Origin of the sequence: Streptomyces sp. SID13726 (assembly GCF_010548375.1) — a bacterium.
Classification (GTDB): domain Bacteria; phylum Actinomycetota; class Actinomycetes; order Streptomycetales; family Streptomycetaceae; genus Streptomyces.
Window position 1 is genome coordinate 798,577 of sequence record NZ_JAAGLY010000003.1, and the last position, 57,671, is coordinate 856,247.

The following is a 57,671-nucleotide window of genomic DNA, read 5'->3' on the forward strand; positions in this document are numbered from 1 at the left end:
CTTCGAGGCGCTCAAGCCCGAGGGGCCGTACGGCTATGTCCACGCGGGCAAGGTCGGCGCCGGGCACTTCTCCAAGATGGTCCACAACGGCATCGAGTACGCCATGATGCAGGCGTACGCCGAGGGCTGGGAGCTCCTGGAGAAGGTCGAGTCGGTGGACAGCGTCCGGGAGGTGTTCCGCTCCTGGCAGGAGGGGACCGTCATCCGCTCCTGGCTGCTCGACCTCGCGGTGAACGCCCTCGACGAGGACGAGCACCTGGACAAGCTGAAGGGCTTCGCGCAGGACTCCGGCGAGGGCCGCTGGACCGTCGAGGCGGCCGTGGACAACGCGGTGCCGCTGCCCACGATCACGGCCTCGCTGTTCGCGCGGTTCGCGTCCCGCCAGGACGACTCCCCGCAGATGAAGATGATCGCGGCGCTGCGCAACCAGTTCGGCGGGCACGCCGTCGAGTCGAAGTAGGCGCGTCGTGGGGGATCTTCTTCTGGTCCGCCACGGCGAGACGGAGTGGAGCGTGTCGGGACAGCACACCAGCTGGACCGACCTGCCCCTCACCCAGCACGGCGAGGAACAGGCCAAGTCACTCGCTCCGCTCCTCTCGGGCCGGACCTTCTCGCTCGCGCTGACCAGTCCGCTGGGCCGCGCGATACGCACCGCCGAACTGGCGGGCATCTCCGGGGCGTCGACCTGCCCCGACCTGCACGAGTGGGACTACGGCGGCTACGAGGGCGTCACCACCGTGGACATCCACCGCACCCGCCCCGACTGGTACCTGTGGACCGACGGCGTCCCGCCGGGCCCGGATGGCCACCCCGGCGAGTCGCCCGAGGAGGTCGGCCGCCGCGCCGACCGGGTCCTGGCCCGCGTGGACACCGCCCTCCCGGACGGCGACGTGGTCCTCGTGGCCCACGCCCACTTCCTGCGCGTCCTGACCGCCCGCCGCCTGGGGCTCGCCCCGGCTGAGGGCCGCCTGTTCCAGCTGGCGACCGGGACGGTGAGCCGGCTGTCCACGGAGCACGGCCGGCCGGTGATCGCGGAGTGGAACACGCGGGTCTAGCACGGCGGTTGTGAACGGCCCGGGAGCACAGGCTCCCGGGCCCTCGTCGTCCGCGGGGCCTGTTGACACCGTGCCGTGCGCGTTGGAGAGTCACGGCTGATGGAGATCAACAACCTGACACCGGCCGAACTGCGGGTGTGGCGGGCCTTCCCCCGGGGCGAGGCCGTGGACTTCCGTGCGGCGCCGGACGAGGACGTGACGGGCGGCGCCGAGTGGGGCGCCGAACGCACGCTCCGGGCAACCGTGTTGCGGGCGCTGCTGCTCAACGGGCCGCAGGAGGACGGGGAGATCGCCGCCCTGAGAGTGGCGGGGGCGCGGGTCACCGGGGTGCTCAATCTCCAGCACGCCGGCGTCGACCACGCGGTGCGGCTCGCGCACTGCCACTTCGAGGACGCGCCCGAGCTGTACGGCTCCCGGCTGCGGCAACTGCGGCTGAGCGGTTCGGCGCTGCCCGGGCTGAACGCCATCAGGGTGCAGACGGAGACGGTCCTGCGGCTGACGGAGTGCCGGATACACGGGCCGATCCGCCTCGGCGGGGCGCAGATCGCGGGCGGCCTCTTCATGGAGCGCGCCGAGATCACCGGTGGGGACTCCGGCGAGCCCGCGCTCGCCCTCAACCACGTGACGGTCGGCGCCGATCTGTGGGTGCCCGGGCTGCGGGCCGTGGGCGAGGTACGGCTCAACGGCGCCTCGGTCGCCGGATCGGTCAACTTCAACGACTCGCACCTGAGCAACCCCGGCGACCTGGTGCTGGACGCGCAGACGCTCAGCGTGGAGACCGACTTCCACATGCGCCGGCTGCGCACCGAGGGCTGGATCGGCCTGCGCGGCGCCCGCGTCGCCGGCCGCCTCGACCTGTCGTACGCCCATCTGTCGAACCCCGGCGACGCGGCGCTGCGCGCGAGCAGTTGCAGCATCGGCGAACTGTGGCTGCGCAAGGGCCCGCCCATGGAGGGCACCCTGACCCTGCGCCGCGCACAGATCGACGAGCTGTTCCTGGAGCCGGAGTCCGTGCCGGACGAGGTGCAGTTCAACGGGCTCGTCTACACCTCGCTCACCCCGCAGCAGCCGCCCGCGCGCCGGCTGCCGATGCTGGAGCGGGACCGGGAGGGCTATGTCCCGCAGGCCTACGAGCAGTTGACGGCCGCGTACCGCAGGATCGGCGACGACCACGCGGCCCGTCTCGTCCAGCTCGCCAAGCAGCGCCGCCGCCGGGCCACCCTGCCCTGGTACGGGCGCCTGTGGGGCCATGTCCAGGACGCCACCGTCGGCTACGGCTTCCACCCGCTGCGCGCCTGCGGCTGGCTGCTCTCCCTGCTGGCCGTCGGCACGATCGCCTACGGCCTCCACCACCCGCCGCCGCTGAAGGCCGACGAGGCGCCGCGCTTCAACGCGTTCTTCTACACCCTCGACCTGCTGCTGCCGGTGATCTCCTTCGGCCAGGAGAGCGCCTTCGCCCCGCGAGGCGGGTTCCAGTGGCTGTCGTACGCCCTGGTCATCGCGGGCTGGGTGCTGGCGACGACGGTCTTCGCGGGCGTCACGCGGACCGTCAACCGCCAGTGACGCAGGGCTGCTTGGGCCCGGGCCCACTTGGGGGCCGGGATTACTTGGAGGCCGGGATTACTTGGAGGTGGGGACTACTTGGACGTCGGGACCGCCCCGGCCAGCTCCGCGATGTCGGCCAGCATCCGCGCCGCGTCCGGCTCCCGGCCGGTGAACAGCCGGAACGCGTCCACGGCCTGGAAGACGGCCATGCCGCCACCGTCCAGCGTGGCGCAGCCCAACGCCCGTGCGGTGCGCAGCAGTTCCGTCTCCAGCGGGCGGTAGACCACCTCGGCGACCCACAACTCGGGCCGCAGCAGTCCGGCCCGGAAGGGCAGTCCGGGGTGCGCGGCCATGCCGGTGGGGGTGGCGTGCACGACGCCATCGGCGGCGGCGAGCAGCGGGGCGAGCCGGTCCGGGGTGGCCGCAGCCGCGCGTCCCGCGCCGAAGTGGCGGTTCAGTGAGGCGGCGAGATCCGCGGCCCGGTCGGCGAGCGCGTCGACGACGGTGACCCGCTCGGCGCCCAGGGTGAGGGTCGCGTGCGCGACGGCTGCCCCCGCTCCGCCCGCGCCCAGCTGTACGACCCGCTCCAGCGGCACGTCGGGCAGTCCGCGCGCGAAGGACGCGGCGAACCCGGTGACGTCGGTGTTGTGGCCGGTCGCGCGGCCGTCCTCGAAGACCACGGTGTTGACCGCGCCGAGCGCCTCGGCCTGCTGGGCGAGCGCGTCGAGGTGCTCGATGACCAGCTGCTTGCAGGGGTGGGTGATGTTCAGCCCGTCGAAGCCCAGGTCACGGGCGGCCCGCACCAGGTCCCCGACCGCCTCGGGACGCGCGCCGAGCACGTCCAGGTCGATGAGCCGGTACAGATAGCGCAGCCCCTGCCGGTCCGCCTCGCGCTCGTGCAGCGCCGGGCTGAGCGAAGGCCCGATGCCGGCGCCGATCAGTCCGACGAGAAACGAGTCCTTGGCCACGCGGACCTCCTGAGCCGATCACTAATGTACGAACTAGTACGTTAGCTATATCAGCCGTACCGCCGCCGGGGAAGAGCCCGGCCGCGCCTTCTAGAATCTGCGGCACCGGCCGCTCTCCCGAAGGAACCCGATGACCAGCGTCGACGAACCGGCACGACCCAACGGGCGGATCCGCGACGCCGCCCGCACCCAGGCCGAGATCCTCGACGTGGCGACCCAGGAGTTCGCGCGGGCCGGCTACGACGGCGCCCGGGTCGACGAGATCGCCGCCCGCACCCGCACCACCAAGCGGATGATCTATTACTACTTCGGCGGCAAGGAGCAGCTCTTCACAGCCGTCCTGGAGCGGGCGTACACCGTGATCCGCGAGGCCGAGCAGGAGCTGGACGTCGAGCACCTGGACCCGGTCGCGGCCATCCGGCGCCTGGCCGAACTGACCTTCGACCACCACGAGCAGCACCCCGACTTCATCCGCCTGGTCAGCATCGAGAACATCCACGGGGCCGAGCACATCGCCGCCTCCGAGAAGCTCGGCAGGATCGGCTCCCCCGCACTCGACGTGATCCGCCGCATCCTGGCCTCGGGACAGGAGTCCGGCCTGTTCACGGCGGACGTGGACGCGGTCGACCTGCACGCGATGATCAGCTCGTTCTGCTTCTTCCGGGTGGCCAACCGGCACACCTTCGGCGCGCTCTTCGGCCGCGACCTGGTCGCCCCCGAGCAGCGCGAGCACTACCGGGCCATGCTGGGAGACATGGTGATCGCGTATCTGACGGCGGAGCGCGCGTCGGACTGACCGCGCCCGGCACACCCCCTTGACACGCGGGACATGCGGGCGCAACATCCTCCGCAACCGCTACTAACTATCCAGTGGGTTAATTAACTGGATAGCTCCCGGAGTCCCCCCGAAGGAGCACCCCGTGTCCGTCCCCGCCGAAGCCGTCGGGCAACCGAAAAAGGCCGCCACCGCCGCCTGGATCGGCAGCGCCCTGGAGTACTACGACTTCTTCATCTACGGCAGCGCCGCAGCCCTGATCTTCCCGAAGGTGTTCTTCGACGAGTCCGACCCGGCCACCGCGACCCTGCTGTCGCTGGCCACCTTCGGTGTCGCCTACGCGGCCCGGCCGGTCGGCGCACTCTTCATGGGCCACATCGGCGACCGGGTCGGCCGTAAGAAGATCATGGTCTTCACGCTGATCCTGATGGGCGTGTCGACGTTCCTCATCGGCTGTCTGCCGACCCGCCACCAGGTCGGCACCCTCGCCCCGGTGCTCCTGGTGCTGTGCCGGGTGCTCCAGGGCATCTCGGCGGCCGGCGAGCAGGCCAGCGCGAACTCCATGTCACTGGAACACGCGCCGTCACACCGGCGCGGCTTCTTCACGAGCTTCACGCTCAGCGGCACACAGGGCGGACAACTGCTCGCCACCCTGGTCTTCCTGCCGGTCGCCGCGCTGCCCGAGGACCAACTGCTCTCCTGGGGCTGGCGGGTGCCGTTCTGGCTGAGCGTCGCGGTCGCCGTGGTCGGCTTCGTCATCCGGCGAAAGCTGGACGAGACACCGGCGTTCGAGCAGCAGGCGGCTTCCGGCGAGGTCGTGAAGCTGCCGCTGGCGGTGCTGATGCGAGAGCACTGGGCGGACGTGCTGCGGGTGATCGGCGGCGCCCTCATCGCCTCGGTCTCCACGATCTTCACGGTGTGGGCGCTGGCGTACGCGACCAGCGACGCGGTCGGGATGAGCCGGTCCTCGATGCTGTGGGTGGGCGCGCTGGCCAACCTGGTCGCGCTCGCCGCGATCCCCCTGTGGGCCACGCTCTCGGACCGCATCGGCCGACGCCCGGTCTTCCTGATCGGCGCGGTGGGCAGCGCGATCACGATGTTCCTGTACCTGTGGGCGATCTCCACGGGCAACTACCCGCTGACCCTGCTGCTCGGCATCGTGACCTTCGGCGTCGTCTACAGCGCGGCGAACGGTGTCTGGCCGTCCTTCTACGGCGAGATGTTCTCCACCCGGGTCCGGCTGTCCGGCATGGCCATCGGCACCCAGATCGGCTTCGCCGTGGCCGGTTTCGCGGTCACCTTCGCCGCGCAGATCGCGGGCCCCGACGGCACCGACTGGTCCTCGGTGGCGCTGTTCACGGCGGCCCTGTGCGTCCCGCCGGTGATCGCCGCCCTGACCGCCCGCGAGACCCACAAGGTCGCCACGGCGGACCTCGGCACACGGACTCCGCGCGAGACCGCCCGCCCGGAGACGGTCTCCGCCTGATTCCCCCCTCCCCGGCTTCGAGCCCCCGGACGCCCCTGCGGCTGCCGGGGGCTCGGGCAGGTCCGGGTCAGGCAGGGGCGGCGGCCACGCAGAACTCGTTGCCCTCGGGGTCGGCCATCACGACGTGATGCCCCTCGAACTCCGCCAGCACGCTCCCGCCCGCCTCCACCAGCCGCTCGGACTCGGCCCGGACGCGGGCCCATCTCTCGTCGGGACCGCCGTGCCCCGGCACCCGGACGTCGATGTGGAGCCGGTTCTTCGCGGTCTTGGGCTCGGGGACCCTCAGGACGGACAGCCGGGGCCCCACCCCCTCGGGATCGCACAGCCAGGCGCCGTCGTCCTCCGACTCGTCCTCCGGGAGGTCGAACTGCGCGAGCCACTCCGCGCGGGTGGTGAAGGGCGCGGGCGGCGGTTCGTCGACGTAGCCCAGCGCGGTCTTCCAGAACGCGGCGAGCAGCGGCGCGTCCGCGCAGTCCAGGGTGAGATCGAAAGTGGCGGCCATGTCAGGACCGTACTGCGTGCCACCGACAGTCGGCCTCAGGAGTTCGACCAGCCCCGCGCGCACAGCACCAGCCGGTACCCGTCCGGGTCCTCGACGGTGACGCCCCACTCGTTCCAGTACGGGTTGGGCGACAGCACCCGCTTGCCGCCGTGCGCCTCCAGGCGGGCGACGAGTTCCTCCGGCACCGGCTCGTCGACGTAGATCACCAGGAGGTCCTCCTCGGTGGGACGGGGTTCGACGGGCCTGCCCTGTTCGTGGACGAGTTCCAGATGCCACCCGGCGTCCGGCCAGCCGAGCATCAGCAGGTCGTGCTCGCCGGGTTCGGGGCCGCCCTCCGCCCGCCATACGACACCCAGCCCGAGCCCCTCGACCCAGAACCGTTCGGCGGCCGCCAGGTCCCGGGACGGGCGGGCGACACGGATGTGGCTGCGGCCGTTGACCGGCATGGTGACCTCTTCCCCTAGGTGTGCCGTCAGCCTAGGCAGCCCCCGTACACCGGCACATCGGCCATCCGCCCTGCTCCCGGGGTCGTAGGACCTCGCCCTGGAGGTGTTGCCAGGACCTGCGATCCGATCGACGTGACGCCCGCAGCGCGCCACGGGTTGACTATCGTTGCCGGATCGACGGGCGGTGGCGAGAGGTGGGCAAGCGAGTGGCGGGGGCCGGTTGGATACGGGTGCCGGTGGGTGACGACGCGGGGCGGTGGTCCACCCGGGGGCGCAGTCGCAAGGTACTGCTCGTCGTGCACAACGTGACCTCGGCGACTCGGCTGCTCGATGTCCTGCCGCTGTTCCACGACGACTTCCGCGTGCAGGCACTGGCGACCAGCACGGAGTCCTCGGCCTTCCGGGCGGGGCTCGCCGAGTTGCTGGCCGATGTCGGGGTGCCCGTACTGCCTTGGGAACAGGCGATCGCGACTCCGGTCTCGCTGGCCGTATCGGCTAGCTTCGGCGGTCAACTTCGGGAACTTTCCGGCATATTGGCCGTATTGTCACATGGTGTCGGATATACTAAGAAGCTAGCGACACCCGACACCCGACACCCGACACCCGACACCCGACACCCGACACCCGACACCCGACACCCGACGGCAGGTCGGTGGAAGGGGCGGAGGTTCCGGTCTTCGGGTTGTCGCCGGAGTGGCTGCTCGACGAATACGGAGAGCCGGTCGCGGACTCGCTCGTCCTCTCCCATCCCGAGCAGTACGAGCGGTTGCTCGGCATCTGTCCCGAGGCGGCTCCGACAGCCGTACTCGCCGGAGATCCCTGCTGGGACCGCATGCTGGCGGCCCGCCCGTACCGCGAGCGGTTCCGACGGGCGCTCGGCGTGGGCCGGGGCCGGCGCCTGATCGTCCTCAGCTCCACCTGGAATCCCGACTCGCTCTTCGGTGACGGCGGCGAGGACCTGCTGCCCTCCCTGCTGCCGCGACTCACCTCGGAGTTCCCGGCCGACGAGTACCGGCTCGCGGCCGTGCTGCACCCGAACATCTGGCACGGACACGGTCCGGGACAGATCCGCGCCTGGCTCGACCGCGCCCGGCGCGCCGGGCTCGCCCTGATCGACCCGCTGCACGGCTGGCGTCAGGCTCTGGTCGCCGCCGACGCGGTGATCGGCGACCACGGCTCGGTCACCTACTACGCAGCCGCGCTCGGCACCCCGGTCCTGCTCGGCGCCGCGCCCCTCGCCGGCCTCGCACCCGACGCCCCGGTCCACGACTTCGTCCGCACGGCGCCTCGACTGGATCCCGCGCTCCCGCTCCGGGCGCAGGTCGACTCCCTGCTGGCCGCGCACCAACCGCTGCCCGAACCGGCCGAGTTCACCAGCTCGATGCCCGGCGAGTCCGCGGCCAGGCTGCGCCGCCTCTTCTACGACGCCCTCGGCATTCCCGAACCCGAGGAACCGGCGCGTCTCGAACCGCTCCCGCTGCCGCCGTACGAACCGCCGCTGCCCACCGCACCGCTCCAGGTACTGACCCGGCTGCTCGGCTCCGGTGAGATCGCGCTCACCCGGTACGCGGGTCCGCACCAGGCGCCGTACGAGGAAGGCTGCGACGTACACATGGCAGTCCACGAGGACACCCGGGAGACGGATCAACTGGCTCTGGCCGACGTGGTGTTCCGGTACGCCGACGCAGACGACCCGAGGTTCGGAACACCCTCCGGCTGGACGGCGGAGATCCTCGACCGGCATCCGCACTGCGCGCTCGCCGCGTACGTCACCGGACCGACCTCGTGTCTGATCCGAACCCGGGCCGGTACTGAACTGCGCCTTACGGCAGGGCCGGACGCCGATCCCGCCGCCGACGCCTCGGCCGTGCACGCGTGGCTCGCGGCAGGCAAGTCGCCGCACGAACTGGTCGAGCTGGGCCTGATCGTGCACACGGGCGCGACCGCGCATTCGGTGACCGTCACTCCGGTGTGACGCAGCGCTCCCTGAGCGTGCGCAGGAGCGCCACCTGGTACTCGGCCTCTTCGCTCTCCAGCGCGGTGAGCGCCTCGTCGACGAGGGGCAGCGCCGTGCCGGTGTCGCTGGCGACGAGGTGGACCTCGGCGAGGTCGGTGAGGGCCCGAGCGGTGTTGTAGGGCTCGGGTGTGCTGTTCCCGGGGGTTCGGCCCCGGAAGAATTCCAGCGCTGTGGCGAGGTGCGCCACAGCCTCCTGCCGCCGGTCCAGCCGGCCGAGCGCACGTCCCTTGTGGCGCTCCAACAGGGCGCGGGCACGCGGGAGATCGGCGGCGCCCTCATCCTGCGGGCCGATCCCGTCGAGAATCGCGGACGCCTCCTCGAAGCAGTCGTACGCGTCCGGGAACCGCCACTGCCGCAGTCGCAGCAACCCCAGGAACTCCACGGCGGAGGCCTGCCCGCGGAGGTGTCCGGCCGCCCGTTCGTCGCGCGCGGCAGCGAGCGCTTCGCCCTCGGCCTCGTCCCAGTGGCGCAACTCAGTGAGGCTGTGGGCGAGTTGAGCGTGGAGCGCGCCGGAGGTGCGGGTCCCCGGGAAGTGTTCGTCGGCGACGCGTGCGCCGATGCGCAGGGCGGGCAGCAGGACGTCGTGCCGGCCGGCCTTGAGTTGCAGCGGCCACAGGGAACGGCACAGCAGGACGACGGTGTCCCGGTCCCCGAACTCCTCGGCCGCGCGCACCGCTTCGACAAAGGCCGGTGCCTCGGCGGCGAGCGCGGCGACGGCTGCTCCTTTGGTGGGGAAGGTGACCGCCGAGTGCTCGGTGGGCGTCCGCCAGCTCTCCGGCAGAGCGGCCCGCGCCGCGCCCACGGCGAGGTCGCGGTAGTGTCCGACGGCTCTGGCGACCGCGGCGGAGCAGGCGGCGATCCCGTCGACCGCGCCCGCCGTCCGCTCGGCATGGCCCCGTACCGAGGGACGTTGGCGGTAGCGGCCGGGGGCCGTCTGGTCGAGGAGCACCGCCTCGGCGAGCTGTTCCAGGAGCCGGGACGCCTCAGCTTCATGGGTCTCCACGATGCGCGCGGCCAAGGCGGCGTCCAGGGCGGGCCAGTTCCGCAGCCCGGCGAGACGGTGGAGGCGGGCCGCGCCGGGGGCGAGGAGGCGGTAGGAGTCCTCGATGGCTGCCTGGACGGGGGCGTCGGTGCGCTGTGTGCCGGAGGGCCGGGTCGCGAGACGGGGCGCCGCCGCGCGCAGGGCGTACGGCGAGCCGGCGCAACGGTCCAGGACCGCGGGCAGAGTGGCGCGAGCGACGGAGACCGCCGGTTCACCGACGAGCCGTTCCAGCATCCGCACCGAGTCCCGCCTGGCCAGCGGTCCGACCGGGATGCGCAACGCTCCGAGTCCGGCGAGCGGTTGCCCGGCGACGACGACGGTGAAGACTCCGGGCGCCGTGCTGAGCAAGGGCTCGACCTGGGCGTGGGAGCGGGCGTGGTCAAGGACCACGAGGAGTCGGCGGTCGGCCGCGCAGTCCCGGAAGAGGGCCTGGCGGTCCTGTGCGGAGTGGGGTATCTCCGCTTCTTCCAGACCGAGTTGGCGCAGCAGTTCGCCGAGGGCCGCCTCAGGTGTGAGAGCGCGCAGGTCCACATACGGCTGGCCGTCGGGGAAGCGGGCGAGCTGCCGCCAGCCCCAGTGGAAGGCGAGGGTGCTGGTGCCGATTCCCTCGGGGCCGTGGAGGAGGGCGACGCGCGGGCGTCCGTCGAAGGGGCGCGCCACCTCCTTGTCCAGCAGCTTGATCACCTTGTCGCGGTCGGTGAAGCAGCTCGGGGCCTCCGGCAGTCGGGCGCGCCGACGTGTTCCGAGTGCGGCCGTGGTGGGTACGTGGCGGGCGAACCGGAGCCAGGGCTCGGCCAGTCGCGGGTCGGCGCGGAGACGCTCGTGCATCAGCAGGGCGACATCCTCCAGCTGACCCGGTGTGTTGGGGGCGGGCACCTCTCGTCCGGCCACGCGCCGTACCACTCCGCCTGCGGATTCCCAGACCCATCTTCCGGCCTCGGTCGCCATGCCGCCGCCGATGGCGGTGAGCACGGCGCTGATCGCGCCCGCCGAAAGAAGATCCATCATGCCGCGTGTCCCCCCGCCTCGTACCACAGCCCGTAGTGGATCAACCCTAGCCGGAACGGCGGGAGATGACGGTTCCTCAAGAGGACGGCGCAAATCCTGGCCCAGCTCCGGAACGCCGGGGCGGGCAGGAACGGCGTGTCCGTGCTCGGTATCAGCCCCGGCCGGCGCCGCCGGGAATGCCGTACGCCCGCTCCACCCGCAGCCTCAGCACCAGTCGGCGGTCCCGGACCATCGCCGCGCGGAAGTCGTCCCAGTCGGGGTGTTCGCCCTGGACTGCGCGGTAGAGGCGGACGAGTTCCTCGACGGTCTCGTCGTAGGGGTCCTTCGCGACCGGTGTGAGGTCGGCCGTGCCCTCGGCGACCGTGTAGGCGCGCCGGTCCGGCGTGGTCACGTGGTAGGACGCGCGGGGGTCGCGGCGCAGGTTGCGGGTCTTGGCGCGGTCGTCCGTGAGGGAGACACGGATGGTCCGCTCGTCGGGGAAGTAGGCGTGGCTGACGTTCGACAGCTGGGGCCGGCCGTCGCGTTTGAGGGTGGTGAGCACTCCGCCGTGGCCCTCTGAGAGCAGCCCGAGCAGTGCGTCCTGCGTCGCGTCCTGAGTCATGTCACGATCAACCGGCCCTACCGCGCCCCGCATTCCCGCGACGGCTGTTACCGGCCAACCCGTCCACCACCACGGCATTCCTGAGCGACGATGATGTCTGAGGTGGTCAGGGCCGGGTATACCGGTCCGCACCTCGACGGACGCGAAAGAGGAGAGCGATGGCACAGCTTCGACAAGAGGTCGACCCCGCCGAGGTGGGGCTGGACGCGAAGGCGCTCGACCGCCTCGACCAGCACTTCGCCCACTACGTCGACGAGGGCCGGATCCCCGGCTTCCTGGTGTCCGTCTCCCGGGGCGGACGCGTCGCCCACCTCACCACGCAGGGCCACCGCGACCTCGCGGCCGGGCTCCCCGTCGAGACCGACACCCTGTGGCGGATCTACTCGATGACCAAACCGGTCACCGCGGTGGCCGCGTTGCTGCTGGTGGAGGAGGGGCGGCTGTCGCTGGACGACCCGATCGCCGACTACCTGCCGGAGTTCGCCGAGCCACGCGTGTACGTGGACGGCTCCGGCGACAGCCTGACGACCCGTCCGGCGCACGGTCCCATACTGGTCCGGCATCTGATGACCCACACCGCGGGTCTGACCTTCGCCTTCTACCACTCCCACCCGGTGGACGCCCTCTACCGCGAGGCGGGACTGGAGTCCTCGGTGCTGCCGGGCTCGGACCTCGCCGGGACGGTCGCCGTGTACGCGCGCCAGCCCCTCCAGTTCGAGCCGGGTACCCAGTGGAACTACTCGGTCGCCTCCAACGTGCTGGGCCGGGTCATCGAGATCGCGTCCGGCCAGACGCTGGACGTCTTCTTCGCCGAGCGCGTCTTCGGCCCCCTCGGGATGCCCGACGCCGGATTCTGGGTGACGGACCGCCAGGCCGAGCGGCTCTCGGAGCTGTACGGCGAGAAGGACGACGGCACGATCGAGCCGGTCCCGGGACTGCCGCTGCGCGGACGCCCCCGGCTGCTTTCCGGCAGCGGCGGCATGGCGGCCTCCGCCTACGACGTGCACCGCTTCACCGAACTGCTGCGCCGGCGCGGCGAACTGGACGGCACCCGGCTGCTGTCCGCCGAGACCGTCGACCTGATGACGTCCAACCACCTCCCGGGCGGCGCCGACCTGCGGGCCTTCGGCGCCAAGCCCGCCCACGACGAGCGCGGCAACGACGGCGTCGGCTTCGGCTTCGGCGTCTCGGTGGTGATCGACCCGTCCCGCACCCTGGCGCCCACGGGCCCCGGCGCGTACGGCTGGAGCGGCGCCGCCTCCACGACGTTCTGGGTCGACCCGAGCCGCGATCTGACCGTGCAGTTCTTCACCCAGGTGCGCCCGAAGACGCTGAAGCTCTTCCCCGACCTGAAGCGGCTGGTCCAGGAGTCGGTCGTCGACTAGGCGCCCCGGACCGGGAGTTGCGCCCGGCCCCTGCGGGGTGATCTCCGGGGCGTCTCAGGGTTGTCCCCGATCACCCGCGCTTTCCCGCGGTGCCAGTCTGGAAGGTGAACGCGGGCGACCACCCGCGGGGCGGGGGACGTCAGGGGGAGATCATGGGAAGCGGGGGACGACTCGTCGGGGCCACCGGGGCGGCCGGGCGGCTGCGGCTGTTCGCGCTGTCCGGCATCGTCACCGTCCTCGTCACCCGCGCGTTCCTCGCGCTGACGGGCTATCCCCGGCTGGGCGGCGCGGGCGGCCGGCTGCACATCGCGCACATGCTGTGGGGTGGTCTGCTGATGATGGCCGCGACCCTCCTCGCGCTCGGACTGCTCGGGCGCCCGGTCCGGTCGGCCTGCGCGGTCGTGGGAGGCGTGGGCTTCGGGCTCTTCATCGACGAGGTCGGCAAGCAGGTCACCGACGAGCCCGGGTACTTCTACCGCCCGGCCGCGGGCATCATCTACGCCACCTTCGCCGCGCTCCTGGTCCTGACCCGCCTGCTGCGCCACCGTGCCCCGCTCACCGCGGAGCAGCGCAGCGCCCGCGCCGCCGACCTGGCGCTCACCGGAGTCACCTCGGGACTCGACGAAGAGCGGCGACAGGCGGCCCTGAGGCTGGTCGAGGGCTCGGAGCGGCCGGTCGACGAGGCGCTGGTCCGGCTGCTGAGGACCCTGCCCGAGCGGCGCCCGAGTGCCGTGCGGCGCCGCCGTGCCGGGATCGACCGGGTCACCGCGCTGCTCCGACGCGCCGCGCGGCACCGGCTGGTGCTCGCGCTGAGCGTGCTGTGCGTCCTGACCGAGGCGGTTCTGTTCACGCTGTGGCTAACCCTGGGCGCGCTGGACGGCGAGCTGGCGCGGGAACCGCAGCGCGGGGCCCTGGTCGGTGTCCTGGTGAGCTCCCTCGTCGCGACCGTCCTCGGGGCCGCCGGGCTGGTGAGGCTGCGCACCGACCGGGCGGCCGCTCTCCGGCTGGTGCGGGCGGCGCTGCTGGCGGACATCCTGGTCGGCCAGATATTCAAGTTCACGATCAACCAGTTCGCCTCGGTGACCGAGCTGGCCTTCGACCTGTGCGTGCTGTGGGTGATCTCCGTCTCCGCGACCGGCCCGGCCCCGGCGGGGCGAGACCGGCGCGGAGACCCCCTCATACCGGCCTACTGATCGATCCGGAGGGTGAAGTGCAGGCCGTCCCGGGCGAGTTCGCCCAGCCACTGCTCGGAGCGGGCGGCGGTCTCGGCGGCGCGGTTCAGGCCCGCCGGGAGGGAGCCGTCCAGGATGTGCCCGATGCCGAGGGCGAGGGTGCGGGAGACACAGCGGGCCATGGCGCTGTCCTCGTCGTCGCCCACCAGGTCCAGGAGGTAGCCGCCCGACCAGGTCCGGCCGTCCTGCGCGCGCACGTCGAGGGAGACGGCGAGGACGACCCGGTCGCGGTCGGACTCCGTCGTCGGATACCTGGCCGCCAACTCCTGGGCCAGGGCGGCGATCCGGGTGTCGTCGCCGTTCCTCAGCTCCTCGAAGACCGGCTCCCAGGCCCGCAGCCAGCCGTCCAGGCGCAGGGTGCCGCGGACGAAGGTCTGCGGGGTCCAGGCGGGCGGCAGTCCGTACTGCTCGACGAAGGGGACGCTGTCGCGGTTGGGGTAGGCCTCGAAGGTCTCGCCGTCCACGTCGTGGCGCCGGGTCGCCTCCCAGGGGCGGTCGGCGGTGGTGGGGGTGCCGCCCTCAAGGTAACGGGCGGGTGAGCGCAGGGCGTTGAGGACCCCGAGCGGGGCCCAGCTGAAGCGGTACCTGAAGTCGTTCGGCACGGCGGGGACTCCGCCGCAGTAGGAGGTGAGACGGTACGACGCCGGTGCGGCCTCGCCGATCGCCGCGCGGGCCCTGGCCACCAGGCTGTGGGCGAAGAGGTGGTCGATGCCCGGGTCGAGACCGGCCTCGGTGAGGACGACGATCCCGGCCTTCTGGGCCTCGGGGACCTGCTCGACGACCGCGTCGGACACATAGCTGGAGCAGGCGAAGTGGGCCTGCTCCCGTACGCAGGCGGCGAGGATCCCGGCGTGCTCGGGTGCGGGCAGCATCGACACGACGACGTCGCCGGGCGCGAGTTCGGCGGCGAGCGCGGACAGTGTGTAGGCGCGGGGCTCGGCCCGGCCGGTGAGTCCCAGTGCGGCGAGGGCCTGTGCCGCGCGCTCCTCGGTGCGGTGCCACAGCCGTACCCGGTCGGCGGTGTCGCACAGCCGCTCCAGGCCGGTGCCGGTGGAGAGTCCGGCGCCGATCCAGTGGACGGTCCCGGTCGCGGGTACGGCGTCGGGCGTGACGTCAGACATGGCGGAACTCCCCTTCCTCGATGCCGAGTTCACGGCAGGCCTGGCGGTACCGGTCCAGGCAGCGCCCCCAGGCCCCGGCGATCCCGAACTCCAGCAGCTGGGGCAGCAGCGCCGCCGAGAAGTCGGTGCTGGACTCGAGGGGCAGCAGGGACGGCAGGTTGTCGATGGCGATGAGGTCGAGAGGGGGTTCCTTGTGCAGCCGGCGTACGGGGTCGGTCCACTCGGTGGTGCGGTCGTAGACCGGCAGGACGTTCAGCGGGGAGCCGACGTCGCAGGTGACGTCGGAGAGGGTGCGCAGCCGGCGGGCGGGGACGTCCAGGTCCTCGTCGCGGACGAAGGGCGGGACGGGGGTGGTGGCCAGGACGCAGTTCACCAGCAGGTCGTGGGCGAGCAGTGCGGGGCGGTCCAGGTCGCGGGTCTCCGCCAGGTCCCAGCACGTGGGCTCGCCCCCGGCGGCGTGCAGCGCGACGCGGGCGCCGCGACCGCTGCGGCCCAGGGCCCCGATCACCAGCGCCGTGAAGTCCTCGTCCCCGGCGACGGGCCGCAGCAGGGCCTCCAGTTCCTTCTGCGAGGTGGGGGTGAGCGGCGCGTCCAGCCTGCCCCGGTGCTGGAGGACGGCGAGGGCCGCGCCCAGATAGCCGGCCCAGTACCCGAACGCGGCGAGCCTGCGGCCCTGGTCGTCCACCAGGTACTCCAGGTCGAGGAGGGCTCCTCCCCCGGCGGCGAACCGGCCCAGCAGGGCGCGGGCGCCGGGCTGCTCCTTGTAGGCGTGCCCGAAGAAGACATGACGGTTCGTCAGGGTCGCGGGGGCGTCGGGGAGTTCCTTCAGACCGACGATCACGGCGTCCCGCGGCGCCGACACCCAGGAACGTCCGGGTGCGACCGCGCAGCCGACCGTCTCGTACTCCTCGATCGGGAAGATCCGCTGTGGGGACTCCTCGACGGTCAGCCGCACCCCGCTGTCGACGAGCCGCCGGGCGTCGGACGGCACGATCGGGGTGCGTCGTTCGGTGGAGCGGACCTCGTGGCGCAGCCACAGATGGAGTTCGGTCATACGCGGTTGGCCTCCGGGCGCGGGGCGTCGGCCGCGAACCGGCCGGCGCTCAAGGGGCTGACGTCCACGAAGGGTACGCGGCCCAGGTAGAGGTCGCGGACGACTTCGCCGACGGCCGGGCCCTGGAGGAAACCATGGCCGGAAAAGCCGGTGGCGTAGAGGAAGCGGGAGACCGAAGTGGCCTCGCCGATCAGGGCGTTGTGGTCGGGGGTGTTCTCGTACAGGCCGGCCCAGCCGCCGGTGCGGCGCAGGTCGAGGAGGCCGGGGGCGCGGTGCCGCATGGCCTCGGCGAGGCGGGGGATCCAGCGGTCGTGGGTGTCGGTGGCGAAGCCGGGCCGTTCGTCGGGGTCGGACATGCCGACGAGGAGTCCGGGGCCCTCGGCGTGGAAGTAGAGGCTGGTGGTGAAGTCGATGGTCATGGGCAGGTCCGGTGGCAGTCCGTGGACCGGTTCGGTGACCGCGATCTGGCGGCGCAGCGGCGACACCGGCAGGTCCACGCCGACCATCGCGCCGACAGCCTTCGACCAGGCGCCGGCCGCGCAGATCACCGTGTCGGTGGCGATCCGGCCGATGGTGGTCGCCACGGCGGTGATGCGGTCGCCGTGCAGTTCGATGCCGGTGACGTCGGTGTGGCGTAATATCCGCGCGCCGTGGGCACGGGCGGCGCTCGCGTAGCCCTGGACGACGGACTCGGGGGTGCAGTGGCCGTCGTCCGGCGAGTAGGCGGCGGCGAGCAGCCCGTCGGTGCTGATGAGCGGGGAGAGCGTGCGGGCCTCGGCCGGGTCGATCATGCGGCTGGGTACGCCGAGGGCGTTCTGGACCCGCACGCTCCGCTCGAAGGAGGCCACCTCCTCCGGCGTCGACAGGAGGAACAGATAGCCGACCCGGTGCAGTCCGATGTCGTGTCCGGTCTCCTCCTGGAACCGGGCGAAGGCCTCCAGACTGCGGGCCCCGAGCTGGATGTTGACCTCGTCGGAGAACTGCGCGCGCACCCCGCCCGCGGCCTTGGAGGTGGATCCCGAGGCGAGTTCGTCCCGCTCGACCAGTACGACGTCTCTCACCCCGGCCCGCGCCAGGTGGAAGGCGATGCTGGTGCCCATGACCCCGCCACCGATCACGACGGCTCCGGCCTGGTTGTTCATCTGCGTTCCTCCTGGGCTGCCCGGACCGCGGCCCAGGCCGCTGCCGCGTCCTGGATGCCGAGGCCGACGCTGTTGTAGTGGACGATGTCGCCGGGTCCGGTCCGTGCCGTGGCCCGCCCGGTGAGTACGGCGCCGAGCCCGACGAGGTCGGATTCGGCCAGCACTCCGGCCGCGAGCGCGTCCACGACCGGCCCGGCGTGTGCGGCGGCGGCAACGGGATCGTCGACGACGACGGCCGCGGACCGCCGCAGGACCTCGGGGTCCACCTCTCGGCGGGTGGGCTCGAAGGACCCCACGCTCACCACCGTGCACCCCGGGGCCAACCACCGGCCCCGCAGCACCGGCGTCGCGCTGAGCGTGCAGGTCGCGACGAGGGTGGCCCCGGTCACCGCCGACTCGGCACTGTCGGCCGCCTCGACGGCCAGGTCCAGTTCGGCCGCGAGGGTCCGGGCGGCACGGGCCCGGTGCTCGGGGGCCGGGCTCCACAGCCGTACGGACTTCAGGTCGCGCACCCGGGCGACGGCCCGCACATGGGCCAGGGCCTGGACGCCCGAGCCCAGGACGGCCAGGTCGGTGCTGTCGGGCGTGGCCAGGGCGTCGACGGCGACGGCGCTGGCGGCGGCCGTGCGCAGGGTGGTCACCGCGGTGCCGTCCATGACGGCGGACAGGCGGCCGGTCACCGGGTCGAGGACCGACACCACGGCGTGGACCGTGGGCAGCCCGGCCGCCGCGTTGCCCGGGTTGACGCTGCCGAACTTCGCGACGGCCCCGGAGTCGGCGGAGAGCCGGGAGACGTACGCGAAGACCACACTGTCGTCGAAGCGGCTCGGGTGCATGATCTTCGCCGGCCGGTCGGCCGTACCGGAGCCGAGGGCGGTGAAGGCGGCGCGCTGCGAGGCGATGGCCGTGTCCACGTCGAGCAGACGCGTGACCTGCTGCCCGGAGAGGAAGAGGACGTCGTCGGTCATTCCCTCTTCCTGTCCGGATTTCCCGTGCCGGAACCCGTCCGGCGATCAGGACAGGTGGGCCACCGCGTCCAGGTGGGGCAGGTGGTGGTCCAGCCGCTCCCGCTTGGTGCGCAGATAGGTGATGTTGTTCTCGCACGGCGGTATCAGCAGCGGTACGGTCTCGGCGACCTCGATGCCGTGGCGGACCAGCGCCTCGCGCTTGCGCGGGTTGTTGGACATCAGACGCACCGAGTTCACGCCCAGGTCGTGGAAGATCCCGGCGGCGACGCCGTAGTCGCGGGAGTCCACGGGCAGGCCGAGCGCGAGGTTCGCCTCGACGGTGTCCAGGCCCTCCGCCTGGAGCGCCATCGCGCGCAGCTTGGCGAGCAGTCCGATGCCGCGGCCCTCGTGGCCCCGCAGGTAGACGACGATGCCGCTGCCCTCCTTGACCACGGCCCGCAGGGCGGCGTCGAGCTGGTCGCCGCACTCGCAGTGCTGGGAGCCGAACGCGTCACCGGTCAGGCACTCGGAATGCAGCCGGACGAGAACGTCTTCCGAGCCGATGTCACCGTAGACCAGGGCGACTTGTTCGTCACCGCGGTCGTGATCCAGGTATCCGACCGCCTGGAATTTGCCGTACACGGTGGGCAGCGGGGCATTCACCACGCGCTCCACACCCGTACGCTGTGGTGCCTTCTTGCCGAGTACGCCAACTTTATCTGTCATGATCTGGTTCCTAAGCAGAGACGAAAGGCCGTGAAAAGATGAGTGGTTCGGGAATACGGTCGGCGGCGTACGGTCTGTTGCCGACGGACACTACGGAAGACGTACGGACCCGGGGCGCGGGCGTCTCAACACAGGTCGCCGTCCTTCCGGTCGGGAGCTTCGAACAGCACGGCCCGTACCTCCCGTTGGCGACCGACACACTCGTCGCCTGTGCCGTCGCGCGTGAGATCGCCGCGGCGTACCCGGTGCACCTCCTCCCCCCGGTGACGATCTCCTGTTCGCACGAGCACGCGGCCTGGGCGGGGACCGTCAGCATCTCCTCCGTCACCCTTCACTCGGTGGTACGGGACATTGCGGCCTCGCTGCGCCGCTCGGGCGTCGAGGCCCTGGTGGTGGTCAACGGACACGGCGGGAACTACGTGCTGGGCAACGTCGTCCAGGAGGCCTCCGCCCGCGGTGAGCGGATGGCGCTCTTCCCGGCCGCGGAGGACTGGGAGGCCGCCCGTACGGAGGCCGGGGTGGCCACCTCGCTGCTCACCGACATGCATGCGGGAGAAATCGAGACCTCCATTCTTCTGCACGCCCACCCGGAATACGTCCGGCCCGGTTACGAGACCTCCGATTTCGTCGCGGACGACCGTCGTCATCTCCTCACCCTCGGTATGTCCGGTTACACCGATTCCGGTGTCATCGGGCGCCCTTCGCTGGGCTCTGCGGAAAAAGGGAAAGCGTTGCTGGAGAGCCTCTCGGCTTCCTTCGGAGCGTATTTCTCGATGCTCACGGAAGGGTAGGACTTCGCCGGGCGCAGTCCCTGGTACCAGCGCACGACCAGGACGACCGCGCCCGGCAGGCTCGCCACGAAGCTGAGCACGCCGTAGACGATCGCGGTCGCGAGACCGGCCTCGGCGCCGAGGCCCATCGCGGCGAACGCCCAGGCGGTGACGCCCTCCCGGGGGCCGAACCCGCCGATGTTCAGGGGCAGTCCCATGGCGAGCAGGGCGAGCACCGCGAGCGGCAGCAGTACGGCGACGGAGGCGCCGGAGCCCGCGATGCGGGCGGCGAGGACGAACATCCCGAGGTGGCCGGCGAGGACGAGGGCCGAGGAGAGCGTGACGCCGGGCCAGTTGCGGCGGGACAGCAGCGCCTCGCGGGCCTCGGCGAGTGTCGAGCGCAGGGCCCGGCCGCGGCGGGAGGGGGCCCGGTTCATGCGCAGGGCGACGACGACGGCGAGGGCGCCCAGGGCCGCGAGGCCGACGAGGGGTGCCAGGTGGCGGGCCTCGGTCAGCACCGGGGACGGCATGGTGAGCAGCACGGCACCGCCGACGATCGCCAACGCGATCTGTCCGGCGGCGCGTTCGAGGACGACGGCCCGGACACCGCGGCCCATGTCACCGGCGCTCTGTCCGTGCCGCACCGCGCGGTGCACGTCGCCGAGGACGCCGCCGGGCAGGGCCGCGTTCAGGAACAGGGCGCGGTAGTAGTCGGCCACGGCGGCGCCGAGCGGCAGCCGGATGCGCAGGCCGCGGGCCACCAACTGCCAGCGCCAGGCGCTGAACACGGTGGTCAGCACGCCGATCGCGAGCGACGCGAGCAGGGCGGTCCCGTCGATCCTGCGCAGGCCGTCCAGGAAGACGCCGGTGCCGAGCCGCCACAGCAGGACGGCGAGGATGGTGACGCCGGCGACGGTGCCGAAGTGGGTGCGCAGGGCGCGGGAGTTGAGGATCGCGCGCAGGGCGGTGCGCCCGCGGGGCGGTCGTGCGGGGCCGGGCCTGACCGTGGTCACGATGACGCCGATCCGGTCGTGGGAGACGGCGGCCTCGGTGAGGTCGAGGACGGGGTGTCCGGCGGCTTCCAGCACCTCGGCCCGGGCGACGATGGCGTCGGTCCGTGCCGTGAGCACGTCGTCCCGGGTCCGGACCACCTCGGCCTGGAGCGCGAGGGCCCGGTGGGTGACCAGGACCGGTCGCGCCGGGTCCGCGGGGCGCCGTACGGGCAGGTTCGCCCGGCCGCGCTCGACGCTCCGGACGGGCAGCAGCGCCCGCTCGCCCGGCTCGGCGTCACCGTTCTCCGCGAGGCCGTCACGCCGCTCGGTACCGGACCGCGACCCGGTGCCGGGCCGCAGCCCGGTGTCGGACCGCACCGTCTCCACGCTCATGACGCCCCGCCCGTCGGCCGGGACAGCGCCAGCAGGTCGCTGTGGTGGACGACCACCTTCAGCTCGCCCGCGCGGCAGGCCTCCAGCCGGTCCTGGAGGTAGCGCTCGGCGCGCTCCTTCAGCTCGGGGCGCTCCTCGACGGCCGCGCCGACCCAGCCGCGCAGCCACTGGGCGGTGAGCGCGGACTCGGCGGGGCCCAGGCGCCAGGCGCTCGGGTGCAGCCGTACCGTCGCGCCGCGCTCCGAGAACGCCTCGCAGGCGACGGTGACGGCGTCCGGGCCGAGCAGTCCGCCGCGCCGCTGGTGGGCGTTGAAGGCGTCGGCGATCTCGTCGTCCAGCGGGTCGGCCGGGGTGAGTTCGACGCGTCCGGCGACCGACAGCGTGAGCAGGGCCGGGCAGCCGGCCCCGGTGCAGGCGGCGGCGAGGGTGTCGATCTCCTCGCGGGTGAGGACGTCCAGGAGCGCGGAGGCCGTCACCAGCGAGGCGCCGGCGAGGGCGTCCGGGGTGAGCAGGCCGACGTCGCCGCGGCGGGTCTCGACGGTGACGCGGCTGCCGTCGGCGGCGGAGCGCGGGGAGGCGACGGCCGCGAAGTGCAGGAGGTAGGGGTCCCGGTCGTGCAGGATCCAGTGCTGGGGGCCGTCCAGGCGGGGCGCGAGCCAGCGGCCCATGGAGCCGGTGCCGCAGCCCAGGTCGTGGATGACGAGTCCGGCCTTGCCGGGCAGGTTGGCCAGCCGGATGCGCAGCGGGTCGATCAGATCGCCGGCCCGCGCCGCCGCGTCGGGCCCCTCGCGCAGCTCCAGCCACTCGGGGGCGTACCGGGGAGCGTCGTCGGGGCCTGCGTCCCTGAGGCGTACGGTGGGCCGCTCGCCGGGGCGGGCACTGGGGCCGGCACCGGGAATGACCGATTCTGCATCGGCGCCCGCGGCTGAGGTCGTCACCAACTGAGCCTCACCCGCGACCGCCGCCTTCGCACCCTGGGCCTCCGCCAACGTGGTCACCACTTTCTGTGCCCCGGCCGACGGCACCTCCCGCGGCCCCGGCTGGGCCGGGATCTTCCCGCTCTGCTTGGTCGCCGTCTTCCTCATGCGGCCCTCCTGGGTTCGCTGGGCAGTCGGCCGAGTACTCCGGCCAGGCTGCGGGCCGTGGTCGCCCAGCCGTCCAGGGCGGCCCGCCGGCCCCGGGCAGCGGCCTTCAGCCGGCGTCGTACGTCGGCCTCGCCGAACCAGCCGCGCAGTTCCGCGGCGAGGGCGGCGGGGTCCTCCGGCGGCACGAGGATGCCGGGCACCCCGCCGTCGGGGGCTCGGCCGACCGCCTCGGGCAGTCCGCCGACGTCCGTGGCCAGCACCGGGATGCCGCGCGCGAGGGCCTCGGTGACCGCCATGCCGTAGGTCTCGGCGTAGGAGGTGAGGACCATCAGGTCGGCGGCGGCGTAGCTGGCGTCGAGCTCGGCCCCGGCCTGCGGTCCCGCGAGGTGCAGGCGGTCCTGGAGGCCGTACTTCTGGATGAGTACGCGCAGGCTCGCGACGTACTCGGGGTCCTGGGTGATCCCGCCGACGCAGACGCAGCTCCACGGCAGGTCGGTCGCCCCGGCCAGGGCCTCGATGAGCCGGTGCTGTCCCTTGCGGGGGGTCACCGCGGCCACGCACAGCAGCCGGGACACGCCGTCGGTGCCGGAGGCGAGGGGGGCGATGTCGGCACCCGGGGTGGCGACATGCACGCGCTCGGGGGCGAGGCCGTGGTGCGAGACCAGTCGGCGTACGGCCCAGTCGCTGGTGGCGATGACGGCGGGCACGGCCCGCAGCACCTCGCGCTCCTTGGCGTCCAGTTCGAGGGCGAGCGCGGGTTCGAGTCCCGTCTCGTCGCCGAGCGGCAGGTGGACCAGGACCGCGAGGCTCAGCCGGTCCGCCTCGGGGACGACGATCTCCGGGACCGCGCAGGCGACCAGGCCGTCGATGAGGACGACGGTGCCGTCGGGCAGGTCGCGCAGGGTGCGGGCCAGTTCGGTGCGGGCCGCGGCTCCCGGGCGGGGCCAGCTGCCGGCCACCGCGTGCCGCTCGACCTGCCAGCCGAAGCCGGGCAGGTCCAGGCAGACCCGCCGGTCGTAGGCGTTGCCGCCGCTGGGCGCGGTGGGGTCGTCCACGCCGCCGGGCATCACGAAGTGCACGGAGCGCAGGGACATCGGGATGATCTCGGCCTTCTTGAGGGCGGTGTGCTGCACGGGCACGTAGTCGAGCATGGCCGCCCGCCCGGTGGTCATGTCGGTCACAGGGCACGCTCGTAACTCGCCCAGGCGACGTGCGACTCGTGCAGGGTGACGGTCAGGCCCGAGAGGCCCTTGGCGCCCTCGCCGAGTCCGCCCTTCTCGATCCGCTCGGCGAGCCGGTCCGCGACGACCTTCGCCAGGAACTCCGTGGAGGTGTTGACTCCGGCGAAGTCGGGTTCGTTGTCGAGGTTTCTGTAGTTCAGCTCGCTGACGACCGCGCCGAGTTCCTGGGTGGCCAGTCCGATGTCGACGACGATGTTGTCGTCGTCCAGCTGTTCGCGCCGGAACGTGGCGTCCACCAGGAACGTCGCTCCGTGCAGACGCTGCGCGGGGCCGAAGACCTCGCCGCGGAAGCTGTGGGCGATCATGATGTGATCGCGGACGGTGATGCTGAACAACGGACGACCCTCCAGGTGCGGCGCGTCTGGTCCCCCGGCTGATCCCTGCCGGGGGATGCCGTGTAGTACGGCTCTTCGACTCCCCTTGTTCAGCGGTCTCTCACTCTTTTCTCAGGTCAGGCGCTCTTGTCGTACCTCACGCGGTGACAGAGGGCCGCGATCTCCCCACTGGCGAGCTGTGGCATCACCTTCGGCAGTTCCTCGAACGCGCTTTCCCCCGTGACGAGGGCGTCGAGCGCCGGGTCGGCGAGCAGCTTCAGTGCGAGGGCCAGCCGGTCGCCGTAGCCGCGGCTCGCGCGGGCCGGGGAGACGGTGCCGACCTGGCTGCTGCGGATCGTCAGGCGCCGGGAGTGGAAGGCCTCGCCGAGCGGCAGGGCGACACGGCGGTCGCCGTACCAGCTCAGTTCGACGACCGTGCCCTCGGCCCTGAGGAGTTCCAGGGAGCGGGTGAGGCCCTGTTCGGTGGCGCTGGCGTGGACGACGAGGTCGCAGTCGCCGAGGGCGTCCGCGGGGGAAGCGAAGTCGACGCCGAGCGCCTCGGCGGTCGTGGCGCGGGCCGGGTCGGCGTCCACCAGCTGGACCCGCACACCGGGGAAGCGGGCGAGGAGCGCGGCGACCGAGCTGCCGACCATGCCGCCGCCGACCACCGCGATCCGGTCGCCGATCAGCGGGGCGGCGTCCCAGAGGGCGTTGACGGCGGTCTCGACGGTGCCGGCGAGGACGGCCCGGGCGGCGGGCACGTCGTCCGGTACGACCGTCACGGCGCTCGCCGGGACTACGTACCGCGTCTGATGCGGGTACAGACAGAAGACGGTCCTGCCCTTCAGCGCGGCGGGGCCCTCCTCGACCAGCCCCACGCTGAGGTAGCCGTACTTCACCGGCGCCGGGAAGTCGCCCTGCTGGAAGGGGGCCCGCATGACGGAGTGCTGGTTCTCGGGCACCCCGCCGCGGAACACGAGTGTCTCCGTGCCACGGCTGACCCCGGAGTACAGCGAACGGACCAGGACCTCGTCCTCGCGGGGGGCCGGAAGGGTGACGTCCCGTATCTCTCCTTCACCCGGAGAGCGGAGCCAGAACGCACGTGCGGCGGGCTTCATCGAGAACCTCCTGAACGATCGGGAACTCGTTCACGTACCGAGATGTGCACAGGTCGCGCACAGTACGCGGCCTTGATCGACTCTGTCATCTGGCCGGAGGAATGTGCGGTGGCCCTGAACAACACTTACGAAGCAAGGCTGGTCCAGCAGGAGACCGCGGTGGGAGCGGGTCTGCAGATCCTGTTGCTGGCCCTGCTCGGCACGGCGATCGGCATGGGGCCGGCGGGGTGGCTGACCGGCCTCGCCTTCGCCGTCGCCACGTGGGCGGTGCTCTCCCGGGCGCTGCACCGCACCCGGCCGCGCTCCTTCGGCCCGGCCAACCGGGTGACCCTCGGCCGGGCGACCCTGGTCGGCGGAGTGACGGCCCTGGTGGCGGACTCCTTCCAGGACTCCCCGCCGGTGACGCTGTTCGTGGGTCTGACGGCGGTGGCGCTGATCCTCGACGGCGTGGACGGCAAGGTCGCCCGCGCCACCAACACCTCGACCCCGCTGGGCGCGCGGTTCGACATGGAGGTCGACGCGTTCCTGATCCTGGTGCTCAGCGTGTACGTGTCGATGTCGCAGGGCCCGTGGGTGCTGCTGATCGGCGCGATGCGCTACGGCTTCGTCGCCGCAGCCCGCGTCTGGAACTGGCTCAACGCCCCGCTGCCGCCGAGCATGGCCCGCAAGACGGTGGCCGCGCTCCAGGGCATCCTGCTGCTGGTGGCCGCGTCCGGGTACCTGCCGCACACGGCGACCTTCGGGGTGGTGGCCCTGGCCCTGGCCACGCTGGTCTGGTCGTTCGGCCGGGACATCCTGTGGCTGTGGCGCACGCACCGGGCCGACCAGGCGGCGGTGGAGGAGCTGCTGGAGCTGATGCCGGCACCGCAGGCGGTGGCTTCCTGACGGAGGCCCGCCCGCGCAGGGCTCGTCTCCGCGAGGCGTGAAGGGGGCTCAGCCCTTCAACGGCACCCGGTACACCGTCGACTCCCGCTGCCGGAACCCCTGGCGTTCGTACACCCGGTTGGCCGCCGCCCGGTCCGGGCGGGAGGTGAGGTCGACGGTACGGGCGCCGGCCTCCCGGGCGAGCCGGATGGCCTCCCGGATCAGCAGGCCCGCGATGCCCTGGCCGCGCGCCGCGTGATCGACGATCACGTCCTCGATTCGGGCCCGCAGTCCGGCGGGCGCCGGGAACATCACCAGGGTGAGGGTGCCGACCACCGTCCCGGCGGCCGACCTGGCGACGAGCATGGTGTTGGCGTCGCAGGCCAGGATGCGGCCGAGCGCGGTGAGGTCGAGCGCCTCGGCCGTCGAGGACAGCTGCGGCAGCATCCGCGCGAAGGCGTCGACGAGTTCCTGGTCCGCCGCGCCGACGGTCTCCACCCGGATCTCCCGGGTCTGGTTCTCCTGGGTCTCCATGCGCTGGACCCTATCGCCGGAGGCTCCAGGTCCTGTGGCTGTTCACGTCGTACGGCGGTCGCAGCCCGCCTCGGTGCCAGGCCTCCGGCGGGTGGGGAGCGGGGGAATCGGGCCCACCGGGTTCCTACCGCCGCGGCAGCAGTCCGATCGCTGCGACGGGCACGGCGGCCAGCACCAGCCAGGGCACCGCGGCCGGCAGTCCGGCGTCGAGGAGCGAGCCGGTGACGGAGCTGCCGGCCAGCACGATCAGTCCGGACACCGAGGACAGTGCCCCGGTGTACAGACCGAGCCGCCCCTCCTCCGCGAGATCCGGCACCCAGGCGCGGGCCACGGGCGCGACGAGCATCTGCCCGAAGGTGAGCAGCACGACGAACCCGGCCGCGGGCAACAGCCCCGCCGTTCCGGTCCGTTCGGCGGGCAGCGCCACGGCGACGACCGCGAACCCCGCGCCGATCAGCGACAGACCGGCCACCATGGACCGGCGCGTCGAGAGCCTGGTGCCGGCCCAGCGGGTGACGGGGAGTTGGGCGGTCACCACGAGCAGCGAGGACAGCGCGAAGAGCCAGGCCAGCGCCGACTGCGAACCGGTCGCACGCTCCACCTCGGCGGGCAGGGCGAGGTAGAGCTGGTTGTAGGCGAGCAGGTAGGCGCCGTACGCGCAGCACAGCGCGAGGAACCGGCGGTTGCGGACCAACGCCCCGATCCCGCCCTTGAGTTGCACCTGCCGGCGCCCCGGGATGCGCTGCGGCAGCAGCCACGCGTGCCCGGCGAGGACGAGCACGAAGATCCCGGCGCCCGCCAGACACACCGTGCGGAAGTCCACCGACAGCAGCAGCGCGCCGAGCAACGGGCCCACGAACGCGCCCGCCTGCCCGGCCACGGTGAACAGCGCGAGCACCTGGGTACGGGAGCCGCCCCGCTCCTCGTGGACGACCGCCTGCCGGGCGACCTCGGACTCGACGGCCGGCGAGAACAGGGCGGCCGCGAACCCGATGAGCAGCACGGCCCCGATCACCGCCCCCGTCCGCTCGGCGTACCCGAGCCAGGCGAACCCGGCGATCCGCAGCGCGCATCCGGCGAGGACGACCGGCCGGATGCCGTACCGGTCGGCGAGCGCCCCGCCCACCACGAACAGCCCCTGCTGGCTGAAGGTCCGCAGCCCGAGCACGAAGCCGACCAGCCACCCGGCCATCCCGACGGCCTGTCCCAGGTGCTCGGAGAGGAAGGGCAGCACGGCGAAGAAGCCGATGTTGAAGGCGAGTTGAGTGAGGATCAGCAGCCGCAGCAACGGCGAGAGCCTGCTGTCCTTCCGCAGGTCCGCGGGGGTCGAGGTCATCCGATCTGCACCAACTCCCGGGCGCGCGTGGCCTCATCGGGCCGGGTCGCGGTCGTACGAGGATCTCGGCGCCGTCGCGGCCACCGCACCCCGCCCGCCGCGCTGACCGCCAGCGCTCCGAGCAGGGCGAGTACGGCGGCGGGGGCGAGGACGGCCCAGGGGGCGCGCTCGGCGTAGGGCTGGTTCTCGGCGAGGAGCAACCCCCATTCCGGGGAGGGGGGTTGGGCGCCGAGGCCGAGGAAGGCGAGCGAGGCGAGGGCCAGGGCGGTGCCGGGAAGCCGGAGCAGGGCGTGCCGGGTGACGGGCGGGAGGACGGCGGGGAGCAGTTCGTGGCGCAGGAGGTAGCGGCGTCCGGCGCCGAGGCCACGGGTGGCGGTGATGTGCAGGGCGGCGCGTTCCTGGCGCAGGAGTGCGGAGGTGTGGGTGGCCAGGGGCGCCCAGGCGACGGCGCCGACGGCGAGCGCGGGGGTCCATGGTCCGGTGCCGGCGACCGCGGTGACCAGGAGGGCGCCGAGGACGGGCGGTACAGCGTTCACGGTGTCCGCGAGGGGGCCCGAGACCCGGGGTGCCAGCCCGAGGAGGACCCCGGCGACCAGGGCGGCCGCTCCGATGCCGAGGGCGAGGAGCAGGGTGTCGAGGGCGCCGTGCGCGACGCGGGCGAGGAGGTCCCGGCCGAGGGCGTCGGTGCCGAACGGGTGGGCCCAGGTGGGTGCTTGGAGTCGCCGGGTGGTGTCGAGGGCGAGCGGGTCGCGGGGCAGGCCGAGCGCGATGACGCCGAGGAGGAGACCGCCGTACACGAAAGGCTGGAGGCCGCGGGCGGGGGGCTGCTTGCGGTGCGGGGACGACAGGGAGCCGTCGCGCAGCGCGGGGCCGGCGAGGCGGCGGGTGGTGAGGGCGGCGAGTCCGGAGGCCGCCGCGGCGAGCAGGAGGAGGGCGAGGGTGCCGGCCTGGAGGACGGGGAGGTCCTGGGCGAGCGCGGCCTGGAGGGTGGTGCGGCCGAGGCCGGGGATGTCGTAGATCTGCTCCACCGCGACGGAGCCGCCGGTGAGGCCGACGACGAACAGGCCGGTGTTGGGGAGCAGTCCGGGCAGACAGCGGCGGACGGCCTGGCGGGCGATGGTGCGGGCGGGCAGTCCGCGCGCTGCTGCGGCCAGCGCCCAGGGTTCGGCGAAGGCGCCGGGGAGGAGGTCGTCGAGGAGTCTGCCGAGCACGGCTCCGGCGGGCAGGCCGAGGGCGAGGGCGGGCAGGATCGTCCACTGGGGTCCGTACCAGCCGAGGGCGGGGAGCCAGCCGAGCTGCACGCCGACGACGGTGGCGAGGACGGAGGCGGTGAGGAACTCGGGGAGCGCAGCCAGCATCGCGGACCCGCCGCCGGGGGCCTTCGTGTCGTCGAGCCGCCGGTGTGCGCCGAGTCGCAGGGTGCGGGCGCAGATCAGGGCGGCGGTGACAGCCGCGACGACGAGGGCCGCGGCCATCAACAGCAGGGACGCGCCCAGGGCTTGGAGCACCGCGGGGGTGACGTCGTCACCGGAGAGCCAGGACTGTCCGGCGTCCCCGTGCGCGAGTCCGCCGAGCCACTCCCCCAGGAGCTTGAACGGGCGTTTTTCCAGGCCGAGTTGGGCCCTGATGTCCGCCAGTACCCGAGGGGTGGGGTCACGGTCGGCCGAGCGTGCCTTCAGAACCGTCAGCGCCGGGTCGGTGCGGGTCAGCCAGGGCAGCAGGCCGATCCCGCACACCAGGGCGGCCGCGAGCACGGCACGCCAGACCAGGGCGGACAGCTGGGGTCGCACGGATCAGCGCCGGGTTCCGGTGCCGACGAGGGTGCGCTCGTAGGGGTCGAGGAGGACACCGCGCACGGAGGTGGCGACTCCGGTGATGATCCGCTGGTGGACCAGGGGGACGACGGCGTCCGTGCCGAGGATCCGGGCCTCGGCGGCCATGGCCAGGTCCTGGCGCCGGTCGGGGTCGGCCTCGGACTCGGCCTTCGCCACGGCCTTGTCGGCGTCCCGGTCGCAGAGTTGGGCGATGTTGTAGCCGCCGTCGCAGCTGTAGTCACTGGCGAGGACGGCCACGGGGTCGCCGGTGTCGACGAGGGTGTTGCGGGCGAGGACGAACGCGTCGAACTTCCCCGCCAGCGCGTCGCTCTCCAGCCGGGAGTACTCGCGCACCTCCAGAGCGACCTCGAACCCGGCCTTCTCCAGCTGCTGCTTCAACACCTGGGCGGCTTCGGGGAGTTCGGGGCGGTTGTCGTAGGTGGCGAGGGTGATCCGCGTACCGTCGGGGGTTTTGGCCTTCGCCCTTCCGACGGGCTGCTGCCGCTTGCCCTCGGCCCAGGTGACGGCGGGGCCGTAGATGCCGGCGCCGGGGTCGGCGTACCCCTCGTAGACGCCCTTGGCGAGCGCGGAGGTGTCGACGGCCGCGCGGGCGGCGGCGCGGAGTCCCGGGTCCTTGAGAGGGCCGGACTTCGCGTTGAGGAGGAGGCTGGTGGTGCGGGTCGTGGCCGTCTCCTCGCGGGTCGCCTCGTCGAGTGTGGCGGCCTGCGCGACCGGGACCGCCTCGGCGATGTCGAGTTCTCCGGTGCGCAGGGCACTGGCCCGGGCGGTGCCGTCCGCGATGAAGCGGGCGTCGATGCCGGAGGCCTGGGCCCGGCCGCCCCAGTAGTCGTCGAAGCGGTCGAGGGTGGCGGAGGTGGAGCCGTTGACCTCGGTGAGCTCGAAGGGTCCGGTGGCGGTGCCGACCGGGTCGACGCCGTCCTTGTAGGCCTTCGGGGAGAGGACGGCGAGGCTGGGGCTGGACAGGCGCAGGGGCAGGATCGGGTCGGGGGCCGTGGTGCTGACCCGTACGGCCTCGCCCTGCGCCTTCGCCGTGAGGGTGACGCCGGAGAGGGCGGCCGGGGCGGGCTTCGCCTCGGTGGCGTGGGTGAGGGCGCCGGCGACCGTGGCCGGGGTGACCTCGGAGCCGTCCTGGAAGGTGGCCTCGCGGAGGGTGAACAGCCAGGTGCGGTCGTTCTCCCGGCGCCAGGACTCGGCGAGTGCGGGGGCGGCGGCGCCGTTGGCGTCGAGGGCGGTCAGGCCCTCGGTGACACCGAGGCGGCTGAGGATCGTGGCGTCGGCGCCGTACGGCGAGAGCTTCTCGGCGGGTGGGAAGGCGAGGGCGACGCGGAGGCGGGAGCCGTCGCGCGAGGCGCCTTCTCCGTCGCCGTCTCCGGAGCCCGCGGAGGAGAAGCAGGCGGTGAGGACGGGGGTGAGCAGCAGGGAGCCCAGCAGGTGACGGCGTCGCATGGTGTCTCTATCGCCCCATCGCTATCGGGAACTCGGGTATGCCGGACATCGGTATCTCGAAGTGCACGACGTTGCTCGCGCCGCCCGTGGTCTCGCGTTCGTCGTGCACGATCTTGCCGAGGGAGCGCCAGAAGGGTTCGGCGCCCGGGACCGCGGGGTCGGTGTGCAGATAGACGGAGCGGTAGCCGCCGTCCGCGGCCGCGAAGGCGAGCAGCTCGGTGACCAGGCGGCGGGCGAGACCGCGCCTGCGGTGCTCGGGGCGGACGTAGATCCGGCGCAGCTGCGCGGTCTCGCCGGAGGGGTAGCGCTCGGCCAGTTCACGCGGGTTCGGCGGGTGGGCGGGGCCGCGGGAGTCGAGGGCGCCGGTGGCCACGACGGCCCGGTCGTCCGGGTCGAGGGCGACGAGCAGGGTGTGGCGGGCCGGGGCGAGATAGGCGGCGGCCGGGTCGATGATGTCGCCGTGCCAGCGGGGCACGTATCCGGTCCCGAAGTCGCGGTAGACGGTGTCGAGCATCACGGCTCGCGCACCTTCGAGGTCGTCCGGGCTCGCCGCCCTGATGCTGTAGTCACGCACTTGCACATCATATGCATTTAGTGGTGCGGGGTGATCGCGGGGCGATTTGACAGTGATCGAATCCACGCCATAGAACCTACCGACATGACATCCATTTTCAAAAAGATGGAGCGGTAGTGCGGATCGCGTTCGTCGGCAAGGGCGGCAGCGGCAAGACCACCCTGTCGGCGCTCTTCTCCCGCCATCTGGCCCGGTCCGGGGTGCCGGTACTGGCCGTGGACGGGGATATCAATCAGCACTTGGCTGAGGCGCTGGGGGACGGGTTCCTGGGGGACGGGTCCCTGGGACACGCGGATGGAGACCTGGGGGCTTCGCCGCTGGGTGCTCATGTGGCCGAGATCAAGGACTTCCTGCGGGGCACCAACCCGCGCATCGCCTCCCGCGAGGCGATGATCAAGACGACACCGCCGGGCCGGGGGTCGCGGCTGCTGCGGTTGCTGGGCGACGACGAACTGCATGCTCGCCATGTCCGGCGCGTGGGTGACGTACCGCTGATGGTGACGGGCGAGTTCGACGAGAACGACCTCGGCGTGGCCTGCTACCACTCCAAGCTCGGCGGGGTGGAGTTGTACCTCAACCACCTGGTCGACGGCCCATGCGAGTACGTCGTGGTCGACATGACGGCCGGCGCGGACGCCTTCGCCTCGGGCCTGTTCACCCGCTTCGACATGACCTTCCTGGTGGCCGAACCCACCCGCAAGGGCGTCTCGGTCTACCGCCAGTACCGGGACCACGCACGGGAGTTCGGGATCCGGATCGCCGTGATCGGCAACAAGGTGACCGGCGAGGACGACGTGCTCTTCCTCAAGGAGCACGTGGGGGACGACCTGTTGACGTACCTGGTCCACTCACCGTGGGTGCGCGCCGCCGAACAGGGCCGTACGGAGAGCGACTCGGAGTCCTTGGACGCGCTGGAACCGCACAACCGGCACGCCCTGACGATCCTGCGCGAGGCGGTCGACGCCCACCCCCGCGACTGGGCCGCCCTCCACCGCCACGCGGTCGAGTTCCATCTGCGCAACGCCCGCTCCTGGGCCAACGAGGCGACGGGCCTCGACCTGGCGGCCCAGATCGACCCGGACTTCGTCCCGGGCCCGACGTCCCTCGACTGACCCCCACTCCACAACCGTTCGACGGCTCGACAGTTCGACAACAGACAGGAACAGCACACATGTCTCTCGACGTCTCCCCGGAACTCCTCGCCGAGGCCGAGCAGGGCGACATCCGCGAGGAGGACTTCGTGGACACGGTCCGCACGTCCCTCCCCTACGCCTACGACCTCATCGCCGACCTCACCACCCAACTCAAGGGCGGAATCGCCGAGTTCACCGACAACCAGACCCCTCCCCCGTCCGAACGGGAACGCGGCCAACTCCTCCGAGCCCTCGCCAGCGACGCCATCCGCACCAGCCTCGAACGCCACTTCGGCGTGGCCCTGGCCTTCCAGAACTGCCACCGGGTGGCGGCGTTCCGACCGGAGTCGGTGACGGGTGAGACGTACGCACGGTTCACGTCGGTGCGCTCTCAGGTGTTGAACCAGTCGCCGGAGTTCAGGGACTGCTGACGCCGCGTGCGACGGCTGCTCGGACACGAGATCACGGTGTCCTCGTGGTGCGATACGCTTTTCGTTCGCTGCGCACCTTCCCGGAGGGTACTAGGCGGATTTCGCGGGCCGATTGCTGGTCGTGAGTGACGAATGCGGATGCCCGGTAGGGCGGTCCTACCATTCCGACCTCACATCAGGAGTGGTCTTCCGTGGAGCCGATCGAGTACAAGCCTGCACGCCGTCCATGGATCCGCGAGATCCTGGTCGGTGTTGCGACGGGCGTGATCTCCAACCTCGTGTTGGACGCGCTGGCCGCAGCAGTACGCCACCTCATCTGAGGCAGGCGAGTGGCGGGCCCGGTGAGCCCGCCACTCTTCTCCCGTAAGACACCGCCCGCCCTACCGCGCGGCTTTCAGAAGATGTGCCCCTGCCCAGGTGGGACGTCGTTGCCCGCTCTCTTGGGGCTGGGAAGGTGCGGGAACCACGCCTCGGGCGGAAGGTTCTCCCGGGTGGGGCGCAACCCGTGAATCTGCACCTCACCGACGCGGGATTTCAGGTAGTTCTGGGTCTCCTCGTCCGTGGAGTGGAGGACCGTGGCCCGGCTCGCCCTCGTCATCAGCACGTGGTAGGCGTGCCGGACGGATCGCTCGAAGTCCGCCGTGGTCTTTGCCTCCCTCAGCTTCATGTCGAAAGAGCCGGGGACCTTGACGCGTCTGACCTTCGTCTCCGGATCCACGGACCACTTTCCCTTGCGGTAGACCCAGCGGTCGTCGCGTCGCACCATGTCGTCACCCAGGATCACCCCGCACCAGTCCCACTCGAGACCCTGTGCCGTGTACACGCAGCCGATCTGGTCGATACCGAAAGGGTGTACCGACCAGATGGTGGACGGTGGTACCGCGCCGTTCTCGCAGAAGTGGTCGCTCTTGGCGTTCCAGCGCCGATGCCATTCGCCTATCCGTACGTCCGTCTCCAGACGCGCGGCCCTGCCCTTACCCCGTGGGGCGGTCCACGGCCAGCAGAAGCCCGCCACCATACGGGCCGTCGCCCCAGCCTCCGCTTCGCCCTTGATGATGTGCTCGAGTTCCTCAGGGCTGTCGGCCACTTCCACGTGCATCAGCCCGTCCGGAGCCCACTTGGTCTCCCCCGCCTCGATGCCGAGCACCGCCCGCACCCAGCGGATATAGGCATCACTGCCCCCACAGCGCCATTCCTCCCTGAGCCGGTACGGGAGTGGAGTGATGCCGCGTGCCTTGGTCGCGTCCTCGATCAGGCTCACCGACCCGACTTCCTTGGGCCGCACGGACTGGCTCTCGTCGAGGAAGAACACCGTGAGCCTCGCGGCATCGAGCAGGTCGTCCACCTGCGGTTGCGTGCCCGTCCTCTCCTCCTTCCTGTATCTGTCCTCGGTCCGCTCCCGTATACGGTGCGCCTCGTCGCAGATCAGCACGTCCAGAGCGACTTCGACAGGGCGGACGAAATCGCTGAAGTAGCCGAACCTCTTCTTGAACTCCTTCTTCGTGTAGCCCACTTGCTCCTCGAGCGCTCCATTGAAGGCACGACTGCCGCTCGCGTACATCACGCTGCGGCCGGCCGCCTCGAAGTCCGCCCTGAGTTGAAGGCCGACTGCGCTCTTCCCTGTTCCCGGACCTCCCGTCACGACGAATACCGCCCGTTCGTCGTTTCCCGTCCGGACAGGCCCGCCCGGACGGCCGAGGACCTGGTCCGCCCGTTCCAGCACACTGGTAGCCACCTTCAGTTGCTGGCGACGCAGGGTGAACACGGTGTCCTCGCCCCGGGACATGATCATCGCGTCGAGGAGGGGTGTGTTGCGCAAATCCATCCGCAGCAGGAGTTGTTCCGCTTCCGAAGCCGCTCCGTCCTCCGCGAAGTGCTCACGCAGGTCCGCCAGCATTCGGTCACGGCTGTCTTGGGTGTAGACCCGTTCGTAGGCCCCGGTCGGTGCCAAAGTGTCGAGCAGCGGCTTCACCGATTCGTCGGTGGCGTTGTGCAGATAGGCGAAACCACCGCATTCGATGGTGACGCCCCGCAACGGTCCTTGATCCCCGGTGAACAGCTGATACGTGTTCCGAAGCTGGAGCGCGGGATGCCGCTTGGGCTTCGCGATTCCCGGGACGTTCACCAGCTCCGCGGTGGCGGCCTCCACTCGGGTCACCGTGGACCATCGTTTCAGCTCGACGAGTTGAAAGGACGGCAGGTGTGTCTCAGGATGCCGTCCCACCAGCACGGCGTCTATCAGGGGAGCCTCGCCCTTCTCCGGAGCGTCGACGGTGGCCGCGCACTCGACGATCATCTCGACGTTGCCCCGCTCCGCCGCAACCAGGTCTCTCGCCAGTTGGACCAGGCTCTCGGCCCACGCCTCGCGTTCCGACCGCGACACGTCCCGTCCGCGGAAGTACCGATATCTGGCGGCGAGGTGAGGCACCATCCGGCGCCTCTCGTCAAGCGTGAGAAGGTCCTGCGCGGACAGCCTCAACAGAAGCATGGACACGAAGTGGTTCCCCCAAGGCACGAGTGACTCGTGCGGGTGGGGGCGTGTCCTCTTGTGGGAAGCCCGTCGGGCCGCAACCGGTATCGACGATCATATGGAGTGAGGGCTGTTGCTCGGTCCGGGTCACCAGGAGCAGCGTGTTGTCGGAGAGGCCGGGTGGCCAGAAAGCCACGGTCCTATTTCTCTCACGCGGACACGGGCACGCGCCGCATGCCCACGAGTTCCCTCAGCTTGCGCTGGGTCTCGGGATCGGTGGAGTACACGACCGTTCCGGTCATGCCTCGGGTCAGCAGCACCTTGTAGGTGTTGCGGATCAACCGGTCCACATCGGCGTCGGCGACCGACCGCTTGAAGACGGGGTCCTTGGACGCCGTGCGATCGGTGATCCAGCGGTCGCTCCGCCACACCAAGTCGGGGCCGATGACGACGCCGGACCAGTCGTACTCGAATCCCTGCGCCGTGTAGACACAACCGATCTGTCCGAAACCCGCCGGGTCCGTCGCCCAGAGCGCGGAGGGCGGAGCCCCCGACACCGCTCGATCGCCTCGTAGATTCCAGGGTCGGGCCCAATCACCGATCACGACGTCCGCCGGAAGCGGCTGCCCCGGTTTGGGCTCCGGAGACCACGGCCAGCAGTACCCGGCGGACATTCGGGCGCTGTAGCCCTGGGATCGCCGACCGTCCAGGAAGGACTCCATGTCCTCAGGGCTCTCGGCCAGCAGCAACCGCATACGGTCGTCCGGCTCCCACGTCACCGAACCGCCTGGTTCGAGCCCCAGCAACCGCACGACCCAGCGCAGATACGCGTCGCTGCCTCCGCATCGGAACTGGCTGTCGAGCGGCACGACATGGCAGGTGAGGTCGCGGAGTGCCGCCGCCGCTCTGATGTCGGCGACGGTGCCCATCTCGCCGGGACGCACCACTTGGTGTTCGTCGAGCAGGAAGACCGGGACCCTGGCTACGTCGAGCAGTTCGTCGATCTGTGCTCTACCGGTCCGCCGTGCCGCCGGCGTGTAGCGGTTGGCGGAGGTCTCGCGGATACGGTGCGCCTCGTCGCAGATCAGAACGTCGAGAGTGTTGTTCTCGGTCGCCATGAAGCTGTTGAAGTACTTGAAAAGGTCCTGCACTTCCCGCTTTCGGGTGCCTGCGACCTTGCGCATCGTCTTGGTGAAGGACTGCGATCCGGTCGCGTGCAGGGCCGGGACTCCCTGCCGGTAGAGCTCACCGAGCAGGGACAGTGCGATCACGCTCTTACCCGTGCCGGGACCGCCTGTGACGATCACGACCTCCTTTCGGTCGGCTCGCTTCGCCTTACGGACGGCATTGAGGACGATCCTGTAAGCGACCTGCTGCTCGTCGAGGAGCACGAACTGCTCTCGTTCACGCACTTCCTGGGCCGCGACGGCCATGAGCTGCTTCGACGGCGCGGTCCTGCCGGACAGCAGCACGTCAGCGGAGTCGGCTCCCGGATTCTCCTTGCTCAGCCGGGCTCGGAGGTACTTGATGAACTCACCCCGCCGGTCCCCCGTGAACAACTGTCCACGCCTGTCCGACTCGATCTCACGCAGCCCGCTCACCCCGAACTCGGTGGCGTTGTGCAGGAACGCCACGCCCTGGACCCGGTCCGGGTGCGCAGCGATGGCGCCGTTGAAGTTGACGAGATACTGGCAGTAGCGGCGCACCTGCTCGATGGGGTTGAGGACCGGGTCGCCGTAGCGATCCAGACGGCACAGCAGCGGATCGTCCTCATCGGGGTAGGCCTGGCTCCACTGCTTCAGCTCCACGAGAACGTATGACGGCTCCTTCGTGTCCGGGTGTGTCCCGGCGAGCACCACGTCGACCCGCTTGCTGTTCATCGGCAAGGAGTACTCGAGCATCACTTCCACGTCGCCGAGGCCGGCGTCGTTGAGTGCGGCGGCCAGGACGGGGATGCTCTGCTCCCAGGAACGTATCTCCGACGGTCCGGGCCGGTAGCCATGCACGTGGACGAAGCGATCCGTGAGCCGGTGGAACAGCGACGTGTCTAGCGCCATGACGGCGACCGTCCGGGCGGACGCGCGGAACAGCAAGGACATCTCCCAGGCAGCACGAAATGACTCGTGCGGGTGGGGGCATGTCCTTCAGGACTCCACCTGGGTGGAGCGGAAGCCCGTCGGGCCGCAACAGCGAGGTGATCAAGCGTACCGGGAGCCTGCTTCGACGAGGCTCGCAGCGCGGAGCAGGCGGGGCCGGATGGTCCGGCCGCCCGGCTCCTCGTCCCCGGCCGGCCGCGGCGAAGCCGATGAAGAGCCGAAGATGCCGCCGTAGAGCCAGGTCGTCAACCAGGTGTGCTGTGCGACGGAAGATCACCCGCTGTCGAGAGAAGGACGTCGGACCGACCTCAGGTGGTTCTGGCCGAACCAGGACAGTGCCGCCAAGGCGAGCACGATCGGGACCCAGACGAAGGCGGCGTTCTGGAGGTACACCGTCTCATCGGTCCGCGTGTCCGCCCGGCCGGAGCCGATCGCGATCACCGACATGGTGATGACGCCAGGGGTCAGGAGCTGGACCGCCGAGACGCCCAGGTTGCCGAGGGCGCCGTTGACACCCGTAGCGTTGCCCTTCTCGCGCTTGGGGAAGCTGCTGTTGGCGAGGGACGAGGGGAAGTTCGCGCCGCCGATGCCGCACAGAGCCGCGATCGTGGCCATGGTGGTGAAGGACGTGGACGGGTCCTGGATCGCGAGGCCGAGCCAGATCAGCGGAACGACGAGGACGGCCGTCGACAGTGCCGTGAAGGCGCGCCGACCGATCCGCGGGCCGAGGAACGTGTAGATCATCCGGGACGTGCCGTCGGTCAGGCCCGGGGTCGCGGTCAGCCAGAACAGCTGCGAGGTGGTGAAGGCGAAGCCGACGTCCGCGAGGTCGGTCGCGGTGACGCTCCACACCTGCCATACGACAAAGGCGACCACGAGAGCCAGTACAGCGATCCGGAGACTGCGCCGGGCAACCCGTCTGCCGACCGCGTTCCAGAAGAACTCGTTCTCCGGCTCCCAGTCGGTGATCTCCCGGCCGGGGTGGTACTGGGCGAGGTCGTAGGACCTCCCGGCGACCTCGGTCGGCGCAGTCCTATAGAGAAACGCCAGGCTAGGGTCGTAAGGCGGCAACACACGCCGCCCTACGACCCTGCGGCCACGGGACCTCGTCCCCACCGTCACCGGACCGACGTCATCAGTCCGACGTCATCAGTCCGGCATCATCACACCGACGTCACCGCCGGCGCCGCCGCATACCCCGTCGGCCGGGCCGTGAACGTCCCGCGGCCCTGTGTCCGGCTCCTCAACCGCGTCGCGTAGCCGAAGAGTTCGGCCAGGGGCACCGTCGCCGTCACGACGGCCGCGCCGCCCCGCGTGACCGACCCGGAGACCCGGCCGCGGCGGGCGGCGAGATCGCCGAGCACCGCGCCGACGGCGTCGTCGGGCACGGTGACCGTGACCTCGACGACCGGTTCCAGGAGGACCATCGCGCAGGCGCGCAACGCCTCCCGGAGGCCGAGCCGGCCCGCCGTGCGGAAGGCGGTGTCCGAGGAGTCCTTCACATGGGTCGCCCCGTCGGTGAGGGTGACGCGCAGCCCGGTCACCGGGTGCCCGCCCAGCGGACCCTCGGCCAGCGCGTCCCGGCAGCCGGCCTCGACCGCGCGGACGTACTCCTGCGGAACCCGCCCGCCGACGACCGCCGAGCGGAACTCGAAGCCCTCCTCGGCCGGTTCGACGTCGAGCACGACATGCGCGAACTGCCCTGCCCCGCCATCCTGTTTGACGTGCCGGAAGACCAGACCGGACACTCCGAGCCCGACGGTCTCCCGGTAACTCACCCTCGGTCGGCCCACGTTGAGCGCCAGCCCGTACTCTCGCCGCACCTTCTCCACCGCGACCTCCAGATGCAGTTCGCCCATGCCCGAGAGCAGGGTCTGGCCGGTCTCGGCGTCGGTGTGGACGACGAGCGACGGGTCCTCCTCGGCCAGCCGGGCGAGCGCCGAGGCCAGCCGGTCGGTGTCGGTGGACCGGCCCGCCTCGACCGCGACGGACACCACCGGCTCGGCCACGCCGGGCGGTTCGAGCACGAGCGGGGCGTCCGGCGCGCACAGGGTCGAGCCCGCGCGGGCCGACTTCAGCCCTACGACGGCGACGATGTCCCCGGCGACCGCGCGCTCCAACCGGTCGTGCCGGTCGGCCTGTACACGCAGGATCCGCCCGATGCGCTCGGTGCGGTGCGCGCCCGCGTCCCACACGGCGTCTCCTTTCTCGATCGTTCCCGAGTACACGCGTACGTACGTGAGCCGTCCCGTCGGGGTGGCGTTCACCTTGAACGCCAGTGCCGCGAAAGGCGCTTGCGGGTCGCAGGGCCGCTCCTCGCCCTGGTCACCGCGTACGGCGGGCACGTCCAACGGCGACGGCAGATACGCCAGCACCGCGTCCAGCAGCGGCTCGATCCCGCGGTTGCGGTAGGCCGAGCCGCACAGGACGACCACGCCGTCGCCACTGTGCGTGAGGTCGCGCAGGGCGGCGGTCAGGGTGTCGGCGGAGAGGGTCTCCCGGTCGCAGAACTCCTCCAGCGCGGCCGGGTGCCGTTCGGCGACGGCCTCCTCCAGGAGCCGGCGCCGCCTGAGCGCCTCCTCTCGCAGAGCGGCGGGCACCGGGGCGTCCGCCGCCCTCTCGCCGGAGTCCGTCCAGGTCAGCGCCCGCATCCGGATCAGGTCGACGACGCCGGTGAAGCCGTCCTCGCTGCCGATGGGCAACTGCACGACCAGCGGCGCCGGATGGAGCCGCCGCCGGATCGACTCGACGGCGGTGTCCAGGTCGGCGCCCGCGCGGTCCAGCTTGTTGACGAACGCGATCCTGGGCACGCCGTGCCGGTCGGCCTGCCGCCACACCGACTCGCTCTGCGGCTCCACGCCCGCCACCGCGTCGAACACGGCGACCGCCCCGTCGAGCACCCGCAGCGCGCGCTCCACCTCGTCGGCGAAGTCGACGTGCCCGGGGGTGTCGATCAGGTTGACGCGGTGCCCGGCCCACGCGCAGCTGACGGCCGCCGCGAAGATGGTGATCCCGCGGTCCCGCTCCTGCGGGTCGAAGTCGGTGACGGTCGTGCCGTCGTGGACCTCGCCGCGCTTGTGCGTGGTCCCGGTGGCGAACAGGATCCGCTCGGTGACGGTGGTCTTGCCCGCGTCGACGTGGGCGAGGATGCCGAGGTTGCGGACGACGGCGAGCGGTTCGAGGTGGCTGGTGCGCACGGCCCATGGCCTTTCGGTGCTGTGGTGACAGGGCTGCGCGATGTCCCGTACGACATGACGGCACGTCAGAAGTGCGTGCTACGGCGGTACTCGGCCGCTCAGACAGTCGTGACGGGCATCCGGTGCCGGCCGCGCAGCGGGCACCGGACGTCCGAGGACACGAGGATCACGTCGTACGACGTCCGGGGAACGGCGACAACTGTGCGCACGCACATGGCCGTACTCCCCTCACTCGTCGTCCTGGTCCTGGCACGCGCCGCCCGATGCTGTGGGCGGGCGCCGCGTGGTGAGTGTAGGGAAACGGAACAGGGCGGGGCACGGGATTTTTTCCGTGCCCCGCCCTGCGGCGGGTGCCGAGTCGGCGCTAGAGGCCCTGGAGCCCGTCGTAGGCGGACATCACGAGGTCCAACCCCCGGGTGTCCTGGCCGGGTTCGCGCATCTGGTTGGTCGCGTACGCCACCACCATGCGGGCGTCGGGTTCGATCATGACGAGGGAGCCGCCCCAGCCGCCCCACCCGAAGGTGGTGCCGAAGAGGCCGAAGCCCAGGCCGTAGCGCTGTGCCATGCCGATCACGCGGTCCTCGCCGCTGAACTGCTCCTCGCGCGCCCGCTCGGCGCCCGCCGCCGACAGCAGCCGTACGCCCCGGACGGTCCCTCCGCAGGCGAGCGCGGACTGGACGAGGGCGATCGAACGGGCGTTGCCGAACCCACTGGCCGCCGGTATCTGGGCACGCCGCCAGGCCACGCTGTTGCCGTCCCTGACGTGGAACGCGGTGCCGGTGGAGGGGGTGGATTCGGCGCCGGGGGCGCTCGCGGTGTACTCCTCGTCCCGGCCGGGCGGCGGGACCGTACGGGCGACGCGGTGGTCGTGCTCGGCGGCGAGCCCGATGTGGAAGTCGGCGCCGAGCGGACCGGTCACCTCCTGGGCGAGGAACTCGCCGACCGTGCGGCCGGTGATCCTGCACAGCACCTCGCCGACGAGGAATCCCTGGGTGAGCGAGTGGTAGCCGGCCGCGGTCCCGGGTTCCCAGAGCGGTGCCTGGGCGGCGAGCCGCGCGGTGGCGGCCGGCCAGTCGTAGAGCTCCTCGACCGGCCCCTCCCAGTGCGGCAGGCCCGCGGTGTGCGACAGCACGTGCCGTACGAGCACCTTCTCCTTGCCCGCCGCGGCGAACTCCGGCCAGTAGCGGGCGACCGGGGCGTCGAGGTCGAGTTCGCCGCGGTCGGCCAGGATCAGCGCGCACAGCGCGGTCATCGTCTTGGTCGTGGAGAAGACGTTGGTGAGCGTGTCCCGCTCCCACGGCTCGCCCCGCTCGACGTCGGCGAGACCGCCCCAGACGTCCACCACCGGTTCGCCGTCCACGAAGACGGCCACGGAGGCCCCCACGTCCCCGGCGTCCAGCAGCGCCGCCAGCGTGGTGGGGACCGCGGAGAACAGTTCGTCGTACGAGCCCTGAATGTCGGCCATGCCGGGTATTCAGCCCGCGCCGGACGGGTGGAGTCAAACCGATTTCGCCCCCGGGCGCTTCCGTTCGCCACGGCCGACTGCCGGCGGGAAGTCGAACGCGTCCCGACGGTTGCTTCCGGTCACACCCGAGCGTATAAATAAGCAACTTTCTTTCTTACAGGCTCCCGATGGCGAGATGAGGGCCCCGTGACCCGCCGTTATCCAGCAGGCCCGCAGCGACTGCTGCGTTCGCTCAACGGCCGTGCCGTTCTGGAGGCGATCGACGAGGCGGGTCCGGTCACGACCACCGATCTGGCCGGGCGGATCCCCCTGTCACGGCCCACCGTGGCGGCCGCGGTCGGGCTGCTGCTGGAGCGCGGAGTGATCACCGAGGTGGGTCCCGCGACCGGCCGCAAGGGCCCGGCGCCGGCGCAGTACCGGGTCAACGCCGAGTGCGCCTTCGCGATCGGCCTCGACGTCGGGCACCGCAGGATCCGCGCCGCCGTCGCCGACGTCACCGGCCGGGTGCGGGCGCGGGCCGAGGCCGAGCAGCACGGCGATCAGGGTGCCGAGGTGTTCGTCGGACAGATCCTCGACATGTGCGTGGACCTGGCCGGACAGGTCGGCCGGGAACTCGGCGAGATCACCCAGGTCGTCGCCGGACTGCCGGCCGCGGTCGGCCCGGACGGGCGGCAGCTGTCGTACACCACCGGGCTGCCCGGCGCGGGAAAGGGGCTGGGCGAGGCGCTCGGGCGCGCGATCCCCGTGCCCCTGGTGCTGGAGAACGACGTGAACCTCGCGGCCCTGGCCGAGCGCACCCACGGCCTCGGCGCCGAGACCGACGACTTCGTCCTGGTCAGCCTGGGCGTCGGACTCGGACTCGGGCTCGTGGTGGACGGGCGGGTCCGGCGCGGTGCCACCGGGGTCGCCGGTGAGGCCGGCTATCTGCCCAGCGACCGCATGATCGCGCCGGTCGGGCAGCGCCGGGATCTCGTGCAGGACCACCTGGGCGCCCGCTACATCGGTGCCGAGGCCCGCCGACTCGGACTGCCCGGTGACGGCAGTCCGCGTGCCGTCTTCGACCTCGCCCGCGCCGGTGATCCCGGTGCACTGGAGATCGTCGACGACACCGCGCGCAGCGTCGCCTATGTGGTGGCCTGCGTCGTCCCCCTGATCGACCCGGCGCTCATCGTGCTGGGGGGCGCCATCGGCGCCAACGGCGATCTGCTGCTCGAACCGGTCGCCCGTCATCTGGCCGATTTCAGTACGTTCCGGCCGCCCGTCGTCGCCTCCGCGCTCGGCCAGGACGCCGTGCTCTCCGGAGCGACCACCATGTCGGCGGAGCTGGCCCGCGAGGCCGCCTTCGCCGCCGCCACCACCCCTGTCCCCCGGGCGGAGCCCTCGGCCCTGTCCTGAGAGACACCGCGGCGACGCCGTCTTGCCGGACAGCGCCGCCGCTCCTGGTCACCGGGCATTGCCGTGCCCGTCGACCCACGACCGATCCGTCACCCAGGGAATTCCCGTCTCCGAGGAAGGACGATCAGTGTTCAAACGTATCACCGGGGCCGTCTCCGTCACGGCCGCCGGAGTGCTGCTCGCGGGCTGCACCTCCGCCGGACCCTCTTCCGACCAGCCCGGCACCGCGATATCGGCGGGCGCCTCGCACGCGCCGACCACGGTCACCGTCTGGACGTTCAACCATCTCCCCAACGAGGTGGCCGCGTTCAAGGCGACCCTGGCCCGGCTGCACGCCAAGTACCCCTGGCTGACCGTGAAGTTCGTCCCCAACAAGGACGACGCGGCCTACACCAAGGCGGTCGCCGCGGGTGATCCGCCGGACGTCTTCATCAGCTCGGCACCCGACAACGTGGCGAAGTTCTGCTACAACGGCACGGTCGCCGACATCGGCCCCTACCTGGCCTCCGCGAAGATCGACACGGCGAAGACCTTCCCGGCGGCGACCCTCGCCTACACCCGCTACCAGGACAAGCAGTGCGCACTGCCGCTGCTGACCGACGCCTTCGCGCTCTACTACAACAAGCAGATGTTCAAGGCGGCCGGCATCACGAAGCCGCCCACCACCCTCGCCGAACTGACCGCCGACGCCAAGAAGTTGACCGTCCGGAACGCCGACGGCTCCATCAAGACGTACGGCTTCGTGCCGCGTTCCGACTACGACGTCAACCGGTACCTGTTCACCGGCGCGCACAGCGGCACCGAGTTCTACGACAAGGACGGGAGGACCACCTTCGGCTCGGACGCCAAGTGGCAGCAACTCCTCAAGTGGGACCAGGAGTTGATCGACTACTACGGCGAGGCCGACGTGCAGGGGTTCGTGGGCCGTTACCAGCCGCACGCCGACGACTCCGGCAACCCGCTGCTGACCGGGGCCGCGGCCATGGAGTACGACGGCGAGTGGCACGTCGGCGAGATCGCCTCGGAGAAGAAGGACTTCGACTACGGCGTCGTACCGATGCCGGTCCTCGACGGGTCGTCGGGCACCTACGGCGCGGGCAGCACCCTGGGCACCGTCGCCTATCTGTCGGCGGGTTCGAAGCACAAGCAGGAGGCGTTCTTCGCGCTCCAGCAGCTCACCACCGACACCACGTTCCTCAACACCCTCGCGGACACGGTCTACAACATCCCGACCACGTTCGCCGCGCTCAAGGCCTGGGACAAGCGGGACGACCCGCACTGGAAGCCGTTCGTCGACATCTTCGAGAACGAGAACTCCACCTACAAGACGCTCACCCCGGCGGGCATCGAGGACATGGACACCTGGCGGGCGTTCCTCCTCGACTTCGAGCAGGGCAAGGTGAAGAGCGCCGCGAGCGGACTGGCCGGGGTCGGGAAGAAGATCGACGACCTCAACTCCGAGAGCGGGCAGTAGGGATGACGACCGTTCTCGCCCCTGTCGGCGACGCCCCGGGCACGGCGCACCAGCGCCCCGCCCGGGGCGGGCGGCGCCGTCCGAGCCGGGCCCGCTGGTGGGTCGTGCTCGCCTTCCTGTCCCCGTTCGTCATCGGGTTCTGCGTCTTCGTGCTCTACCCGGTGGCCGCCACGCTCTACTACTCGCTGACCGACTTCCAGGCCGGCTCCTACCGTCCGGTGCGGTTCGTCGGACTGCGCAACTACCGCACGCTGTTCACCCAGTCCGACACGTTCTGGGTGGCCGTGCGCAACACGCTGTGGATGGTCGTCGTCATGGTGCCGCTGCGCACCGCGTGGGCCATGCTCACGGCCTGGGTGATCATCCGCGTCAAGCGCGGCCGGGCGGTGTACCGCACGCTGTTCTTCCTGCCGTCGATGGTGCCGGTGGTGGCCGCGGCCCTGTCGTTCATCGTGCTGCTCAACCCGGTCGGCCCGCTCAACCGGCTGCTGGGCCTGGTGGGCGTCGACGGTCCGGGCTGGTTCTCCGACCCCGCCTGGTCCAAGCCGAGCCTGGTGATGATGGCCCTGTGGGCGAGCGGCAACGTGATGGTGATCTTCTCCGCCGCCATGCTCGACGTACCGCGTGAGCTGTACGAGGCGGCCGAACTCGACGGCGCGGGCACGCTCCAGAAGTTCCGCAGCGTCACGCTCCCGGTGATCTCCCCCGTGATCTTCTTCGCGCTGCTCACCGGGATGATCTACACGTTCCAGTACTTCACCGAGGCGTTCGTCGCCTCCAGTTCCGCGAACGCCACCTCCTCCAGCAACGACCTGATCGGCTATCCGGCCAACTCGCTGCTGTTCTACTCGACCGAGCTGTACCGGCAGGGCTTCGCGTACTTCAAGACCGGCTACGCCTCCGCCATGGCCTGGTTGCTGTTCCTGGTCATCTTCGCGGCGACCGTGGTCTTCATCCGCGCCTCGCGCCGCTTCGTGCACTACTCGGGCGGTGGCCGATGAGCACTGTGCCCCTGACGAAGCCGCGTGCCGGGCGCCGCGTGCTGTACGTGATCGCGGAGCACGCGCCCGCCATCGCCGTCGCGCTCTGCTTCCTGCTGCCGCTGACGATCGGCGTGCTCACCGCGTTCATGACCCAACACCAGGCCGGTACCGGCTCGTTGTGGCCCTCGCCCTGGGAGTTCGGAAACTTCGGCGAGGTCTTCAAGGCCATGCCGTTCGGCCGCGACCTGCTCAACACCATGCTGTACGCCGGGCTGTCCACGATCGGCGTCGTCGTCTCCTCGGTGCCCGTGGCCTACGCGCTGGCCCGGCTGAAGTGGCGCGGCCGGGAGGCGGTCTTCCTGGTGGTGCTCGCCGCGATGATGATCCCGGCGCAGGTCACCAGCCTGCCGCTGTACGTGATGTACGCGCACGTCGGCTGGGTGGGCACGCTCAAGCCGCTCATCGTGCCGTCGTTCTTCGGCGACGCGTTCAGCATCTTCCTGCTGCGCCAGTTCTTCCTGACCATCCCGGAGGAGTTCACCGAGGCGGCCCGGGTGGACGGCGCGGGCGAACTGCGCATCCTGTGGCGGGTGTTGATCCCGATGGCCCGTCCGGCGATCGCCGCGGTCGGCCTGTTCGCCTTCCTCTACGCGTGGAACGACTTCTACAACCCGCTGCTCTACACCGGCAACAGCGACACCGGCCAGACCCTCGCGGTGGCCCTCAGCCAGCTCGCCAAGAACGGGCACCAGAACGCCTACCAGCTCCAGATGGCCGCCTCGCTGATGTTCCTGCTGCCGGTCCTGGTGCTGTTCTTCCTGGCGCAGAAGGTCTTCGTCGAGGGCATCGCGCTGACCGGCGTCAAGGGCTGACCGGCCGCAACGGCCGTACCCCGCACACCTCTTGGGAGCACGAGTGAAGATCACCGTTGTCGGCGGTGGCAGTACCTACACGCCCGAACTGGTCGAGGGCTTCGCCCGGCGCGCCGGCGTGCTGCCGGTCGACGAACTCGTCCTGCACGACATCGACGCCGGGCGCTTGGAGGTGATCGGCGGTCTGTCCCGCCGTATCCTCGCCCGGCACGGCTTCCCCGGCCGGCTGACCACCACGACCGATCTCGCCGAGGCCGTGGACGGGGCCGCCGCGGTCCTCGTCCAGCTCCGGGTGGGCGGCCAGGCGGCCCGCCTGGTCGACGAGACCCTGCCGAACAGGTTCGGCCTGCTCGGGCAGGAGACCACGGGCCCCGGCGGCTTCGCCAAGGCGCTGCGCACGGTGCCGGTGGTGCTCGACATCGCGGAGGAGGTACGGCGCCGGGCCCGGCCCGGCGCCTGGATCGTCGACTTCACCAACCCGGTCGGCATCGTCACCCGCGCCCTGCTGGACGCCGGACACCGTGCGGTCGGCCTGTGCAACGTGGCGATCAAGCTCCAGCGGCAGCTGGCCGACCGCCTCGGCACCGGCCCCGAGCGGGTCCGGCTCGGCCACGCCGGACTCAACCACCTGTCCTGGGTGCGCTCGGTCACCGTCGACGGGGTGGACCGTCTGCCGGAGCTGCTGTCCGGGAGCGCCCTCGACGAACTCGCCGCCGAGATCCGCGTCCCCGCCGGGGCACTGCGCGACCTCGGGGCCATCCCCTCGTACTACCTGCACTACTTCTACTGCACCCGGGAGGAGGTCCGGGCCCAGCGGGCCGGAGCGCACCGGGCCGAGCAAGTCCTGGCCATTGAGCGGGAGTTGCTCACGCTCTACGCCGATCCCGCGCTGGACCGCAAGCCGGAGCTGCTGGATCGGCGGGGCGGCGCGTACTACAGCGAGGCCGCGGCGGCCCTCGTCACCAGCCTGCTGACCGGCGACGGCGCGCACCACTACGTGAACGTCCGCAACGACGGTCTGCTGGCCGGGCTCCCGGACGAGGCGGTGGTCGAGGTGGCCGCCGACGTCGACGCCACCGGCCCGCACCCGGTGCCCGTGCCGCCGCTGCCGCCCGAGATGCTCGGGCTAGTCCAGGCGGTCACCGCGTACGAGACCCTCACCGTCGAGGCCGCGCTGACCGGGGACCGGACGGTGGCCCGGCGCGCCCTCATGGCCAACCCGCTGGTGCGGGAATGGGCGGTGGCGGACGAGCTGCTGAACGCCCTCCTGGCGGCCAACCGCGACCGGCTGCCCCGGTTCTTCGCGAGCGAGGCCGCCGATGCCTGACCTCGTGGTGGGCGTCGACGGGGGGAACTCCAAGACCGACCTCGTCCTCGCGGACACCGAGGGACGGCTGCTGTCCTGGGTGCGCGGCGCGGGCACCCGCCCGCACACCGAGGGGATGGAGACCACCACCGAGCGGCTCGCCCGCCTCGGCCGGCACGCGCTGGCGCAGGCGGGCCTGCCCGCGACGACGCCGGTGTCGGTAGGCGCGTACTTCCTCGCGAACGTCGACCGCCGAGCCGAGGAGCAGCAGGCCGAGCGACTGCTGACCGCGTCGGAGGTGGCCGCGCGGGTCGTCGTGCACAACGACACCCTCGCCGTGCTGCGGGCCGGCGCACCGGACGGCTGGGGGGTGGCCGTGGTGTCCGGCGCCGGCATCAACGCGGCCGCCGTCCATCCCTCCGGCCGCTCCGCCCGCTTCCTCTCCCTCGGCGACATCACCGGCGACTGGGGCGGCGGGCTCGCCGTGGCCCGGGCCGGGCTGGGCGCCGCCGTCCGGGCGGGCGACGGGCGGGGACCGGCGACCCGGCTGCGCCAGGAGCTGCCGGTGCACTTCGGGCTGGCCAGCGTGGAGTCCGTGGCGCTGGCCGTCGGCGCCGGACGCATCCCGGTGACCGCACTGCACGGACTGACGCCCCTGGTCTTCGGGGCCGCCGAGAGCGGTGACGCGGTGGCGCGGGGCATCGTGGAGCGGCTCGGCGACGAGATCGTCAGCATGGTGACGGCCCTGCTGCGCCGACTGCGCCTGCTGCGTACGCCGACCCCGGTGGTCCTGGGTGGCGGCACACTGCAGAACGCTCACCTGCTGCTGCGTGACCACATCGGCGCCCGCCTGAGCGCCGAGGCCCCGCTGGCCCGGCCCCGCGTCCTCGACGTGGCGCCGGTCGCGGGCGCGGTGGCGCAGGCCCTGGAAACGGCGGGCGCCGCCATCGACGTACAGGACCGGCTGCGGAAGTCCATCGCCGACCGGCGGCCTCCCGAGACGGTCGCCGGAGCACTGCTGTGAGGGGAGGAGAATGTACGGCACATAGCCGCTGTGGCTGTTTCGGCTGTTCTCGGATGGGGAGTTCATGGACACGCAGACCTGGGACGCGCTGACGGAGTCGATGAAGAACGCGTACGTCACGGGTCTGAAGGAGGGTGCCGTGCCCCGGCCGGTCATCATGCCGCTCGTGCGGGGCCAGTTGGTCGGTCTGATCTGGCTGCGTCCGGTCGAGAACGGCCCTGACGCCCTCACCGGTATCGCGTCGCTCTCGAACATCGCCGCGGCCGCCGGTGCCGACGAGGTCGTCCTCGCCTGGGAGACCCACGACGTCGCCGGCGTCTGCGAACTGCCCGCCACGGGACCGGCGCCCTGCCTCAACATGGTGCACGCGACGAAGGACGGCCACACCCTCCACCAGTTCCCGTACACCGAGAACGTCCTGGACCAGGGCACCGACGGCCGGCCCTCGACCGAGCCGCACTGGCAGCCCGCCCCGGCCCCCGCGCCCGGCGGCGCCCTGGTCCCGCCGGTCCACGCGGCCGTCGACTACGCGTTCACCCCGCTCGACCTGGACCACCCCTCGCCGTTCGGCGTCACGGTGGTGCTGATGGAGGAGGACGGTTACACGCTGCATCTGACGGAGGCGTTCGCGGTCTGAACGGCGGGCGGGCTCGGGGACTCCGGACGTTCCTGGCTTGCCCACGCCGACGTGCGGTGGGGAACGCCGAGCGCGTCTCACCGTGCGGTCGCCGTGCCGGGTGGCGGTGAGGACGGGCGGGCGGCGAAGCGGGGCACGGGCGCGCTGCTCGTCCTCTGCTCGCTGGTCGGGCGCGGCGGCGGGGACGGGAAGGCGGCGGCCCACACCGCGGCAACGGCGACGGCGGACGCCGGACCGACGAACGGGCCCGGCTACTGGTCCGGGACAGCAACCTGGAGTGCGAGGTCGAGGTGCAGAGCCTGGTGCCTCTGACGGCCCGACAGGTCACGGCTGCCTGGCCGGCCATGGCGGACACCGTCCGGACGCTGCTGCCCGAGTTGCGTTCCTGACCCTCGGCCAGGCGTCGGAGCGACCGGTCAGACGGTCGGCTGCCGAGGCTCTCGGTCGAGGGCGCGCGCCAGTGCCGCTCGGGAGGAGATGTCGAGCTTGCGGTAGATGCGACCGAGGTGGGACTCGACCGTCCTGGTGCTGATGAAGAGCCGCTCCGCGATGTCCTTGGTGCGCCTGCCCTCCGCCGCGAGCTTCGCGATCTCCCGCTCCCGCTCGGTGAGGGTGGCCGACGCGGTCCAGCCGCCCAGCCCCTCCACCGTCGCAACCTCCGCATCGGCAGTAGTAGTTGGGGTGGCCGGCGGCAGCAGCGCCCTGACCTTGGCGGCCTCGTCGTGGATCCGCTGCGCGCCGCGGGCACGGGCGACCCGTCCCGCCGTGTCGAGCCAGTCCAGCGCCCGTTGGGGGCCATGGGTCGCGCAAACCGAGGGCGCCCCGGTCACCAGGGTCCAGGCGTGCTCCACCGGCAGGCCCTCGCGGCGGAACGACTCCGCGCTCTCGTGGAACAGCCTTGCCGCCAGGCCGTGTTCGCCCTCGGCGGCAAGAAGCGCGGCCCGGGCCCTGCGTACGTACTGGTGCTGCACGGGCAGCCCCAACTGCTCGGCCACCGTCTCCCCCGCCACCGCCCAGCCGCGCGCGGCGTCGATGTCCCCGCACCGCAGAGCCGCTTCGCAGGCGAGGGCGAGCAAGGAGGGCTGCCAGACCGGCAGCAGCCGCTGCAACCGCGGGCCGCCCTGCTCGACGAGGGTGCGCAGACAGCCGGCCGGGTCGCCGCCGAGGAACTGGGCGCAGGCGCGCAGCCCGACCGCGACGGCCGCGCGCCAACCCCGCTTGCGCGAGGCGAGGGAGAACCCTTCCTCGGCGAGTTCGAGCAGCTTTTCGGTGTCCCGGCGTGGACGCGTCCAGAGCAGCCCGGTGGCCCGCAGGGTCATGGCGATCCCGGCGGCTTCGTCGGCGCCGCTCATCCTCGCGAGCAGTTCGGCCTCGGCGGCCCGGTGGCAGAGCGACTCCAACCGCCCTGTCATCTGGTCGAGATGACACAGGGCCACCAGTTGGTTGACCCGGATGAGCCTCCGGGTGGCGCCTGTGGTCGCCTGGAGTCCTCGTTCCAGATGCCGGTAGGAGTCGTGGAACCGTTCCTGGAACAACTCCGCGCAGCCCAGCATCGCCAGGACGTCGGGCAGGGTGACGGCGGCCGCGTCAGGCAGGGCGTCCACGATCCGCGCGCACTCGGTGACTTCAGCGACGGCCTCCGGCAGCAGGCCGAGCTGGGTGTCGCCGAGTGCGCCCAGGGCCCGGAGGTAGGGCACCGTCGGGTCCGCGTCCCCGGCGGCCTCCGCCGCCTCGCGAACGACGTCACGGGCCTCGCCGTAGGCGCCTCGGAACAGCTGAACACGCCCGTACGCGGTGACCAGTTCGGCCACCGACGCCGGCAGCGGAACCGGCAGCGGACGGGGTACGAGGTCGAGCTCCGTCCGGACCACGGCCTCGGCCTCCTGGTGGCGACCCAGCAGCCGCTCCAGCTCCCCGCAGACGGCGTAGGCGCTCTGCCGCAGCTCCTCGGAGAGATCCGACCGGTAGCGGAGCAGGTCGTGCACCAGTGAACGGGCCTCCTGGAGACGGCCCACGGCGCTGAGGGCGCGGCAGCAGTCGAGCACGAGAACGACCCGGGGAGCACTGATCCTGTCCCCCGCGGGCAGGCTGTCGAGCGCCAGGCGCAGCCAACGGGCGGCGACGGCCGGGGAATGGGCCATCGCCTCTGCCGCGCCCTCGACGAGAACCTGCCGCGCCTCCGAACTCCCCGCGCCCACCAGGTACTCGGCCTGCCGGGCGCGTCGGAGCGCCGGTGCTCCTCGCGTGGTGAGCAACTCCAGTGCCTGTCCATGGGAGTTGGCGCGCAGGGCGGGCGAAGCGTGGGCCAGCGTGACATGGCCGAGGACCGGGTGCCGGAAGACGTAGCCACCGCCTCGGGGCAGTGCCCGTATCAAGTCCGCTTCGACGAGTTCGGTGAACGCTGCGACGGTCCGCTCCGGGCCCAGACCGGAGACCGCGGCGACGTCGTCCCACAGGAAGGGATCCCCGAGTACGGCGGCGGCCTGGGCGGAGCGCGCGGCGTCAGCCGTGAGGGCGTCCAGCTCGGTGATGACGGAGGTGGCCTCCCGGAGCATGCCGTCCTGGTCCGGGCCTGCGCTCAGCGGCCACTCGTCCGGGTCCCACTTCGCCGCGACCAGGATCCGCAGCATCCGCGGGTTGCCGCCGCAGGCCGCGTGCAGTTGCTCGGTGTACGTGCCGTCGATCACGGGTGCGGTGGAGTCGCGCCACTGGGTGTACGCGTGGTCGCGAGCGGACGGGGAGACGGCGTCGGCGTGGGACCTTCCGGACCTTCCTCGGCCGAGGTGGGCGGATATCGCCCGGAGGTCCAACGGGGCCGGAGCGAGGCGGATCACCGAACCGGTCTCGGCTCCGTGGTCGAGCGCTTCCCTCAGTACCGGGCGGGACTGGCGTGGGCGGTGCGCCAACGCCAGCACGAACGGGCCGGGTGGGGGCGTCCGCACGAGCCGGGCCATCAGACGCGCGGACTGGTCGTCGTACAGATGGACGTTGTCGAGGACCAGGACGCCTCCGTGCCGCGCCGCCCAGCGCGTGAGCACGTCCCGCAGTTCGGCGTCCGTCTCGGGGCCGAGCGCCCGCGCAGTCGGGGCATCCCGCGCGTCCAGGGCGTCCCACACGTCCTCGACGACCTGGCCGGGCGGTGCGGAACCGTGCGCGGCGTGGGCTCGCGCCACGAGTGCCCCTGCTCGGGCCGCCCGCTCGGCGAGCTGCCCGAGCAGCGTGGTCTTTCCGATGCCCGGCTCACCGGTGATCTCCAGGACTGATCCACGGCCGTCGGCGAGTTCCCCCACGACCGCGGTGAGACGCTCGGTCTGCGTCTGCGCGACGCCGAGTACGGCGCCGCTCTCCTGGACCGGATCCTTCAGGGCCAAGCGATCCTCCAGCCTCCACCCTCTGTCGTCGATTCGGATATTAAGCCATCACATCAGCCGACTTGAGGCTTGAAACCGTGGTCCCGCCTGTGAAGTGACGGCGGCCAGCGGGCGGTTGACCGACCCTGCGTGGCTGGTGCACGGCGACCCGGAGGCGGTCCTCGCGGGCCTGGACGGTGCTGCCGGACAGATGGAGGCGCTGGCGGTGCTGCTCGATGGGCGACCGGTCGTGGTCGGCTCCTGTGTCGACGACGATGGTGAACAGACGTCACCTCGTAGCCACCGGCGACGGCGACTGCCTTGGTTTTCAAGCCGGCCTTCAGGGCGGGACGGCGACGGAGATCACCTTCGCCGCCCGCGGCCACGGGGCACCTCGCCCGAACGGCCACGGTCCCGCGCGGGCCGCTCCGAACGTCTCGCCCTTTCGGCTGACCCGCCGGGACCCGCTGTACGACCCAGCGGACCCGCGGGACACCCCGTACCGGATCAGCGCGCCCGCACAAGCTCCTCGACCCGTGCGTGGAGATGCTCCACATGGTCTTCGGACTCCGGCTTCATCAGAACGCTGCGCAGGATCCGCGCCCCGTCGCCATCGGCGTCCGCGTCCGCGGTGACCTTCGGATGGCGTGCCGAGAACGCCGTACGGTCCGCCTTGAGCGTGCTCAGGAACACCGGGTCGTCGCTGTCCATCCCGGCCCTCAGGACATCCGCCGAGGCCGTGTCGATCGCGCTCAGCGTGGTGGGTTCGACCAGCGGGAAGTAGCTGACGATGTCCAACTCGGGCCGCTGGTACAGCTCCAGGAAGTTGGACGACGTGATCAGGTCGGACCAGCGCAGGGCGGCGCGTCGGCCCGCGGCCAGCACCTGGCCGAGGCCGGCGGGTGTGGGCGGGAGGAGTTGGAAGGTGAGCCACAGGGCGGCGGCCGAGGCACCGGCCCGTGAGCACTCCAGGCTGATCTCGCCGAGGTGGAGCTCGCTGGACGTGAAATAGGTGTACGGAGAGTCGTGGAGGTAGAAGCGGCCCACCCCGGGGTCGCGGAAGAGTACGGCGCCGCAGCCGTAGGGCTGGAGTCCGTGCTTGTGCGGGTCGATCACGACCGAGTCGCACTCGGCGATCGCACGCCAGGGCCCGGCGGGGATGCCTTCGGGGCCCTCGGCACCGGCCAGCAGGGTGAAGAAGCCTCCGTAGGCGGCGTCGACGTGGAGCCGGACGCCGTGGCGCTCGCGCAGGGCGAGGGCCTGGTCGACGGGGTCGACGGCGCCGAGGCCGGTGGTGCCCGCGGTGAGCACCACCGTGCCCACCTCGCCGCCGCGCAGGATGTCCTCCAGGGCGTCGAGGCTCATGCGGCCGCGGTCGTCGGTGGGGACCGGATAGCCCTTCATGCCGAGGACGCGGCACATCCGGCCGTGGGTGTAGTGGGCGTCGGCGCTGTAGGCGATCCCCTGGCCGGGGTGCAGTTCCCGGGCGATGAACAGTGCTTCCAGGTTGGCGATGGTGCCGCTGGTGGTGAGGTGGCCGAGGTGGGTGTCGTAGCCGAACATCGTGGCCAGTCGCGCGACGACCTCGCGCTCCATCCGGGCGGTGGCGGGGCCGCCGTCGAGGGCGTGGTTGTTGGGGTTGATCAGCATGGCGGTGAGGTAGCCGACCACGGCCGCGGGGTGCGGGGGCTTGAGCATCTGGCCCGCGTAGTGCGGGTGGAAGAAGGGGTAGTTGTCGCCCAGGCGTCCCGTGAACTCCTGGAAGGCGGCGGCGAAGCGGTCGTCGTCGACGTGGAGTGACGGGTGGGGCCGGTAGGGGCCGTATCCGTCGGCCCACTCCTGTATCGCTTCGGTGGCTCGGCCCAGCCAGTGCTGTAGGTCCATGGGTCTTCCCTTCCACGCGGCTCCCTCAGAGGGAGACAGCGTAGAACTTCATTGACCACTCAGCAATTGACTAGTCAGTAATTGAGACGGCAGTAGGTGAGGAGGCAGTAAAGTCGGATGAATGAACGCCCGCAACCCACAGAGCGACGAAGCGGCCCTCGCCGCCAACAGCCCGCGCGTGCACGACTTCGGGCTGCTGATCAAGGCCGCCACCCGCCTGGAACAGCGGATCGACACCGCTCTGCGGCGCGAGTGCGGGATCGGCCACACCATGTTCGAGGTCCTCATCCGGCTCGGCCGACAGCCGGGCGAAGAGGTCTCGCAGCGCGAACTCGCCGACGACCTCACCCTGACCAGCAGCGGCATCACCCGCCTGATCGACCGCATGGAGGAGGCAGGCCTGGTGTCCCGCGTGCCGTCACCCGGGGACCGCCGAAGCGTCCTGGTGGAACCGACCGACCACGGCCACACCGTGTTCCTCCGGGCCGCCGCCGTGCACGCGCAGGTCATCGAGCGGTTCTTCATCGCACCCGTGAGCGGGGAGGACTACGGGCGGCTGACGAAGTCGCTGGGCGAGATCAACAGGGCGCTGCGGGAGTCGTAGGGCGGCTCCCGCCGAAGTGCCTCCACCTCACCCTCGACCGCACGCAGGCACCGACGCCGACCACGACCGCCGCGGCGCCGTACGCCCAGGCCTGCACGGGAAAGCCGGGCAGGAGACCGCCGCCCAGGTACAGCGCGGTGCCGGCGAGGGTGATGGTGAGCCATTCCCAGCGGCCGTCCAGGGCCACGAGAGCGATCACGAGCAGGGAGTACCAGGGGTAGCTCGGGGAGAAGAGGAGCAGCGCCGTGCCGGTGAGCAGCAGGGCGCCGCGCCAGGGACGGTCCGGGTCCCCGCGCCGCCACACGTACACGCCGATCACCACCAGGACGACGGCCGCGGCCACTCCCGCGGCGGCGTCCGGCAGCAGGAGCCGCAGCAGGGCGAAACGGCGTACGTGGCCGGGCTCGTACCCCTCTTCATGGAGATAGCCGGGGAGGTAGCCGAGCACGCCGGGTCCGGACATCGCGACGTACGGCAGGTAGGCGAGTACGACCGTGGCGATCAGCGCCCCTGTCACCCGCAGGACGCGGGCCGGGCCGCGCTGTCCGGACAGGGCCCCGGGCAGGGCCAGAACGGGCAGGAGTTTTACGGCGATCGCGGCGCCGAGCAGCGCGCCGCGGCGGGCCCCCGCGGTGGCCGTGCCCATGGCGAGCACGAGGAACAGGACGCCGAGGGTGTCGATGTGGGCGTTGTTCACCGCCTCCAGGGCGATCGCCGGGCACCATGCCCACAGGGCGGCCCGGGCCGGAGCCCGCCGTGGGTCACCTCGGCGGCGCAGAACGCGGAGCAGGGCCAGGGTCGTACCGAAGGCCAGGACCGCGCCGCCGACCTGGAGCGGCTTGTGACGGCTGTCCGGTGGGGACAGCGCGTGCACGGCGAGGTACCAGCCCTCGGCGACCGGTGGATAGATGGTGGGGACGGTGGGCCGGTTGATGCGGACGCACAGGCCGGTGCCGGTCCGGGTGAGCCCCCATCCCTCGCACTTGTCCAGGGTGGGGAACAGCCACTGGTCGCGCAGGCGGGCGAGTTCGGGTGCGGCGGGCGGATGCGCGTAGGGGGAGATTCCGGCGGCCTGGACCCGACCGTCCCAGGCGTAGCGGTACATGTCGTTGCTGGTGCGTGGCTGCGCGGTGAGCCCGGCCAGGGCGACGGCGGCCGAGCCGATCAGGACGAGGACGGTCGCGGCACGGGCCGGAAGCCTGCGTACGGTCCGCACGGCGGCGGCGAACAGGGCCCAGGCCACGGCGTATCCGGCCAGCAGCCAGCCGGACTCGCCCTTGTTGTCGCCGGCCTGGAGGGTCACGACGATCACCGCGGTCAGGGCCGCGAGGAGGAGCGCGGTTCCGGCGATCCGCACGGGCGCGGTGGGGTGCGTGGACGGGGGTGCAGGGCGCTGTCGGGACAAGGTGGTGGTCATGGGCGGATGTGGCCTTCGTGCGGTACGGGGGCGGGTAGGGCGTGGAGGCCCGTGTGCGGTACGGGCGCGGGTACGGCGTGGAGGCCCGTGTGCGGGCGGCGGAGTTCCAGGAAAGCGCGGCCGTCGGTGGTCCAACTGCCGGTGGAGAGCCATCCGTTGGCGTCGGCGGCGCGCAGGAGGGCGGTGGTGCCGACGCGGGCCCACGGGAAGGGGCGCCCGTGTCGGCCGTCGCCGTCCTCAACGCGGACGACGAGGCGTTCGTCCACGTCCTGCGGGGTGGCTTCGGCCAGCAGGCGGCCTCCCGGTCGGAGCAGGTCGTACAGGCGGGCGAGCAGTGCCGTCGGATCGCCGCCGATGCCGACGTTGCCGTCCATCAGCA

At 71.7% G+C, this 57,671-nt stretch carries 49 protein-coding genes and 1 pseudogene (2 of these 50 only partly in view); 21 read left to right on the forward strand and 29 right to left on the reverse strand.

The annotated features are described in order from the left end of the window. From gnd to G3I78_RS10880, 3 genes are all read left to right on the forward strand, one after another. A protein-coding gene (gene gnd, locus G3I78_RS10870) for a phosphogluconate dehydrogenase (NAD(+)-dependent, decarboxylating) (protein WP_164422875.1) crosses the window boundary here: on the forward strand, positions 1–460 show its 3' portion. Its footprint begins 416 nt before the window's first position; the window shows 460 of its 876 coding nt (coding positions 417–876); its start codon lies off the left edge, out of view; its stop codon occupies positions 458–460. Between the two features lie 7 nt (positions 461–467). Further along, positions 468–1,055, forward strand: a complete 588-nt coding sequence (locus G3I78_RS10875; RefSeq protein ID WP_164422877.1) for a histidine phosphatase family protein — start codon at positions 468–470, stop codon at positions 1,053–1,055. Positions 1,056–1,154: 99 nt separating this feature from the next. After that, the gene (locus G3I78_RS10880; protein ID WP_164422879.1) at positions 1,155–2,618 is read left to right on the forward strand and encodes a membrane-associated oxidoreductase; all 1,464 of its coding nucleotides are present in this window, start codon (positions 1,155–1,157) and stop codon (positions 2,616–2,618) included. 74 nt (positions 2,619–2,692) lie between these two features. Here the strand turns inward: G3I78_RS10880 and G3I78_RS10885 are convergent, their stop codons facing one another. Then, positions 2,693–3,568, reverse strand: coding sequence for a shikimate dehydrogenase (locus G3I78_RS10885; RefSeq protein WP_164422880.1), 876 nt, complete (start codon positions 3,566–3,568; stop codon positions 2,693–2,695). Between the two features lie 130 nt (positions 3,569–3,698). On the opposite strand from G3I78_RS10885, the gene G3I78_RS10890 reads away from it, so the two are divergent. Together G3I78_RS10890 and G3I78_RS10895 are read left to right on the forward strand one after the other, a co-directional pair. After that, positions 3,699–4,364: a TetR/AcrR family transcriptional regulator gene (locus G3I78_RS10890; RefSeq protein WP_164422882.1), complete on the forward strand. Its 666-nt coding sequence runs from the start codon at positions 3,699–3,701 to the stop codon at positions 4,362–4,364. A 124-nt stretch (positions 4,365–4,488) separates the two neighbouring features. Further along, positions 4,489–5,829, forward strand: a complete 1,341-nt coding sequence (locus G3I78_RS10895; protein WP_164422884.1) for an MFS transporter — start codon at positions 4,489–4,491, stop codon at positions 5,827–5,829. Between the two features lie 67 nt (positions 5,830–5,896). Here the strand turns inward: G3I78_RS10895 and G3I78_RS10900 are convergent, their stop codons facing one another. Together G3I78_RS10900 and G3I78_RS10905 are read right to left on the reverse strand one after the other, a co-directional pair. After that, positions 5,897–6,331, reverse strand: a complete 435-nt coding sequence (locus G3I78_RS10900; RefSeq protein ID WP_164422887.1) for a VOC family protein — start codon at positions 6,329–6,331, stop codon at positions 5,897–5,899. Positions 6,332–6,366: 35 nt separating this feature from the next. After that, positions 6,367–6,777: a VOC family protein gene (locus G3I78_RS10905; RefSeq protein ID WP_164422888.1), complete on the reverse strand. Its 411-nt coding sequence runs from the start codon at positions 6,775–6,777 to the stop codon at positions 6,367–6,369. Positions 6,778–7,429: 652 nt separating this feature from the next. Here G3I78_RS10905 and G3I78_RS10910 point away from each other — a divergent pair. Continuing rightward, positions 7,430–8,752, forward strand: coding sequence for a hypothetical protein (locus G3I78_RS10910; RefSeq protein WP_343243714.1), 1,323 nt, complete (start codon positions 7,430–7,432; stop codon positions 8,750–8,752). Here G3I78_RS10910 and G3I78_RS10915 read toward each other — a convergent pair. After that, positions 8,739–10,844, reverse strand: a complete 2,106-nt coding sequence (locus tag G3I78_RS10915; RefSeq protein WP_164422890.1) for a tetratricopeptide repeat protein — start codon at positions 10,842–10,844, stop codon at positions 8,739–8,741. The two genes, G3I78_RS10910 and G3I78_RS10915, sit on opposite strands and share 14 nt — an antisense overlap. 151 nt (positions 10,845–10,995) lie before the next feature. Further along, complete coding sequence (locus tag G3I78_RS10920) at positions 10,996–11,445, reverse strand: PPOX class F420-dependent oxidoreductase (RefSeq protein WP_164422892.1); 450 nt, start codon at positions 11,443–11,445, stop codon at positions 10,996–10,998. 158 nt (positions 11,446–11,603) lie between these two features. Here G3I78_RS10920 and G3I78_RS10925 point away from each other — a divergent pair, with 158 nt between their 5' ends. Both G3I78_RS10925 and G3I78_RS10930 read left to right on the forward strand, forming a co-directional pair. After that, a complete protein-coding gene (locus G3I78_RS10925; RefSeq protein ID WP_164422894.1) occupies positions 11,604–12,830 on the forward strand; it encodes a serine hydrolase domain-containing protein in 1,227 nt (408 codons plus the stop codon). Between the two features lie 152 nt (positions 12,831–12,982). Continuing rightward, entirely contained in the window at positions 12,983–14,023 is a 1,041-nt protein-coding gene (locus G3I78_RS10930; protein ID WP_164422896.1) for a hypothetical protein, read from the forward strand. On the opposite strand, the gene G3I78_RS10935 is transcribed toward G3I78_RS10930, so the two are convergent. Genes G3I78_RS10935 through ribA form a run of 5 tightly spaced genes read right to left on the reverse strand, consistent with a single transcriptional unit; the run spans position 14,017 to position 19,052 of the window. Next, on the reverse strand, positions 14,017–15,183 hold the full coding sequence (locus G3I78_RS10935) for a saccharopine dehydrogenase family protein (RefSeq protein ID WP_164422898.1): 1,167 nt from the start codon (positions 15,181–15,183) through the stop codon (positions 14,017–14,019). The two genes, G3I78_RS10930 and G3I78_RS10935, sit on opposite strands and share 7 nt — an antisense overlap. Continuing rightward, positions 15,176–16,237, reverse strand: a complete 1,062-nt coding sequence (locus G3I78_RS10940; RefSeq protein WP_164422900.1) for a saccharopine dehydrogenase — start codon at positions 16,235–16,237, stop codon at positions 15,176–15,178. The genes G3I78_RS10935 and G3I78_RS10940 overlap by 8 nt, the downstream gene beginning before the upstream one ends. Further along, entirely contained in the window at positions 16,234–17,379 is a 1,146-nt protein-coding gene (locus tag G3I78_RS10945; protein WP_164422902.1) for an FAD-binding oxidoreductase, read from the reverse strand. The genes G3I78_RS10940 and G3I78_RS10945 overlap by 4 nt, the downstream gene beginning before the upstream one ends. Beyond that, a complete protein-coding gene (locus G3I78_RS10950) occupies positions 17,376–18,347 on the reverse strand; it encodes an ornithine cyclodeaminase family protein (protein WP_164422904.1) in 972 nt (323 codons plus the stop codon). The genes G3I78_RS10945 and G3I78_RS10950 overlap by 4 nt, the downstream gene beginning before the upstream one ends. A gap of 45 nt (positions 18,348–18,392) precedes the next feature. Beyond that, on the reverse strand, positions 18,393–19,052 hold the full coding sequence (gene ribA / locus G3I78_RS10955; RefSeq protein ID WP_164422906.1) for a GTP cyclohydrolase II: 660 nt from the start codon (positions 19,050–19,052) through the stop codon (positions 18,393–18,395). A gap of 38 nt (positions 19,053–19,090) precedes the next feature. Between ribA and G3I78_RS10960 the strand changes: the two genes are divergently transcribed. Continuing rightward, positions 19,091–19,843, forward strand: a complete 753-nt coding sequence (locus G3I78_RS10960; protein WP_164422908.1) for a creatininase family protein — start codon at positions 19,091–19,093, stop codon at positions 19,841–19,843. A 110-nt stretch (positions 19,844–19,953) separates the two neighbouring features. Here the strand turns inward: G3I78_RS10960 and G3I78_RS51890 are convergent. The 5 genes and pseudogenes from G3I78_RS51890 to G3I78_RS10985 all read right to left on the reverse strand — a co-directional run. Then, a pseudogene (locus G3I78_RS51890) lies at positions 19,954–21,207 on the reverse strand (lysylphosphatidylglycerol synthase transmembrane domain-containing protein); the annotation flags it as partial. Further along, on the reverse strand, positions 21,204–22,292 hold the full coding sequence (locus tag G3I78_RS10970; RefSeq protein ID WP_164422912.1) for a class I SAM-dependent methyltransferase: 1,089 nt from the start codon (positions 22,290–22,292) through the stop codon (positions 21,204–21,206). The pseudogene G3I78_RS51890 and the gene G3I78_RS10970, both read right to left, overlap by 4 nt. Beyond that, a complete protein-coding gene (locus tag G3I78_RS10975) occupies positions 22,289–23,473 on the reverse strand; it encodes a glycosyltransferase family 4 protein (RefSeq protein WP_164422914.1) in 1,185 nt (394 codons plus the stop codon). The genes G3I78_RS10970 and G3I78_RS10975 overlap by 4 nt, the downstream gene beginning before the upstream one ends. Next, positions 23,470–23,868, reverse strand: a complete 399-nt coding sequence (locus G3I78_RS10980) for a 6-carboxytetrahydropterin synthase (protein WP_164422916.1) — start codon at positions 23,866–23,868, stop codon at positions 23,470–23,472. The genes G3I78_RS10975 and G3I78_RS10980 overlap by 4 nt, the downstream gene beginning before the upstream one ends. Before the next feature lie 116 nt (positions 23,869–23,984). Beyond that, a complete protein-coding gene (locus G3I78_RS10985; protein WP_164422918.1) occupies positions 23,985–24,965 on the reverse strand; it encodes a zinc-binding alcohol dehydrogenase in 981 nt (326 codons plus the stop codon). Between the two features lie 108 nt (positions 24,966–25,073). Here G3I78_RS10985 and G3I78_RS10990 point away from each other — a divergent pair, with 108 nt between their 5' ends. Further along, complete coding sequence (locus G3I78_RS10990; RefSeq protein ID WP_164422920.1) at positions 25,074–25,850, forward strand: CDP-alcohol phosphatidyltransferase family protein; 777 nt, start codon at positions 25,074–25,076, stop codon at positions 25,848–25,850. A gap of 48 nt (positions 25,851–25,898) precedes the next feature. On the opposite strand, the gene G3I78_RS10995 is transcribed toward G3I78_RS10990, so the two are convergent. From G3I78_RS10995 to G3I78_RS11015, 5 genes are all read right to left on the reverse strand, one after another. Next, positions 25,899–26,363 (reverse strand): GNAT family N-acetyltransferase, encoded by a 465-nt coding sequence (locus G3I78_RS10995; protein ID WP_164422923.1) that lies wholly within the window; start codon positions 26,361–26,363, stop codon positions 25,899–25,901. A gap of 124 nt (positions 26,364–26,487) precedes the next feature. Beyond that, positions 26,488–27,699, reverse strand: a complete 1,212-nt coding sequence (locus G3I78_RS11000) for an MFS transporter (protein ID WP_164422925.1) — start codon at positions 27,697–27,699, stop codon at positions 26,488–26,490. Further along, positions 27,696–29,489 carry an ABC transporter permease subunit gene (locus G3I78_RS11005; RefSeq protein ID WP_164422927.1) on the reverse strand — a complete coding sequence of 598 codons (1,794 nt, stop codon included), beginning with the start codon at positions 29,487–29,489 and terminating at the stop codon, positions 27,696–27,698. Before G3I78_RS11005 ends, G3I78_RS11000 begins: the two co-directional genes overlap by 4 nt. Positions 29,490–29,492: 3 nt before the next feature. Beyond that, positions 29,493–30,980: an ABC transporter substrate-binding protein gene (locus tag G3I78_RS11010; protein WP_164422929.1), complete on the reverse strand. Its 1,488-nt coding sequence runs from the start codon at positions 30,978–30,980 to the stop codon at positions 29,493–29,495. 7 nt (positions 30,981–30,987) lie between these two features. Beyond that, the gene (locus G3I78_RS11015; RefSeq protein WP_164422931.1) at positions 30,988–31,554 is read right to left on the reverse strand and encodes a GNAT family N-acetyltransferase; all 567 of its coding nucleotides are present in this window, start codon (positions 31,552–31,554) and stop codon (positions 30,988–30,990) included. 116 nt (positions 31,555–31,670) lie between these two features. Here G3I78_RS11015 and G3I78_RS11020 point away from each other — a divergent pair, with 116 nt between their 5' ends. From G3I78_RS11020 to G3I78_RS51895, 3 genes are all read left to right on the forward strand, one after another. Beyond that, positions 31,671–32,666, forward strand: coding sequence for an ATP-binding protein (locus tag G3I78_RS11020; RefSeq protein ID WP_164422933.1), 996 nt, complete (start codon positions 31,671–31,673; stop codon positions 32,664–32,666). Between the two features lie 59 nt (positions 32,667–32,725). Further along, positions 32,726–33,118 (forward strand): SCO5389 family protein, encoded by a 393-nt coding sequence (locus G3I78_RS11025; protein WP_164422935.1) that lies wholly within the window; start codon positions 32,726–32,728, stop codon positions 33,116–33,118. A gap of 191 nt (positions 33,119–33,309) precedes the next feature. Then, positions 33,310–33,438 (forward strand): DUF6408 family protein, encoded by a 129-nt coding sequence (locus G3I78_RS51895; RefSeq protein ID WP_343243715.1) that lies wholly within the window; start codon positions 33,310–33,312, stop codon positions 33,436–33,438. A 74-nt stretch (positions 33,439–33,512) separates the two neighbouring features. On the opposite strand, the gene G3I78_RS11030 is transcribed toward G3I78_RS51895, so the two are convergent. The 5 genes from G3I78_RS11030 to G3I78_RS11050 all read right to left on the reverse strand — a co-directional run bounded on the left by G3I78_RS11030 (position 33,513) and on the right by G3I78_RS11050 (position 42,346). Then, positions 33,513–35,606, reverse strand: a complete 2,094-nt coding sequence (locus tag G3I78_RS11030) for a DUF2075 domain-containing protein (RefSeq protein WP_203614837.1) — start codon at positions 35,604–35,606, stop codon at positions 33,513–33,515. A gap of 191 nt (positions 35,607–35,797) precedes the next feature. After that, a complete protein-coding gene (locus tag G3I78_RS11035) occupies positions 35,798–37,681 on the reverse strand; it encodes a DUF2075 domain-containing protein (protein WP_164423115.1) in 1,884 nt (627 codons plus the stop codon). A 276-nt stretch (positions 37,682–37,957) separates the two neighbouring features. Next, a complete protein-coding gene (locus tag G3I78_RS11040; protein ID WP_164422939.1) occupies positions 37,958–38,755 on the reverse strand; it encodes a hypothetical protein in 798 nt (265 codons plus the stop codon). 92 nt (positions 38,756–38,847) lie between these two features. Continuing rightward, on the reverse strand, positions 38,848–40,881 hold the full coding sequence (gene fusA, locus G3I78_RS11045; RefSeq protein WP_164422941.1) for an elongation factor G: 2,034 nt from the start codon (positions 40,879–40,881) through the stop codon (positions 38,848–38,850). Between the two features lie 364 nt (positions 40,882–41,245). Next, positions 41,246–42,346: a serine hydrolase domain-containing protein gene (locus tag G3I78_RS11050; RefSeq protein WP_164422943.1), complete on the reverse strand. Its 1,101-nt coding sequence runs from the start codon at positions 42,344–42,346 to the stop codon at positions 41,246–41,248. Between the two features lie 186 nt (positions 42,347–42,532). Between G3I78_RS11050 and G3I78_RS11055 the strand changes: the two genes are divergently transcribed. The 7 genes from G3I78_RS11055 to G3I78_RS11085 all read left to right on the forward strand — a co-directional run bounded on the left by G3I78_RS11055 (position 42,533) and on the right by G3I78_RS11085 (position 50,037). After that, positions 42,533–43,741, forward strand: coding sequence for an ROK family transcriptional regulator (locus G3I78_RS11055; RefSeq protein WP_164422945.1), 1,209 nt, complete (start codon positions 42,533–42,535; stop codon positions 43,739–43,741). Positions 43,742–43,868: 127 nt separating this feature from the next. Continuing rightward, positions 43,869–45,215, forward strand: a complete 1,347-nt coding sequence (locus G3I78_RS11060; RefSeq protein ID WP_164422947.1) for an extracellular solute-binding protein — start codon at positions 43,869–43,871, stop codon at positions 45,213–45,215. A gap of 2 nt (positions 45,216–45,217) precedes the next feature. After that, positions 45,218–46,216 carry a sugar ABC transporter permease gene (locus G3I78_RS11065; RefSeq protein ID WP_164422949.1) on the forward strand — a complete coding sequence of 333 codons (999 nt, stop codon included), beginning with the start codon at positions 45,218–45,220 and terminating at the stop codon, positions 46,214–46,216. Then, positions 46,213–47,070, forward strand: a complete 858-nt coding sequence (locus tag G3I78_RS11070; RefSeq protein WP_164422951.1) for a carbohydrate ABC transporter permease — start codon at positions 46,213–46,215, stop codon at positions 47,068–47,070. The genes G3I78_RS11065 and G3I78_RS11070 overlap by 4 nt, the downstream gene beginning before the upstream one ends. A 43-nt stretch (positions 47,071–47,113) precedes the next feature. Next, positions 47,114–48,397, forward strand: coding sequence for a 6-phospho-beta-glucosidase (locus G3I78_RS11075; protein WP_164422953.1), 1,284 nt, complete (start codon positions 47,114–47,116; stop codon positions 48,395–48,397). Continuing rightward, a complete protein-coding gene (locus G3I78_RS11080; RefSeq protein WP_164422955.1) occupies positions 48,390–49,400 on the forward strand; it encodes a BadF/BadG/BcrA/BcrD ATPase family protein in 1,011 nt (336 codons plus the stop codon). The genes G3I78_RS11075 and G3I78_RS11080 overlap by 8 nt, the downstream gene beginning before the upstream one ends. A gap of 64 nt (positions 49,401–49,464) precedes the next feature. Beyond that, the gene (locus tag G3I78_RS11085) at positions 49,465–50,037 is read left to right on the forward strand and encodes a hypothetical protein (RefSeq protein ID WP_164422957.1); all 573 of its coding nucleotides are present in this window, start codon (positions 49,465–49,467) and stop codon (positions 50,035–50,037) included. A gap of 416 nt (positions 50,038–50,453) precedes the next feature. Here the strand turns inward: G3I78_RS11085 and G3I78_RS11090 are convergent, their stop codons facing one another. Then, positions 50,454–53,408 carry a LuxR C-terminal-related transcriptional regulator gene (locus G3I78_RS11090; RefSeq protein ID WP_164422959.1) on the reverse strand — a complete coding sequence of 985 codons (2,955 nt, stop codon included), beginning with the start codon at positions 53,406–53,408 and terminating at the stop codon, positions 50,454–50,456. Positions 53,409–53,894: 486 nt separating this feature from the next. Beyond that, positions 53,895–55,271 (reverse strand): aminotransferase class I/II-fold pyridoxal phosphate-dependent enzyme, encoded by a 1,377-nt coding sequence (locus G3I78_RS11095; protein ID WP_164422961.1) that lies wholly within the window; start codon positions 55,269–55,271, stop codon positions 53,895–53,897. 121 nt (positions 55,272–55,392) lie between these two features. Between G3I78_RS11095 and G3I78_RS11100 the strand changes: the two genes are divergently transcribed. Continuing rightward, on the forward strand, positions 55,393–55,875 hold the full coding sequence (locus tag G3I78_RS11100; protein ID WP_164422963.1) for a MarR family transcriptional regulator: 483 nt from the start codon (positions 55,393–55,395) through the stop codon (positions 55,873–55,875). Here G3I78_RS11100 and G3I78_RS11105 read toward each other — a convergent pair. Both G3I78_RS11105 and G3I78_RS11110 read right to left on the reverse strand, forming a co-directional pair. Further along, positions 55,850–57,292 (reverse strand): glycosyltransferase 87 family protein, encoded by a 1,443-nt coding sequence (locus G3I78_RS11105; protein ID WP_164422965.1) that lies wholly within the window; start codon positions 57,290–57,292, stop codon positions 55,850–55,852. The genes G3I78_RS11100 and G3I78_RS11105 overlap by 26 nt on opposite strands. Next, positions 57,289–57,671: the end of a class I SAM-dependent methyltransferase gene (locus G3I78_RS11110; protein ID WP_164422967.1), read on the reverse strand. It continues 427 nt past the right edge of the window; 383 of the gene's 810 nt are visible here — the last part of the coding sequence; its start codon lies beyond the right edge, outside the window — the gene reads right to left on this strand; the stop codon is at positions 57,289–57,291. The genes G3I78_RS11105 and G3I78_RS11110 overlap by 4 nt, the downstream gene beginning before the upstream one ends.

Coding starts and splice junctions, on each gene's coding strand:
- G3I78_RS11000 (WP_164422925.1), bottom strand. CDS start 27,699: ATGACCTCGACCCCCGCGGACCTGCGGAAGGACAGCAGGCTCTCGCCG.
- G3I78_RS10925 (WP_164422894.1), top strand. CDS start 11,604: ATGGCACAGCTTCGACAAGAGGTCGACCCCGCCGAGGTGGGGCTGGAC.
- G3I78_RS11065 (WP_164422949.1), top strand. CDS start 45,218: ATGACGACCGTTCTCGCCCCTGTCGGCGACGCCCCGGGCACGGCGCAC.
- G3I78_RS10995 (WP_164422923.1), bottom strand. CDS start 26,363: ATGGAGACCCAGGAGAACCAGACCCGGGAGATCCGGGTGGAGACCGTC.
- G3I78_RS10960 (WP_164422908.1), top strand. CDS start 19,091: ATGAGTGGTTCGGGAATACGGTCGGCGGCGTACGGTCTGTTGCCGACG.
- G3I78_RS10930 (WP_164422896.1), top strand. CDS start 12,983: ATGGGAAGCGGGGGACGACTCGTCGGGGCCACCGGGGCGGCCGGGCGG.
- G3I78_RS10905 (WP_164422888.1), bottom strand. CDS start 6,777: ATGCCGGTCAACGGCCGCAGCCACATCCGTGTCGCCCGCCCGTCCCGG.
- G3I78_RS10950 (WP_164422904.1), bottom strand. CDS start 18,347: ATGACCGACGACGTCCTCTTCCTCTCCGGGCAGCAGGTCACGCGTCTG.
- G3I78_RS11080 (WP_164422955.1), top strand. CDS start 48,390: ATGCCTGACCTCGTGGTGGGCGTCGACGGGGGGAACTCCAAGACCGAC.
- G3I78_RS11095 (WP_164422961.1), bottom strand. CDS start 55,271: ATGGACCTACAGCACTGGCTGGGCCGAGCCACCGAAGCGATACAGGAG.
- G3I78_RS11030 (WP_203614837.1), bottom strand. CDS start 35,606: ATGCTTCTGTTGAGGCTGTCCGCGCAGGACCTTCTCACGCTTGACGAG.
- G3I78_RS11100 (WP_164422963.1), top strand. CDS start 55,393: ATGAACGCCCGCAACCCACAGAGCGACGAAGCGGCCCTCGCCGCCAAC.
- G3I78_RS10935 (WP_164422898.1), bottom strand. CDS start 15,183: ATGTCTGACGTCACGCCCGACGCCGTACCCGCGACCGGGACCGTCCAC.
- G3I78_RS10985 (WP_164422918.1), bottom strand. CDS start 24,965: ATGAAGCCCGCCGCACGTGCGTTCTGGCTCCGCTCTCCGGGTGAAGGA.
- G3I78_RS11105 (WP_164422965.1), bottom strand. CDS start 57,292: ATGACCACCACCTTGTCCCGACAGCGCCCTGCACCCCCGTCCACGCAC.
- G3I78_RS10880 (WP_164422879.1), top strand. CDS start 1,155: ATGGAGATCAACAACCTGACACCGGCCGAACTGCGGGTGTGGCGGGCC.
- G3I78_RS10915 (WP_164422890.1), bottom strand. CDS start 10,844: ATGATGGATCTTCTTTCGGCGGGCGCGATCAGCGCCGTGCTCACCGCC.
- G3I78_RS11050 (WP_164422943.1), bottom strand. CDS start 42,346: ATGGCCGACATTCAGGGCTCGTACGACGAACTGTTCTCCGCGGTCCCC.
- G3I78_RS10890 (WP_164422882.1), top strand. CDS start 3,699: ATGACCAGCGTCGACGAACCGGCACGACCCAACGGGCGGATCCGCGAC.
- G3I78_RS10945 (WP_164422902.1), bottom strand. CDS start 17,379: ATGAACAACCAGGCCGGAGCCGTCGTGATCGGTGGCGGGGTCATGGGC.
- G3I78_RS11070 (WP_164422951.1), top strand. CDS start 46,213: ATGAGCACTGTGCCCCTGACGAAGCCGCGTGCCGGGCGCCGCGTGCTG.
- G3I78_RS10940 (WP_164422900.1), bottom strand. CDS start 16,237: ATGACCGAACTCCATCTGTGGCTGCGCCACGAGGTCCGCTCCACCGAA.
- G3I78_RS11085 (WP_164422957.1), top strand. CDS start 49,465: ATGGACACGCAGACCTGGGACGCGCTGACGGAGTCGATGAAGAACGCG.
- G3I78_RS10920 (WP_164422892.1), bottom strand. CDS start 11,445: ATGACTCAGGACGCGACGCAGGACGCACTGCTCGGGCTGCTCTCAGAG.
- G3I78_RS10970 (WP_164422912.1), bottom strand. CDS start 22,292: ATGAGGAAGACGGCGACCAAGCAGAGCGGGAAGATCCCGGCCCAGCCG.
- G3I78_RS11010 (WP_164422929.1), bottom strand. CDS start 30,980: ATGCGACGCCGTCACCTGCTGGGCTCCCTGCTGCTCACCCCCGTCCTC.
- G3I78_RS11025 (WP_164422935.1), top strand. CDS start 32,726: ATGTCTCTCGACGTCTCCCCGGAACTCCTCGCCGAGGCCGAGCAGGGC.
- G3I78_RS10900 (WP_164422887.1), bottom strand. CDS start 6,331: ATGGCCGCCACTTTCGATCTCACCCTGGACTGCGCGGACGCGCCGCTG.
- ribA (WP_164422906.1), bottom strand. CDS start 19,052: ATGACAGATAAAGTTGGCGTACTCGGCAAGAAGGCACCACAGCGTACG.